Here is a 56,511-nt window from a genome sequence, read left to right on the forward strand (position 1 = left end):
TTGTCCGACCCGATATCGAGGGTCCGGAACACAACGCGTTTTTCTCCGGCCGCGTCCAGAACCCGCTGGTATTGGGTCACCAGCTCAGACCGTTTCGGCATCTGGTTACGGATCAGGAATTGCAGCTCGGTCCGGAACAAACCAACCCCTTCCGCGCCCGAGTTCCCGAGCGAGGGCAGATCGGCCATCAGGCCTGCGTTCATCGCCATGTTGATCCGCGCGCCATCCTGCGTAACCGTCGGCGTCTCCCGGATCGAGGCATAGCGTTCCTGCGCCTTGGCCTGCATCGCGATCTTGTCGCGAAACGCGCTGACCACCGAGTCTTCGGGACGCAGATGGACAACGCCGTTATCCCCATCGACCAGAATGTGGTCGCCATTCAGAGCCTCGGTCGTGATCCGCCCGACATGCACGACCAAAGGGATCGCCAATGCGCGGGCAACAATCGTGGCGTGGCTGCCGACCGAGCCCTCCTCGAGCACGATCCCCTTCAGGGACCGGCCATATTCCAAAAGGTCTCCGGGGCCGATGTTGCGGGCGATGAGGATCGGATCAGGTGGTAGATCGGCACTGTCGGTCTTGCCCTGACCCGTCAGGATACGCAGCAAGCGATTGCTGAGGTCATCCAGATCCGCTAGCCGTTCCCGCAAATAGGGATCGGTCACCTGCCCCATACGGGCGCGTGCTTGCGACTGCTCTTTCTCCACCGCGGCCTCGGCGCTGAGACCGAGGGCGATGTCTTCCTCCATCCTCCGCATCCAGCCCTTGGAATTGGCGAACATACGGTAAGCTTCCAGAACTTTTAGTTGCTCTTTGTCACCGTTCTGTGAGATTTCGAGCATCTTGTCGACGCCGACACGCAGCTCCTCGACCGCCTCATTCAACCGCTCGCTTTCGCGGTGCGGGTCTTCGGCAATCGGGTTGGTCACGACAACGCGCGGCTCGTGCAGCCAGACATGCCCTTCGGCAGACCCTTCCTGCGCCGGACCGCCGGTCAATTGCACAGATTGCTGGTGCAAGGGAGACAGGGCCGCGCCTTCACCGACAAAGGCACCCAGTTCGGCCATCTCAGCCAGAACCATCGCCACCACTTCCAGCGCATAGATCTCATCGGCGGAGAATTCACGCGCGTCACGGGACTGCACCACCAGAACGCCCAGTTTCTGACCGAGCCGCTGTACCGGCACGCCGAGGAATGAGGAAAAACGCTCTTCGCCCGTTTCCGGCATGAACCGGAACCCTTTGGCTGCGGGCGCATCCGCCGTATTCACGACCTTGCCAGATTTGGCCACGCGGCCCACAAGACCTTCGCCCAGACGCATCCGGGTCTGGTGAACCGCCTCGGGCGAGAGACCTTCAGTCGCGCAAAGCTCAAGGGTTTCTTCGTCACGGAACAGATAGATCGAGCAGACCTCGCAGCGAATGCTGTCCGCAATCAGCTGCGTGATGCGGTCGAGACGCTCCTGACCGGCCGCCTCGCTCGCCATTTCCTCGCGCAGCCGAACCAGCAGCTTGCGGGATTCTGTTTCCGTACCGTCCGCCATGGCCCAACCCAATTAGTGCGTCAGGCGAAACCTTTGGCCGATGAGCTTAGGCCGCCTTGTCCAGTTCAAAGGCATCATGCAGTGCCTGAACAGCAAGTTCCATGTATTTCCTGTCGACAAGGACGGAAATTTTGATCTCGGAGGTTGTAATGACCTTGATGTTGATCCCCTCATCCGAGAGAACCTTGAACATCTTGGCCGCAACACCCGATTGCGAGCGCATGCCGATGCCCACAACCGAAACCTTGCAGACGTCTTCGTCGGCCACCAGCTCGGCATAGTTCAGCTCACCCGCATCCTTGATCGCCAGCAGCGCTTTTTCGGCGCGCGCAACCTGATCGGTTGGGCACGAGAAGGTCATATCCGTGCGCCCCTCATCCGAGATGTTCTGGACGATCATATCCACATTCACGCCCTCATCGCTGAGCGCGGTGAAGATGATCGAGGCGATGCCGGGGCGGTCGGCCACGGAAACGACGGTCATCTTGGCTTCGTCGCGGGAATAGGCCACACCGGCCACAACATTGGATTCCATGATATCCTCCTCGTCGCAGACCAGTGTACCGGCCTCGTCGGATTGTTCTTCGAAACTTGAAAGAACGCGCAGTTTCACCTTATAGCGCATCGCCAGCTCGACCGAGCGGGTTTGCAGCACTTTCGCGCCCAGCGACGCCAGTTCGAGCATTTCCTCGAACGAAATCCGATCCAGCTTGCGCGCCTTTTCGCAGATGCGCGGGTCGGTCGTGTAGACGCCATCGACGTCCGTATAGATATCGCAGCGCTCGGCCTCAAACGCGGCAGCAAAGGCAACAGCGGTCGTGTCCGAACCGCCACGGCCCAGCGTCGTGATCCGGCCTTCGGGGCTGATACCCTGGAAACCGGCAACCACGGCCACCCTCATGCCTTCGCCGAACTTTTGGTTCAGGTTGTCGGTCGGAATTTCCTCGATCCGGGCCGAGGAATGCGCGCCATTGGTCAGCAGCGGCACCTGCCAGCCCTGCCAGCTGCGCGCCGGAATTTCCATCTCCTGCAACGTCAGCGCCATCAGGCCGGCGGTGACGTTTTCGCCCGACGACACCACAGCATCATACTCGCGGGCGTCGAACAGCGGCGAGGTCTCGTTAACCCACCCCACCAATTCGTTGGTTTTGCCGGACATTGCCGAGACGATGACGATGACGTCATAGCCCTTTGCCACCTCAACGCCGATGCGCTTTGCCGCGCGGCGGATGCGGTCAAGATTGGCAACCGATGTGCCACCGAATTTCATCACGAGTACGGGCATGGGGGCAAGTGTCTCCGCGCCTTGGATTTAAAGTCCCGAGCCTCATATGCGAGGGGGACACCAAGAGCAAGGGGCGCTGCATAACAGATATTGCGTCAAGGGGCCGCTTTACTTTCCGAAAACGCAATGTCAGCCTAGCGCTAAAGCAATTCCAAGAGGTTATTCATGCTTCGTTTCGCAACCGTCCTTGCCGTAATCGCATCCCCCGCCCTGTCCCAGCAAGCCAGCGTGGCTGGCACCGATGGACAGAACGCGCTGGGTACGGTTCCCTGCGCCGGCAGAGCCGGAGATCCGCTGCAAAGCTGCAATGCCGAACTGCGCCGCCGCGATGATGGCACCGCAACATTGGCCGTGATGTTGCCCGGCGGTGATGTTCGCAGAATTTACTTTACCGATGGCATTCCAGATTCCAGCAGCTCGCCCTCACCGATCAACCATGAAGTTCGGGGCGACATCATGGTGATTTTCATCGAACCCGGCGAAGTGTATGAACTGCCCAAGGCCGCGCTGAACACTCAGTAGGCGTGAGGCTTCCCGTCGTAGGTTTCGAAACAACCTGTGTTGTCCAGCGACAGCGCATCGAAACGCTCCATCAGGCCAGCGACGGCCTGATCCACTTGGATGTCCGCCGCTGAGCCACCCATGTCGGTCTTCACCCAACCGGGGTGATAAATGCCCACTGCAATGCCATCCGCCTTCAAGTCGGCCGCCAGATTACGCCCCAAATTCAACGCCGCCGCCTTGGAGGCGCGGTAGATATAGCTGCCGCCTGGCGCGCGGGTGTGCGAGGCCATCTGAGACGACATGATCGCAATCCGTCCGCCAGCCGCCCGCAGATTGGGCAATAGGGACTGCACAGTCAGGAAAACGCCAGTGACATTGGCGGCAAAACTCTGCGCCCACATCTCGGCGGGGTAGTCATCAATGCTGTGACCTTTGTCCAGATAAACGCCCGCATTGCAAATCAACAGGTCGACGGGCTGCCCTTTTAGCTGGTCAGCCATGGCCGCTTGATGCGCCGGATCGGCTACGTCTAATTGAACTTCGGCACTGCCATCCCGCGCAGTTCCCGTAACCTCACGACCCTGCGCGCGATACCGCTCTGCCAGAGCCCGTCCAATTCCCCGATTGGCTCCGGTAATCACGATATGCATGTGTCAGTTTGTCTTTCTGCTGGGAATAAAGGGCAGTGGCGCAACCGGCACCCCGTCTTCGATCAAGGATTTCGCCTCATCCGGCTTCACTTCGCCATAGATCGAGCGCTCGGGTGCTTCGCCCAGATGCATCTTGCGCGCCTCCGAAGCGAAGTCATGGCCCACATAGTCAGAGTTTTCTTCGACCTTGCGGCGTAGTTCGGCCAAGACACGTTCAACTTCAGTAGGGGTGCTGGTCACGTTGATATCATCTGACGACGGTTTTGGCATTTGCGCCGTTTTCTGCGCATCCCGCGCAGGCCGGACACGCGGAGTCATGATCGCCTTTTCAACATGCGCACATCCACATACCGCGCATGTCACCATGCCCGAGGCTGCCAGCTTGTCGTATGCTTCGGCAGATTGGAACCAGCTGTCGAAACTATGGCCCTTGCTGCACTTCAACGCGTATTGAATCATGGTCCGTCCAAAATGTCGGTTGGCGAATAGATACCGACCGAAACTCCAATATCAAGTCTCTCAGTATTAAGTTTAGTGTATCCGGGGCGCAAACTTGCGCAAAATAGCGGCAAGATCGGGCGAGTTGACTTTCGATGCGGCCTTTTGAAGCGTACACCATTTGCGTTTCCGCTGCCCTGTCTCGGGAAACTGATTCTGAACCTGATCCACATGCAGCGGGTAGACATCCACCGCGCACAGAACCGGTCCACGCTTGGCGCAGGTTTTGGCCATCGAGAACTGACCAAGCTTGAACGGAACACATGTGCCAATCACACCCGCCTCTTCCCAAGCCTCCTGAGCCGCAGTTTCCGATGCGCTTAAACCATCAATCAACCACCCCTTCGGGATGATCCAGCGCTGCGCCTTGCGGGAGGTGATCAAAAGAACTTCAGGACGACCCCGCGACAGGCGATAGCACACAGCTGCTGCCTGAGGCAGGACCGGAACCCGCCCCACATTTAGGTCTAGACTGGACGCCCGAGAAACTTTCATCGCGCCGCACTCACTTTCGCATCAGATCAGTGCCTGTATACCGCGTCTTCTATTAAGCTCTTGTATCGCGGCTTGTTAAAGTCAGTATACCACATGATGCGGCAGCGACCAAATTTAACCGCTACATACGCGCACTCAGCCTGCGAACCAGAACATCGTGCGAGATATCTGCGTCCATCGCCAACCGGCGCAAACCAAAGTGAACATGCGCGATCTGCTGGTAATACCGGGTGTAGATGTAGTTCGCGCCACCCCCAGCAAGCGCCCCCAGAACCGGTACGGATTGCGCCGCCAGTTTCTGCCCCAACACAACCGAGAGCTTTGGCGCCACAGCCGCAATCAGTTTCTTCATCGCGGGGCCTGTCAGCGTCAGGCGCACGGAAAAGAACCCCAGATCCGCTCCGTCATCGTGCGACAAGGGACCCGCTGCCGCCAACACCCGAGCACAGTCGAATTTCACGTTTTCTTCAGCCGGGTCAAAGCCTTCGCGCGCTGCCGCGCCCTGGATTGAGCGCAACAGCATGGCCGTGGTCGCCGGCAACTCGACCAAAGCGGTAGACAGGCCACCCAATCCGCCCGCAGCGCCCATCGCCGTCGTCACGGCAGTGTTCACCCAAGGGGCCTGATCGGGCACGACCTGCCGCGAGCCTTGTGCCGCCTGCATTGCCATCCAAAGGGCTTGTTCGGTCGCTCCGGTCAAGCCGTCGCGCAAGGGTTCGGGCAGTTGGTCCAGCAGGGATTCCGCCGAGCCGCCCAAAGCGTTGAGCAGTTTTACACCCGCCCCACCGGCCGAGCGGTAGTGTTTCGCCAAGCGATCCAATTCCGCATCCGCGTCAACACTGTCGATCAGTATAACATCCTGCATCCGAACCCTCCGTTCCTTGAAAGATCGGAATTTAGGCGCGGTGTTTCAATAGCTCAGCGCGTCCAGCGGGTTACGGCTCCGGTAATATTGTCCCACTTTCCGGGGCTCAGAGCCATGCCCAAAACACGCTCTGGGTTGGTCGGCGGCGGCATCTCAACCCCCGTCAATGGCGTGAAACCGAACCGGGCGTAATATGGCGCGTCGCCTACCAGCATGACACGATCCCAACCCATTTCCCGTCCCGTTTCAACGCCGGAGTTGATAAGGTAACCGCCAAGCCCCTCGCCTTGATGCGTTGGATGAACCGCGACAGGTCCCAACAGCAAGGCGTCATGATCGCCAACGTGGATCGGCCAGAACCGGATCGCTCCGGCCAGAATTCCCTGCCCATCGCGGGCAACCAAAGACAAACCGGCTACCGGAGGCACATCATCGCGCAAACGGTAAGAGGAAAGCGCCTCGCGCCCCGGCGCAAAGCACAGATCATAGAGGGCCTCGACCTCCCACCAATCCTGCGGCTCTTCCGGCCTGATCGCGAAGTGCTGCACGCCTGCCCTCTTTTCCTAGCTGGCAATCGCCCTAGCACTTCGTTACGCCTTGGGCAAACGCTTGGAGACCATATGTTCTATCGCCCCGAAGACGGCCACGGCCTGCCGCACAACCCGTTCAACGCCATCATCACCCCGCGCCCCATCGGATGGATTTCGTCGCGCGACGCAAATGGGATCAACAACCTGGCCCCCTACTCATTCTTCAACGGGGTTGCCTACACCCCGCCACAGGTGATGTTTGCCACAACAGGAACCAAGCACGATCAGGACGGCGGCAAGGATAGCATCGCCAATATTGAGGCAACGGGCGTATTCTGCGTGAACATCGTAGCCTTTGCCCACCGGGATGCGATGAACGCCAGTTCTGCCGGACTGCCAAAGGAAACCGACGAATTTGCCCATGCAGGCCTGACGGCGGTCGAGTGCGAAACCATCGCCTGCTCACGCGTAGCAGATGCGCCCGCTGCGCTGGAATGCAAGCTGACCGAGATCACGACTCTACCCGGTGAGGCGAACCGCGTTGTCTTTGGCGAAGTGACCGGGGTCCATCTGCGTGACGATTGCCTGAAGGATGGCAAATTCGACGTGACAACCTTCCAGCCTTTGGCGCGGCTTGGCTACCGAGACTATGCCGTTGTCACCGAGTTGTTTTCACTGAACAGGCCTGATGATTGAGGCCTGCCCCTAAGGGGCGCTGCCCCCGCCGCCCTGCGGGGCGACTCCCCCGAGATATTTCTGGCCAGATGAAGCAGAGGGATCCTTCTTTCATCTGGCCAACAAATATCTCGGAGCGCGAGGCAGAGCCTCGCAAATACCTCAGTGGCCGCCCAGGATGCCGGTACGGACCGAGTAGTCCACGGCCAAGCCGTAATCCGGGTCATCGTCGCTATCGACCATCAAGTGGCCCGCTTTGTTCAGCAGCTTATGGCAGTCGTGGCTAAGATGGCGCAGCATCACGCGCTTGCCCGCAGTCTCGTATTTTGCAGCAACGTTTTCGATGGCCTGAAGGGCTGATTGATCGACCACGCGGCTTTCGGCGAAATCCACAATGACCACGTCAGGATCGTTCGGAACGTCGAACAGCTCAACAAATCCGTCCGACGAACCGAAGAACAACGGCCCCTGGATTTCATAGACTTTCGCGCCCTTTTCCGTCTCAGAGTCGCGGGTTACAGCATGGATACGCTTGGCGTTATTCCACGCATAGGCCAGGGCCGAAACAATCACGCCAACGACAACCGCAACCGCAAGGTCTTCCATCACCGTAACTACAGTCACCAGAACAATCACGAAGGCGTCCATCAAAGGCACCTTGCGCATGATCTTGAATGAGTTCCAGGCGAAGGTCCCGATCACCACCATGAACATTACGCCAACCAGCGCAGCCAGCGGGATTTGCTCGATCAGCGGCGAGGCGAACAAGATGAAGATCAGAAGGAACAGAGCAGCCGCGATACCCGCGATCCGGGTGCGGCCGCCGGACTTCACGTTGATCATCGACTGACCGATCATGGCGCAACCGCCCATGCCTCCGAAGAAGCCGGTTGCGACGTTCGCGACACCCTGCGCGATGCATTCCTGCGAGGCACCACCGCGTTTGTTAGTGATCTCGCCCACAAGGTTCAGAGTCAGCAGAGATTCAATCAGGCCAATTGCGGCCAGAATGACCGCATAGGGCAGGATGATCTCAAGCGTTTCAAAGTTCAGCGGCACCATCGGGATGTGGAAGGCAGGCAAGCCCCCCTCGATCGAGGCCAGATCACCGACGCGTGGCACGTCCAGACCAAAGCCGATCACCAGCGCTGCAACCACCAGAATACCCGCCAGCGGGGCCGGAATGATCCGTGTGATCCGCGGCATGATCCAGATCACCGCCATGGTCAGCGCGACGAGGCCCAACATGGTATAAAGCTGTATGCCCGAGAGCCACTCGCCCCCACTCATCCCATGGCCGGTGTTTTCCATAGTTCCAGGGACCTTGAACTGGCCCATCTGCGCCAGAAAGATCACAATCGCCAGACCGTTCACAAAGCCCAGCATCACCGGATGCGGTACAAGGCGAATGAAACGCCCCCAATGCATCGCACCGGCAATCACTTGCAGGATGCCCATCAAAACCACCGTTGCGAACAAGTACTCGACCCCATGCTGCGCGACCAACGCCACCATCACGACCGCCAACGCGCCCGTTGCGCCCGAAATCATGCCGGGGCGACCTCCGATTAGCGCAGTGATCAGGCCGACCATGAAGGCCGCGTAGAGACCGACCAGAGGATGCACGCCCGCGACAAAGGCAAAGGCCACAGCCTCGGGCACCAGCGCCAGGGCGACGGTCAATCCTGACAGCAGCTCAATCCGCAGGCGTGACACGGTCAGGCCCTCATCGGGCACCCAACGGAGATCGGGCTTGGCAATACGGTTGGCAAAACTTGCCAGCATGGCTCGGGGCATGGGACGGTCCTGTGGGTCTTTATGTTCGCGCGGAAGAGGGCCTTTTACCTGTCAAAGCACCCAAGAGATACCGCGCCCAGCGGGACCCTGATATGCGTCAACCGCATAGCTTAACACCACAACTCGCGACGAAACGGTGCAAATGGCTGAGACCACTTGCCAATTTCGCCTGCGACCCGCAGAGTTTTCCCGCACGGATTGAGCAGCGGAGACCCAACGTGACCCAAACAAAAATCGGCGTTATCGGCGGATCAGGCATTTACGACATCGACGGCCTGGAAAATGCGGAGTGGGTCCGGGTCGATACGCCATGGGGAGCGCCCTCCGATGAGGTTCTGACCGGCTCATTGGACGGGGTCAACATGGTGTTCCTGCCGCGCCATGGACGTGGACACATCCATTCACCGACCGAAGTCCCCTATCGCGCCAATATAGACGCGTTGAAGCGGCTGGGGGTGACGGATGTGATCTCGGTCTCTGCCTGCGGATCGTTCCGCGAGCATATGGCACCGGGTGATTTCGTAATCGTGGATCAGTTCATCGACCGCACATTTGCACGCGAGAAAAGTTTTTTCGGAACTGGCTGCGTGGCCCATGTCAGCGTGGCGCATCCGACCTGCCCGCGCCTGTCGAATGCCTGCGAAGAGGCCGGAATAGCTGCAGGCATAACCGTGCATCACGGCGGCACCTATCTGGCGATGGAGGGGCCGCAGTTTTCGACCCTGGCCGAGTCCAAGATGTACCGCGAACAGTGGGGCTGCGATGTGATCGGCATGACCAACATGCCGGAAGCAAAACTCGCCCGCGAAGCTGAGCTTTGCTATGCCTCGGTCGCGATGGTCACTGACTATGACAGCTGGCACCCTGATCATGGCGAGGTCGACGTGACCTCGATTATCGCAACCCTCACCGGGAATGCAGAAAAGGGCCGGGCTTTGGTAAAAGGACTACCGGCGTTGCTGGGTCCGATCCGGACGCCGTGCCCGCATGGGTGCGACAGGGCCCTGGACCATGCAATCCTGACGGCCCCGGAAGATCGCGACCTGACCGTGCTGGCTAAGCTGGACGCGGTGGCGGGCCGGGTTCTGTAGCCTTACTGTGGCAACAGATTGTCCTGTACGGTCTGCCACAAGCCATGCGACCAGAGATCATTGTGGGTGCCGCCCTCGATCATGAACAATTCCGCTTCGCTTCCTTCGGCAAGCGCTGTTCCGTGATGTGGCGGGACCACGATGTCCTCGGTGCCGTGGAAGATCAGCGTCGGCACCTCGATCTGACCGATAATGTCGCGTGTGGCAAACTTGTCGTGCATGAGAAGTGAGACGGGCAGCCAAGGGTAGCGCTCGGCCGCGACATCAACGGTTGCCGTAAAGGGTGCTTCCAAGACCAGCAGTTCCGCTTCGGGGCGCTGCGCAGCAACAGCGGCCGCGACGCCGGTTCCAAGGCTCTGACCGTGGAGCACAACCGATTGGCCCTGTGCGATTAACTGGTCATAAAGGGCCAGACCGTCAGCGACGAAAGCGGCCTCGGACGGAGTGCCATCGCTGCCGGGGAACCCTCGATAACTTGGCGCAAGCAGACCGAAGCCGCTGTTCAGGATTTCACGTAGCCGGTCGGCGCGGTCCCCCAGGTTACCGCTTTGTCCGTGGAAAAACAGAACGGTCGGCGCATCCTCAGCCACTGTAGGCGCGGACCAGACCGTCAGATCGGTGCCATCCGACATGGGCAGCGACAGAACCTCGACATCCGCCAAACCGACCGAGCTGGGTTCAGGTAACACGCCGGATGGTTTGAACAGCAGATCGCGCTGATTCACATACATATAAACCACGGCCAACACATAGAGCGCCGCGATCACCACAATCAGGACAAACGCGCCTTTTCTCAGCCGCGCTGTGTGGTCGTGCGTCAGGTTTTGAGTCTGCTCCATCGGGGCCTCCGTTCATCCGTCTTACCAGTCTGGGCATTGATGCGCGGGATTCAAGAGAGATGTATAAGGCTTAATCCGGCCTTTAGAATTTCTGCGCGAGGCTGAAACCGCTTGACGCCTGCCCTGTGTGAGGGCTTGCTGCGAGGCGAACAGGAACAGGAAGAACCATGTCTTTAGAACTCTGGCTGGCCTTTGTGGCCGCATCGACCGCGTTGCTGCTGATCCCCGGACCGACCGTGCTGTTGGTTCTCAGCTATGCGCTATCAAAAGGGCGCAGCGTGGCGGTTGCCTCGGCCACCGGTGTCGCCGTTGGTGATCTTGTCGCGATGACAGCGTCTCTATTGGGGCTGGGCGCATTGGTTCTGGCCTCTGCCACGTTGTTTTCCGTGTTAAAATGGATCGGGGCCGCCTATCTGGTCTGGCTGGGCATCAAACTATTGCGCAGCGCACCATCGAGCGGTTTGAACCCGGTCGATACAGGGCGAGACGTCACTGCGCGTGGAGTTTTCGGGCATGCAGCGGCGGTTACCGCCCTGAACCCGAAATCTATCGCCTTTTTCATCGCTTTCGTCCCGCAGTTCCTGCGCCCGGCCGAGCCCTTGAGTCCTCAATTCGCAATCTTGATCGCGACCTTCGTGGGTCTCGCGTGGCTGAACGCGCTGGCCTATGCGTTTTTGGCTGATCGACTGCGGCTCATGATAGGCCGCGCTGGCGTGATCAACGCAATGACACGGTTCGGAGGTCTGGCTCTGATCGGTATGGGAGTGGCAACGGCTGTTCTGCGGCGACCCGCCTAATCGTCTGCGTGTTCCTTCATGAATCCGCGGATAAAGCGGCGGATTTCGCGTGCAGCTGACGTGTCCAGCTCTTTGCACAATTCGACAAAAGCATCACGTTCGTCCTTGTCCAGACGCAACACCAACTGACTGTTTTTCTTGGTAGAACCCTTACCGTCTTTCTTCGCCACGCGCCTTGATCCCGCAAACTACTTGATTCTCTCCGCGATGCAATGTATATACATAGCATATAGGATGTAGATATCGGGCACCTAACAACAAAAAAAGGATTTTGGCAATGAACCTTCATGCGGCTCAGGCATTTCTTTTGAGAGACCAGCGCAATTGGCGCAAACCTCACCTGTCGTGGCTGCCCGCCACGCTGTACCGGTACTACGGGCTATCAAAGGCCGTCCCGAACCGGCGCAGATAGGCGCAGGCGGCATTCTCTCCTTGCAAGGCTGACCCCAATAGGCCAAACACCCCCGCGTGTTCTGATGCCAAAGGGGTGCCTTATGTCCAGAAACAGCTCGGTCAAGGATTACATCCGAACCATCGTCGATTTCCCCCACGAAGGGATCATGTTTCGCGATGTCACCACCCTGTTTGCCGATCCGCGCGGATTTCGCATGGCCATCGACCAGATGCTGCACCCCTATGCGGGCGAGCGGATCGACAAGGTCGTCGGACTTGAGGCGCGCGGCTTCATCTTGGGTGGCGCCATTGCGCATCAGTTGAGCGTCGGATTCGTTCCCATCCGCAAAAAGGGTAAGCTGCCCGGCACCACGATCAGCCAGGACTACAAATTGGAATATGGCGAAGCGATCGTCGAGATCCATGATGACGCCATCCAAGCCGGCGAGAAGGTCTTGGTTGTCGATGACCTCTTGGCAACCGGCGGCACCGCTGGCGCTGGCATCAAACTGATCGAGCGGCTGGGGGGGGAGATCATCTCTTGCGCGTTTATAGTGGACCTCCCGGAACTGGGCGGGCGCAAAGTGCTTGAGGATATGGGCATGGATGTTCATGTCCTATGTGAATTCGAAGGACTGTGAGCCGAAAAAACTCACATATTATTGTATTGAAATTTGAAACAGCGTTGGCTTAGCGCTGTTTCGCGATCGTTCAAGGCAATTCTTTGCGCAGATGGCGTGATCCGAACGTGTTGTGCGCCGTATCCCGATTGATGCTGCTTGAAGCATTTCTAATTTGGGAGACCACAAAATGTTCCGCAAACTCGCAGTCGCCAGCGTCGCAACGATTCTGTTGGGCACATCCGCAATGGCAGACGGCCATGGTAAAGACATCGTCGATACCGCCGTGTCAGCCGGTAGCTTTGAAACCCTCGTCGCCGCCGTTCAGGCCGCCGAACTTGTAGACACTCTGAAAGGCGAAGGTCCCTTCACCGTGTTCGCCCCTACGGATGAAGCGTTCGCAGCTCTGCCTGAAGGCACAGTGGCCGACCTGCTGAAGCCCGAAAACAAAGACCAGTTGGTCGCCGTGCTGACCTACCATGTGGTGCCGGGCAAAGTGATGTCGGGCGATCTGTCTGACGACATGACCGCAGCCACGGTACAGGGCGGCGATATCACGATTGATCTGGATTCGGGCGTGATGGTGAATGACGCCAACGTCGTTCAGGCCGATATCGAGACATCAAACGGCGTGATCCACGTGATCGACAAGGTCATTCTGCCCGCATCGTAAAGCAAGTCGTAAAGCAAGCAGACACGGTCCGGGTCGTCCATCGTCCGGGCCGTGTCTACGCCTTCAGGATCGCTCCGGGATTCATGATCCCTTTTGGGTCCAACGCAGCCTTGATCCCTCGCATCGCCTGAAGTTTGACGGGATCGCCATAGCGCTCTAGGTCCTCGACCTTCAACCGCCCTACCCCGTGTTCCGCGCTGACCGAGCCGTCAAACGCGTGAACCAGATCATGAACCGCGCTCTTCACCGCTTTGCGGTGGCCATCAAAGGCATCGCGGCTCTGACCCTTTGGCGGGAAGACGTTGTAGTGAAGGTTGCCATCGCCCAAATGCCCGAAACAGTTGATACGGAACGGACCCAGGGCGCCGATCACCTCGGCCCCTTGCCGAATGAACACGGGGATGGTCGAGATCGGGACCGATATATCATGGCTCGAGACGGACCCGATCAGGCGGTTAGCCTCAGGGATACGCTCACGCGCGGCCCAAAGCGCGCGGCGCTGCGCCTCGCTCTGGGCAATCACGCCATCTTGGACAAGACCCCGAGGCTCCGCAGCAGCGAAAATCGCCTCCAAACGCTCAGACGCGGTCTGCCCGGCCGCCAATCCAAGCTCGATAAGCACGCTCCATTCGGGCGGCGTATCGAATGGCTGGCGCACATCGGGCAGCACCTCGGTCAGGAAATCCAACCCTTGCCGGTGGATCAGTTCAAACGAACTGACCGTCTCGCCCACCAAATCGCGCGCAAGGGCCAGCAGGTCGATCGCGGCCTCGGGCGAGGCCACTTGAAACATCGCTGTCCCTACCTCAGCCGGACGTGGAAACAGCTTAAGGGAGGCGGCGGTTATGATCCCCAGCGTCCCCTCGGACCCGATCAACAGATTGCGTAGATCATAGCCCGTGTTGTCTTTTCTCAACCGGCTCAGCCCATGCCAGATTTCACCGCAGGGCAACACCGCCTCTAGCCCCAGACACAGATCACGTGCATTACCATATCGCAGCACGTTGACGCCCCCGGCGTTGGTCGCGAGGTTGCCCCCGATCCGACACGATCCCTGCGCGGCCAGAGACAGGGGAAACAGCCTGTCCGCCGCCTCTGCTGCGGCCTGCACGTCCTCAAGAACGGCCCCAGCCTCGGCAATCATTACGTTTTCAGTTGGATAAACCGCGCGAATGGCGGTCATACGCTCCAGTGAGATCAACAAAGGTGCCGGACCAGAGGTCATGACCTGCCCACCTACCAAGCCCGTGCCGCCGCCATAGGGCACAACCGGCACGCGCGCACCCGAGGCAAGCCGTACCAGCGCCGCCACGTCCTGCACGTTGCGCGGCAGGGCCAACAACCCAATTTCGCCCGCAAACCTGTTGCGCGGCTCTTCCAGGTAACGTTCAGAAACCGGACGCAACACATCATCGCCCAATTCAGCGCGAATGGCGTCAGCAAGCTTGGCATCTGCGGGGTTCAAATCCATTCGCCTTCCTTGCCCAACATGCGCGCGACCGGCAAGCCCTATTCCAGATCGATCAGATATTGCGGCTCTAGCACGACAACTGTGGGCCGGTCCGGCAAACTGCGCAGCGAGACGGTCAGCTCTGACACACCTTCGCGTACAACCGGGAAGTCATTGCGAATATCGACGAGAAAGCGATCCAGCGAGAACCCTGAAAACCAATGCATGGGAATAATCACCGAGCTTTTCAGCCGCTTGAGGACCGAGATCATCTCGGGCAGAGGCATGGTCGTCCCGCCATCCACGGCCGCCATCACAACATCCAGACGCCCCAAAGCAGCAAACTGTTCATCCGAAGGCACGTGATGCAAATGCCCCAAGTGACCGATGCACAACCCTTCGACCTCGAACACGAAAATCGAGTTCCCCTTCTCCTCGACCCCACCAAAGGACGACCGGATATCGGTCGAGACATTGCGAACAAGCATCTCGCCCAGATCCAGATGATGGTCGATCCCCTGCCCAAACTCACCCCACCCCGGCAGCACATGGGGAATGGCCGGGTCCGGATGCGCCGTCCAATGGGTGCTGTGTGCGTGATTCATCGTCACGACATCAGGGATCAGATCAGCGCTGCCGATGAACCCGGTGAAATCCGTGACCGCGTTCAACCCACCCGCAGTCTGGATCAGAAAGGAGGCATGCGCGACATAGCTGATCCGCACCGAAAACTCCGGCACCGGATCCTGCCACGCGGCCTTGTGCAGATATTCAATCCCAGGTGCTGCGTCGGCGAGGGCAATACAATGGCTTGGCCGCCGCTCCTGCGCCGCAGCCGCACCCGAGAGAAATATCAATACAGCCACAATCCAGCGCATAGGAGGAGTGTAGCGCATCCCACCGCTGAGTCATGCCCCTTGTTCATCTGGCCAAAAATATCCCGGGGGAGGCGCGGCTTGCCGCGACGGGGGCAGAGCCCCCTAACCTGCGTCCGTCCTGCCCCGCCGGTCCGACCGCAAGCTGGCGTAAAGAACATGCGTCCGCCACCGTCCGTTGATCTGCAGATAGGACTGTGCCACGCCCTCGTATTTAAAACCCGAGCTTTCCAACAACCCGCGTGAGGGTTTGTTTTCAGGCAAGCAGGCCGCCTCAATCCGGCTGAGGTCCAGACGGGTGAAGGCGTGATGAACGACTGCGCCGATAGCCTCGCGCATATAGCCGTTGCGCGCAAAGCTCTGCCCGGTCCAATAGCCCAGCGTTCCAGCCTGCGCAGGACCGCGGCGGATGTTGTCCAGCGTGATCGCCCCCACCAGCACGTCATCCGAACGGCGGAACAGAAACAGCGGTATCGCGGTTCCGCTGGCGACCGAGCGCTGCGCCCAATAGACCCGGTTGGTGAAAGACTTGCGGCTTAAATGGTCCCTCGCCCAGATCGGCTCCCAGGGGGTAAGGTACTCCTCTGAGGCGCGACGCAGAGCGGCCCATTCGTTGAAGTCGGAATGCACAGGCGGGCGCAGCCTTAGCCGCGCGGTTTCAAGTTTCAGCTTGCGCCTGCCCAACAGCATCACGCTGCACGCCTCTCCTGCAAATCTGCCAGTGTTGGCGCGCCCGAGACCGGACCATAGAGCGCCAAGGCCGCCGGGGCCTTAACGGCCATGCGTTCGGCGAAGGCCCGGACATCCTCAGTGCTGACCGCATCAATCTTGGCGACGGTATCTTCCAACGAAGGCACCCGCCCCCAGATCTGCACCAGACGCGCCAGACGCTCGGCCCGGTTCGAGGGGCTTTCCAGACCCATCAGCATCCCGGCTTTCATCTGCGCACGGGCACGAGCGACCTCTTCTTCGCTCATGTCTTCAGCAGCGCGCTTCATTTCGTCTATCGTGATGGTTGCCAGCTCTGCGACCTGATCGGCAGACGTGCCCGCGTAAAGCGTAGTCGTCCCAGTATCCGCATAGGCCCCGGTCTGCGCAAAGATCGTGTAGCAGAGCCCGCGCGACTCGCGCACTTCCTGGAACAGGCGCGAAGACATGCCGCCGCCCAAAGCCGTCGAATAGATCTGAGCGGTATAGATCCCATCATCGCGATAGCCGGGGCTTTCAAGGGCTAGCGCAAAATGCGCCTGCTCCAGATCTTTTTCTTGCCGCGCCTCACCGCCAGTGAAGCGGGCAGCTTCCGGGATCAGGCCCTTGCGCGGTTGCAAGTGGCCAAACATCTCTTCGGCCATTTTCATCAGCGCATCGTGATCCACAGCACCCGCCGCAGACAGGATCATTTGCTCAGGGCCATAATGCTCGGCCACGAAGCCGGAAAGATCCTCTCGCGAGAAGGAACTCACCCGTTCAGACGGACCGAGAATGGTGCGACCCATTGGCTGGTCGTGATAGCTTTGCTCCTGCAACCAGTCAAAAATCACATCGTCGGGCGTGTCATAGGCCTGACCGATTTCCTGCAGGATCACCCCACGTTCGACCTCGATCTCACGCGGATCAAAAACCGGGTTCAGAACGATGTCACCGATCACGTCCATCGCCAGCGCCACGTCATCTTTCAGAACGCGGGCGTAGTAGGCCGTCACCTCGCGCGAGGTATAAGCGTTGATGTACCCACCTACATCCTCGATCGCCTCAGCGATTTGAAGCGAAGAACGCCGCTCGGTTCCCTTGAACGCCATATGCTCAAGGAAATGCGCGATTCCGTTCTGTTCGATCCGCTCATGCCGACCACCGGCGGTCACCCAGATGCCGATGGCCGCCGATTGCAGCCCCGGCATATGTTCACTGACGATACGAAAGCCGTTCTTCAGCTGGTCTTGTCTGACTGTCACTCAGCTATATGCCTTCTGATATGATCCTCGAGGGCACCCAGATCATTGGCAATCCGCGTCACCCGTTCCGGACGTTCATACAGATCAGACATGCGGGATGGAAGAGGCGGATGTTCCCCGCTCGCCTTCTCGACCGCAGCCGGGAATTTCGCCGGGTGCGCGGTGGCCAGAGTGATCATCGGCACATCCGCTGCGCGGTGGTCCTCAGCCACTTTGATGCCGATGGCCGAATGCGGGCAGACCAGCTCGGCACTATGGGCCAGAGTGTGTTTGATCGTCTCAAGCGTCTCATCCTCGGACACGCGGCTCGAATCAAAACTCTCGCGCAGGGCCTCTATCGCGCCTTGGCTGACGTTGAAGCCGCCGGATTTCAGCTCGTCCATCAACTGAGCGACCGCGCTGCCATCCTCGCCGTAGGCATAGTACAGCGCGCGTTCGAAGTTTGAGCTGACCTGAATATCCATCGACGGGCTGATCGAGGGGATGGTCTCGCCCTTGAAATACCCCTCACCCGACAGGCAACGATGCAGGATGTCGTTCTGGTTCGTCGCTACGACCAGCCGGTCGATGGGCAAGCCCATGCGTTTGGCCAGATAGCCTGCGAAGATGTCCCCGAAATTGCCGGTGGGCACGGTGAAGCTGACCTTGCGATGCGGCGCGCCAACGCTGACAGCAGCCGAGAAGTAGTACACGATCTGCGCCAGAACGCGGGCAAAGTTGATCGAGTTCACTCCGGCCAGTTTGACCTCATCTCGGAAATCGAAATCGTTGAACATGTCCTTCAGCGCGGCCTGACAGTCGTCAAAATCGCCATCCACGGCGAGCGCATGGACATTGCTATCCGCTGGCGTCGTCATCTGGCGGCGCTGCACCTCAGACACCCGTCCGTGCGGATAGAGGATGAACACATCCACCGCATCCAGTCCCCGAAACGCCTCAATCGCGGCCGAGCCGGTATCGCCACTGGTCGCGCCAACGATGGTCACGCGGTCATTGCGGCGTTTCAGGGCCACCTGGAATAGCTGGCCGATCAACTGCATGGCGAAGTCCTTGAAGGCCAGAGTGGGCCCGTGGAACAGTTCCAACAGGAAGTGGTTTTCGTTCAATTGCTTCAAAGGCGCGCGGGCGTCGTGGCCGAAGCCTTCATAGGCGCGGGCGATGATCTGTTTGAACTCATCCTCTGCGAAGGAACCGCTGACATAGGGCCACATCACGAGGAACGCGATCTCCTCGTAGGAAAGCCCGGCCATGGCGGCGATCTCATCATGGCTGAGCGTTGGGATTTCGGCGGGTAGGTACAAGCCACCGTCACGGGCCAGTCCAGTCAGCATCGCCTCTTCAAAGCTCAGTTCAGGCGCTTGGCCACGGGTCGAGATGTATTTCATTGCGGGTCACTCTCAGAAGGGGCGCGATTGCGCCACAGGAAGTATCCGGTCATCGCGGCCCAGACGAGGGCCAATCCAAACCATGTGATTGCATATTGCAGGTGATCATTGGGAATCCCGGCCGTGTCGACAGGTAGTGGGGTCACGCCCGGATCGGTCTGAGTCCGGGCGATCAGCAGGATCGGCTCGGCCCCCAGAGCGGCGGCCAGATTGGGCACGTCGCGGGCGAACCAGATGTTGCTGTCGATATCGGCCTCGGGCGTGTAGCTGTCGATCTCATCGGGCCAATGCAGGTTGCCTGTCACCTCCATCGGGCCGGTCAAACGATCAGTCTGCTTGGCCGTGGTGGGCACAAAACCGCGGTCAACCAGAATGGTGCGATCCTGGGTACTGAATGACTGGATGATGCGATACCCGGCACCGACCTGCTTGACTGAGACCAGAACGTGGATCTCGCCAGGCTCCATATCACCGGAGATCGTCACAGGCAGATATTTGTCTTCATCCTCTGACACCTGTTGCGGCAGCGGAACTGGTTCGGCGGCGATGCGGCTGTCGATCTCGGACAGGATCTCTTGTTTCCAAGCCAGACGCTGGACCTGCCAAGTACCAAGCCACAGCAAGACGCCCAAACCGGCGAGACTGAAGATCAGCAGAAACAGAGTGCGGCGCATGGAAGGACTATCGCTCGTTGCAGGAACCGGCGTCTTGTTAAGGGGGGCAGGCACGAGAATGCAACCACGCAATTGTATGGGGCGCAATCTTGCCCTCGAAAATGCGGAAAAGCCGCCCCGAAGAGCGGCTTTTGCAGTTCAATACCAGAGCCGCTTAGAACAGCGGCGCCTGTCCCCAGATGTAGACTGCGAAGAACAGGAACAGCCAGACCACGTCAACGAAGTGCCAGTACCAGGCTGCGGCCTCAAAACCGACGTGCTTCTCGGGGGTGAAGTCCCCTTTCATCGCGCGGATCAAACACACAGTCAGGAAGATCGTGCCGATGACGACGTGGAAGCCGTGGAAGCCAGTTGCCATGAAGAAGTTCGAGTAGAACTGGTCACCGCCGAACTGCCAGTCCTCATGGGCCAGCAATTCATAGTATTCATACGCCTGAAGTGCAGTAAACAGGATACCCAGCACGATACCGATGGCCAGACCGTTGATCAGCGCCTTGCGATCGTTGTCGTGAACCAGAGCGTGGTGCGCCCAGGTGATCGCACAGCCCGACAGCAGCAGGACCAGGGTGTTGATAAGCGGCAGGTGGAACGGATCAACCGCGTGGATATCCGGCTGAATGTATTCGGTGCCCGCATAGTCGTACATCGGGTACATCCGATGTTTGAAGAACGACCAGAACCAGGCAAAGAAGAACATTACCTCGGACATCACGAACAGGATGAAGCCATAGCGCAGACCGATGCGCACAACCGGCGTGTGGTCGCCCTGACGGCTTTCCACCACAACTTCGGACCACCAGGCGAACATGGTGTACAGCACGGCAACGAGACCGGCCCAGAACAGCCACGGCGTCACACCGTGCATCCAAAGGACGGCTCCGAACAGCATCACAAAGCCACCGACAGCGCCGATCAGCGGCCAGATCGACGGGGCCAAAATGTGATAATCATGGTTTTTTGCGTGTGCCATCAGCGTCCCTCACCTAAAGGCGTTAGTTCGTGTTTGTGTCTTCCTGCGTTTCAAGGGCGGCATAGCCCTCGGGCAGGTCAATTTCGTAGAATGTATACGACAGAGTAATCGTATGCACATATTTCGCTTCGAGGTCTTCGACCATTTCCGGATCAACAAAGAAGCTGACCGGCATCTCTACCCGCTCACCGGGTTGCAAAACCTGCTCTTCAAAGCAGAAGCAGGCGATTTTCTGGAAATAGCCACCTGCCGAATACGGCGCGACGTTGTAAGACGCCTGTCCCGCAATCGGGCGATCGGTCGGGTTGTAGGCCTCATAAAAGGCCAGCCCGGTTTCACCGATGCGCACCTCCATCTCACGCTCGACGGGCTTGAACTCCCACGCCATGTCCTTGGCTTTGGATGCGTCGAAACGGACCGTCACTTTGCGGTCGAGGATATCATCAGGCGCGGCTTCGGCAACGCCGGTCGTGCCTCCGAACCCTGTGACACGGCAGAACCAGTCATAGAACGGCACAGCCGCCCAAGCGAGGCTGCCCATCAGGACAACCACACCCACGGTTTGCACAACAGTTTTCTGAGGACCGGACAGAGCCATCAGTTTTGCACCTCCTGCACGGGTTGTCCCAGGCTGGTGCCCGAGACCTTGACGATTGTGAGGCCGAAGATGATCACGATGAAGGCCGCAAGTGTCAGGCCAACACCCAGATTTCGGCTGAAACGGCGTTCATGAATTTCGTGGCTTTTTCGCAGGCTCATGACCACCCTCCCAAACCGTAGGGTTTCAGCAGCGCCTCAACCAGAATCGCGCCGAAATGCAGGAACAGGTACAGCAGGGACAGCTTGAAAAAGCTCCGCTCGGCCTTGAAATTGTCTGCTTCCGCGTCGTCTTCGGTACGGCGCGAGATCTGCCAAGCGCCGCGCAGGAACAGGGCGTTCAGCACCAAGGCCACTACCAGATAGACTGGTCCACCGATGTCTGAGAACGCGGTGCCAACGGCCAGAACAGCCAGAAGGCCGGTGTAAACGAGAATATGCTTACGGGTCGCGCGACGGCCATGGGTCACGGTCAGCATGGGCACGCCCGCATCGTCGTAGTCCGAGCGCATGAACAGCGCCAATGCCCAGAAATGTGGCGGCGTCCACATGAAGGTCAGGGCAAACATCAACCAAGGCTCAAGCGTCATTGACCCGGTTGCGGCAACCCAGCCGATCACCGGAGGGAACGCACCTGCCGCGCCGCCGATCACGATGTTCTGCGGCGTCGAGCGTTTCAGCCACATCGTGTAGACCACAACGTAGAAGAAAATGGTGAAGCCAAGAAACGCCCCTGCAAACCAGTTGGTCGCAAGGCCCAGCATGATCACCGACAGGCCCGACAGAGCCAGGCCCAGGGAAAGCGCCTCGCCTTCCTGTACTTTACCGGCGGGAATCGGACGGCCTTTGGTCCGCTTCATAACCCGGTCGATATCCGCATCCCACCACATGTTCAGTGCACCAGACGCGCCGCCACCGATGGCGATAAACAGGATGGCGCAGAAACCCACGAACGGATGCACCGACGCCGGAGCCGCCAGCAAGCCGACCAGAGCCGTAAACACGACCAGAGACATCACACGCGGCTTCAGCAGGGCGAAATAATCGCCAAAGCTGGCCTCATCCGCGTATGCCTTGGCGGTCGATGTGCTGGCATTGATGCTTGCGTCGGTCATCTTGGGTCCTTTTGGGGCGAAAGCTGCGCGCTCTAGCGCGCAGCCAACGAGTATTCTAAGGCGCGAACGCCCAGTCTACGCTCAGTTCGAGGCCACCTGAAAGTTCTGCGGCGTGCCCGCATATTCTTCGATCGCGCCATTCAGCCACTGTTCGTAGGCCTCTTCGCTGACCACTTTGACGGTGATCGGCATGTACGCGTGGTCCTTGCCGCAAAGCTCGGAACACTGGCCGAAATAGACGCCCTCTTTGTCAGCTTCAAACCACAACTCGGCCAGACGACCGGGAACGCCGTCCTGCTTCACGCCGAAGGACGGGATCGTCCACGAGTGGATCACGTCAGATGCGGTGACCTGCATCACGATGACCTTGCCGACCGGAACCACAACAGCGGTATCAGTGGCCAGCAGCCATTCGTCGTCGCTATAGCCCGCATCAGCCAGTTTGGCGCGCATGGCGTCATCCAGAACGAAGGGGGTCACATCCGCGTCTGCAGGGCGTGCGCCTTCATCCAGCGTGGCGGGGTGGCCAAGCAGGTAGCTGTCGAATGCGAAATCGTGATCAACATATTCGTAGGTCCAGTACCACTGGTTGCCGACCACTTTGATAACCACGTCACCTTCGGGGATTTCCTGCTGCTTGAACAGAACCGGCAAAGAGAAAGCGCCGATGAACACCAGAATCAGGATCGGACCCAAAGTCCACGCGATTTCAACCGGGGTGTAGTGCGAGAACCGCGCGGGTGTCGGGTTGGCGCGCTGATTGTAGCGAACAATGCAGTAAACCAGCAGCGCAGCAACAAACAGGCAGATCACGGTGATGATCACCAGAATCATCGCGTCCAGCCTGTGAATCCCGTCTGCAAGGCTGGTCGCTGCGGGTTGAAAGCCCATTCCACCGTCAACCGGCTTGCCAATTATCTCAAGCTCCTGAGCCATGGCGGGAAGGCTGGAGAGGGCCGTAGCAAGCCCGGAAAGCATCAAAGCATTCTTCATGTCTTGTCCTGATCGTTTGATCTTTGCGTCTCTGGCGAAAAGGTATGAATCGGTGAAACCACACCCGTTGTCTTTGGCCGCGTTAAAAACCATATTCCTGCGGGTAGATAAAGCAAAATGCTTGCGTCAAACAGACGCTATTTTTGATCTGGATCAAACCGGAAAGGTCACAACCCATGACTCAGGCCCCGTTTCGCCCTTTTGAAAGCGCTCTTCCACATGATGAAGCGCTGTCCATTTTACAATCAGCGACCGCCGGGGCCGAGGACGGAGAACTGTTTGTCGAACGACGGAAATCCGAGTCTTTGGTCTTTGACGATGGCCGGTTGAAGACCGCCTCCTACGATGCGTCTGAGGGATTCGGGCTGCGGGCCGTACAGGGTGAGGTCGCAGGCTATGCACATTCGACAGACGTTTCGATTCCCGCATTGAAGCGCGCGTCCGAGACGGCTCGGCTGGCCGTTGGTGACGGAGGGGGCACCCTGGCCGAGGCCCCTATGGCGACCAATAAACGCCTTTATACCGATGAAGATCCCATCGAAACCGCCAGCTTCCCGGTCAAAGTTGATACCCTGCGAGAGATCGACGCCTTCGCCCGCGATCTTGACCCCCGCGTTGTGCAAGTCAGCGCCACTATCGCCGCCGCGGTGCAAGAGGTCGAGATTCTGCGCCCCGATGGCGTGCTGGTGCGCGACGTGCGCCCGATGACTCGAGTGAATGTCTCGGTCATCGTCGAGCAGAATGGCCGACGTGAAAGCGGCTCGGCTGGTGGAGGAGGTCGCGTCGGCCTGAGCGGACTGATCGACCCCGCTGACTGGCAGAACAAAGCGCGTGAAGCCCTGCGGATCGCACTGATCAACCTCGAAGCCGTCCCTGCCCCAGCCGGAGTGATGGAGGTCGCCCTAGGCCCCGGCTGGCCCGGTATCCTGCTGCACGAAGCCATTGGGCACGGGCTGGAAGGAGATTTCAACCGCAAGGGCAGCTCGGCATTTGCGGGTCTGATGGGGCAGCAGATTGCCTCCAAAGGAGTGACAGTGGTGGATGACGGCACGATTGCTGATCGGCGTGGCTCTATCACTGTGGATGACGAGGGAACGCCAAGCTCTCGCACAGTATTGATCGAGGACGGTATCCTGACTGGGTACATGCAAGACCGACAGAACGCGCGCCTGATGGGCGTCGCCCCTACCGGCAATGGACGAAGGCAAAGCTACGCGCACAAACCGATGCCGCGCATGACCAATACGGTGATGCTGGGTGGCGATGCCGACCCGGCTGCTCTGGTCGCTGATATCAAGGACGGGATCTGGGCCGTGGGTTTCGGTGGCGGTCAGGTCGACATCACCAACGGTAAATTCGTCTTTTCCTGTACCGAGGCCTACCGGGTCGAAAACGGCAAGATCGGCGCTCCGGTCAAAGGCGCGACACTAATCGGGGACGGACCCTCTGCGCTGAACCGCATCCGTGGGTTGGGAAACGATATGGCGCTGGATCCGGGAATGGGAACCTGCGGCAAAGATGGTCAATGGGTGCCCGTAGGCGTCGGCCAGCCAACGGTTCTGATGGACGGACTGACCGTTGGAGGTTCCGCCGCCTGAGTCGGAATCACCTGAAGTAGGAAAGGCGCAGGGTTAACACTGCGCCTTTTCGCTAGAGTGGCTGAAGTCAATTGGAATTGCGCCTCATTCACCTTGGCAGAAGTTTTATACTTACAATACAATTGCTTAACAGCATTCCCTGGAGAACACGCCCAAAAAATTGCATCTAATTTTCAACGATTTACAGGCTGTTAACCCCGACACACGTAAACCAGTTCTGCAATTAGGCGGAGCATCGGATGACCGAAGAGCAGCATTCTTCCAATCACCCCCCACTCCCACCCACCACGGAAGAGGATCGGTTTTCGTGGCTCCGCCTGTTGCGCTCACGCAAGGTTGGTCCGGCGACGTTTCGTCGGCTGCTAAGCGAACATGGCTCAGCGCAGAACGCGCTGGCCGCGCTGCCTGAAATGGCACGCGTTGCCGGAATAAACGGGTATGAAATCTGCCCCCCCGGCGTGATTGAGGCTGAACTCAAGGCCGCACAAGCCGCCAAAGCGCGGCTTGTGTGCCTTGGGTCCGCCGATTTTCCAAAAGCTTTGCAGGATGTATCTGACGCGCCGCCGCTTCTTTGGGCCGTTGGCGATCTTTCCATGCTGCAGAAACCCGCAATCGCAATGGTGGGCGCGCGCAATTGTTCCTCGCTCGGCGCGCGTATGGCTCGTGGTCTGGCGAAAGAACTCGGGGATCTCGGCCATGCTATTGTCTCTGGTCTTGCCCGGGGGATCGACACTTCGGCCCATCTGGCGTCGCTTGACACCGGCACCATCGCCGTGATGGCCGGAGGGGTTGATGTCATCTACCCGGCCGAGAACACGGACCTGGCGCATATGATCGGCGAAACAGGCCTGCGCCTCTCAGAGCAACCTATGGGGCTGACACCACAAGCCCGCCACTTTCCGCGCCGCAACCGGATTGTATCGGGGCTGGCACAGGCGGTCGTGGTAGTTGAGGCTGCAGCTAAATCAGGCAGCCTGATCACCGCACGAGACGCGCTGGACCAAGGGCGCGAGGTTCTGGCCGTTCCCGGCCATCCCTTCGATGCAAGGGCCTCCGGATGCAATTCGTTGATTCGGGACGGCGCGACCTTGATCCGATCTGCGGAAGATGTGATCGAAGCCCTGCCCAAGGAAGAAGACCTCTCCCAAACGCGCAGTGAGCCCCCTGCTCCGCCAACACCCACACCCGCTGTGGCGCTGCACGATCAAATCCTAGAACGACTCGGCCCATCGCCCATCGCCGAAGACCAACTGCTGCGCGATATCGCTGCTTCGGCCGGTGATCTTGGTCCGGCTTTGGTAGATCTGGAACTTGAGGGCCGAATCCAGCGCCAACCCGGTGGGCTTTTATCGCTAGCAAGCTGAAATGGGCGTGCCGCCACGTGACACCCCTGTAAGGCTTCGGCTGCCCCAAAGGCCTATAGGACGCTGAAATATTGGAGTTTTCCACGCTGCAAAAGGAACGCATTGACATTCCGGCCTTGCCCCACACATTTTGCACGACCATAACAGGCGCCCTATTCGTCGAGCGAGGTTTCCCTTTAAATGCCCGTAGTTGTTGTAGAATCTCCGGCCAAAGCAAAAACAATCAATAAATATCTCGGCCCCGACTACACGGTTCTGGCCTCCTATGGCCATGTGCGGGACCTGCCGCCCAAGGACGGATCGGTCGATACCGACCACGAATTTGAGATGAAGTGGGAGGTCGGCAACGACAGTAAAAAACACGTCAAGGCGATTGCCGATGCGCTGAAAGAAGACAACGCCCTGATCCTCGCAACCGACCCCGATCGCGAGGGGGAAGCGATCAGTTGGCACTTGCAGGAAGCGCTGACCAAGCGGCGCTCGATCAAGAAAGATACCCCAGTCAGCCGCGTGACCTTCAACGCGATCACCAAAGAGGCCGTCACCCAGGCGATGCAAAACCCGCGCGAGGTCGACATGCCTCTGGTCGAGGCCTATTTGGCCCGTCGCGCGCTGGACTATCTGGTGGGCTTCAACCTTTCGCCGGTTCTGTGGCGTAAATTACCCGGCGCGAAATCGGCTGGCCGGGTGCAATCTGTCTGCCTGCGGCTGATCGTCGAACGCGAGATGGAGATCGAAGCTTTCAAGCCGGTTGAATACTGGTCGGTCAAGGCCCTGTTCGAAACACCGCGCGGCCAGACCTACGAGGCGCGCCTGGTCACCTATGCCGGCAAAAAGCTGGACAAGCACGATCTGAAAGACGCGACACAGGCGGAGCTGGCTGTTCAGGCCATCACCAGCCGCGCGCTGAGTGTCACCTCGGTCGAGGCGAAACCTGCGGCACGCAACCCCAGCGCGCCCTTCATGACCTCAACCCTGCAACAGGAGGCCAGCCGCAAGTTCGGTATGGGTGCGCGGCACGCGATGCAAGTGGCGCAACGTCTCTATGAGGCAGGCTACATCACCTATATGCGAACTGACGGCATCGACATGGCCCCCGAAGCGGTCGCCGCCACGCGCGATGCGATCTCGGACCGTTTTGGCGCCGAATATGTGCCGGACAACCCGCGTATCTACAAGAACAAGGCCAAGAACGCGCAGGAAGCGCACGAGTGTATCCGCCCGACGGACATGACGCGCGATGCAAAAGAGCTGAAGGTGGCCGATGAAGATCAGCGCAAGCTCTACGATCTGATCTGGAAGCGCACGATTGCTTGCCAGATGGCTGCTGCGCGCCTGGAACGCACAACCGTTGAAATCGGTAGCGACGATGCTCAGGTCGGCCTGCGCGCGACCGGTCAGGTGGTGCTGTTTGACGGCTTTATGCGTGTCTACGAAGAGGGCCGCGACGATGTGGCAGATGACGACGAAAAGCGCCTGCCTCAGATCATGCAGGGCGATCCCGCGCGGTTTGCCAAGGACTCTCTGATTGGCCAATTCGAAAAGTCGACAGGTGAGGCTCAGGTCACAGAAGGCGCAAAAACCGCGAAAGAAGCAATTCTGTCCGAAAACGAAGCCGTTCTGGCGTTGCAGCACCACACCCAACCGCCTCCGCGCTATACTGAGGCCACACTCGTCAAGCGGATGGAGGAACTGGGGATCGGCCGTCCTTCCACTTATGCCTCAATCGTGACCACGATTCAGGACCGCGAATATGTGCGTAAGGACAAGAACCGCCTGATCCCCGAGGAAAAGGGCCGGATCGTTACGATCTTTCTGCTGAACTTCTTCCGCCAATACGTGGGCTATGAGTTCACCGCGAATCTGGAAGAAGAGCTGGACGACGTCAGCGCCGGCGATCGCGACTACAAGGATCTGCTTGGCAAATTCTGGCGCGATTTCTCGGCCGCGATTGGCGAAACGTCTGAGCTGCGCATCTCGGAAGTGCTGGATAAGCTCGACGAGGCGCTGGCTCCGCAATTGTATCCGCCTCGTGAGGACGGGTCGGACCCGCGCATTTGCCCGAAATGTGGGACGGGGCAACTACATCTGAAAACCTCTCGGACCGGCGGATTCGTGGGCTGCGGCAACTATCCGGAATGCACCTATACGCGCCCCATCGCGGGCGAAGGGGCCGAAGGGGATGAGCGTCTTCTGGGTGAGGATGCAGGCGACGAGATCTGGCTGAAATCCGGCCGGTTCGGTCCCTATGTCCAGCGCGGAGAGCCGACGCCCGAGAACAAGAAACCCCCGCGCGCCTCTCTGCCCCGTGGGTGGAGCAAGGATGACATGGACCTTGAGAAGGCCCTGACCCTGCTGTCCCTGCCCCGCCAAATCGGTGAACACCCCGAAGGCGGTATGATCAGCTCGAACTTCGGGCGGTTCGGGCCGTATATCATGCACCAACTGCCGGAAGAGGCGAAACCGGTCTACGTCAATGTCAAAGACCCCAATGACGTGTTCGAGATCGGCATGAACCGCGCCGTCGAGATGCTGGCAGAAAAACGCGCCAATCCGGGACGTGGTCGGCGCGCGGCGGCCGCCCCCCTCAAAGAGCTGGGCGAACATCCTGATGGTGGCGCCATGCAGGTTCTTGATGGGCGCTATGGGCCTTATGTGAAGTGGGAAAAGGTCAACGCCACTATTCCCAAAGACATCAAGCCCGAAGATGTGACGCAGGAAATGGCCATCGAACTGGTCAATGAACGCGCCGCAAAGAAAGGCACGAAGAAAAAGGCTGCCCCGAAGAAGAAGGCCGCCGCCAAGAAAACAACGAAGAAAACGGCAAGCTAGGGTTGGGTAGGTAGAAATACCACCAGCCCCTTGGATTCGTTGACTTCCCCCTGACGCGGCGGCACAACCTGCCCATCACCATGTCATTGGGGGAGTTTTCCATGAAGAAAATCTATGCCAATGCCTCTGACGCGCTCGACGGAGTGCTGTCGGATGGCATGATGATCGCGGCGGGCGGTTTCGGCCTGTGCGGCATCCCGGAACTGCTGCTTGAGGCGATCAAGGACTCGGGCGCTCAGGACCTGACCTTTGCTTCAAACAATGCGGGTGTCGACGATTTCGGCATCGGCATCCTGCTGCAAACCAAGCAGGTCAAGAAAATGATCAGCTCATACGTCGGCGAAAACGCGGAATTCATGCGTCAGTACCTGGCCGGAGAGCTTGAGCTGGAATTCAATCCGCAGGGCACTCTGGCCGAACGGATGCGCGCAGGTGGCGCAGGCATCCCCGGCTTCTATACCAAAACCGGCGTGGGCACTGTGATCGCCGAGGGTAAGGAACACAAAGACTTCAACGGCGAGACCTACATTCTGGAAGAAGGCATCTTTGCCGATCTGGCCATTGTCAAAGCATGGAAGGCCGATGACACCGGCAACCTGATCTTCCGCAAGACCGCCCGGAACTTCAACGTGCCTGCGGCGACTTGTGGCAAAATCTGCATCGCCGAAGTCGAAGAGATTGTCCCCCGAGGCTCAATGGACCCGGATGCGATCCACCTGCCGGGCATCTATGTGCATCGGATCATTCAGGGCGATCACGAAAAGCGCATTGAACAGCGCACCACCCGTAAGAAGGAGGAAGCATAATGCCTTGGGATCGGAACCAGATGGCCGCCCGTGCGGCGCAAGAGCTTGAAGACGGCATGTATGTGAACCTCGGCATCGGTATTCCGACGCTGGTGGCAAACTATGTGGGCGACAAGGACATCACCCTGCAATCCGAGAATGGTATGCTGGGTATGGGCCCCTTCCCGTTCGAAGGCGAAGAAGACCCCGACCTGATCAACGCGGGTAAGCAAACCATCACTGAGCTGTCGCGCACCGCATATTTCGACAGCGCGACCTCGTTCGCGATGATCCGGGGCGGCAAGATCGCTGCGGCGGTACTGGGCGCGATGGAAGTGGATGAAGAAGGCGACCTGGCCAACTGGATGATTCCCGGCGTTCTGGTCAAAGGCATGGGCGGCGCGATGGACCTCGTGGCTGGTGTCGGCCGCGTGATCGTTGTGATGGACCACACCAACAAACACGGCAAATCCAAGCTGCTGAAGAAATGCACCCTTCCGCTGACCGGGAAAAAGGTGGTGAATCGCATCATCACCAACCTCGGGGTTCTGGATGTGGTTGAGGGTGGCCTGAAGATCGTCGAGATCGCTGAAGGCGTCACCGAAGACGAGATCCGTGCCGCAACCGAGGCGAACATCGTCAACTAGACCAAGATCAGGGCCTGCTGATATAGGCAGGCCCTAGTTCAGCGTCTGGAATACGCACCCATCCGAGGCATAGACCGGCGGCGTTGCGCAGAGCGCACGCGCGACCTGAAAAGCCGCAAGCACCTTGGGCACGTAGTCCCGCGTCTCTGCATAGGGAGGCACACCGCTGTGTTTGCGAACGGCCCCCTCTCCGGCATTATACCCGGCAAGCGCCAATATCGGGTCATTGTCGAACTCACCCATCAGCCAATCCAGATATTTGACCCCACCCGAGATATTCTGTGAGGGCTGGAAGCTGTCCTGCACGCCAAACCGCTCGGCTGTTGCGGGCATCAGCTGCATCAATCCCTGCGCCCCGGCCGAGCTGACCGCGTCGGCCCGCCCAGCCGATTCCACCGAGATAACCGCCAGCACCAGTGCAGGCGAAACATTGGTGCCAATGGTCGAGCGTAGGATATCGCGGCCCTGATTTTTCACGATGCCCTGCAGGGTCTGCAAACGGGGTGTCGAGACGCTTGTAGCGGCCAGGGCGTTGATCGCCGAATCCAGCCTACCTGGTCCGGCTTGTGCCAGTTCGGGAGAGATCTTCTCCCAAAAGGCTTTATAGGCGCCTTTCGGCGGCGCTTTGGTCGCGACTACGGGGGCGTCCTCCGCCGGCGGCACTTTGGCGCGTTTGATGACCTCAGGGACCGCAAGCTCAGATCCAGTACTAGGCGCCGAGGGGCGGGCTGCATGTTCTTCGGAGGTGATCCGAATGTTAACCTTTGGCCGCTGACCCGGCAGAGGCGCCTTGATCCTTTTATAGACACCACGCGGTTCGACCTCATCCGAGCGCACAGTGTCTGGTGTGCATGCCAGAAACGCCAATACGCCGGCGCATGTAACTGCGTCCCGGAGATTCATTTGCCTGCCTCATGTTTTCGTTTTGATTGATTTGAACCCCGAATCTTCGCGTAAAGCCAGAAAAACCAAGCAAATTGGGGCAGTTTCGCCTCATTTGCCGCAAATTTGCATCGCTAAAAGACGACCCCAAACAACCAGATTTGTTTTTTTATATTTATTTTCAATACCTTAAAAACTAAATGACCAAAAAGTTAAGCATCGGGCGAATTTTTCCCTGTTTGGCCCAATTCCTGCCACGCACAACAGGCAAACATAGATGCATACCGAGACGATCGGGAGCGGACTGAGAGAGAAAGCTCTGAAAGACGCCGAGGTTTAGAAGACTTTTTTAGATCCTTTAGGAGGGACATAACATGATCAAGTTCATCAAGAACTTCCGCAAAGACGAAGACGGCGCAGTAACAGTTGACTGGGTTGTTCTGACCGCAGCAGTCATCGGCCTGGCAGCCGTTGCATACCAGCAAATCGAAGGCGGCGCGACCAGCCTGGCGGACGACGTAGACACCGCGCTGAGCACCGCTACTGTTTCGACTGGCGACAACACCAACGCAGGCGGCATCACCGCAGCAGGCTCTGCGACCGGTACCGACGAATAATTTGGCTTACAGCTAAGTTACTAGGCCGCACCAAGATCTTGGTGCGGCTTTTCTTTTTGAGGTAAATACACCCAAAGTCTACAAGGCGCTATTTTAACAAGCGCTTTTGTCACCGTCAAAAATGAGTTTTTGTTCCGTGACCAATGCGAAAGCAGTGGCAATTTGGCATGACCTCCTTTTTCTGGCCCAATTTCCGCCATCCACGTCAGCTAAAACTGTATAGATCGAATTATCTGCACTTGGGCTGGCAATGGCTTGGGTAGAAGAGGCTCTTGGAAGGACGACACATGAAACAGTTTCACAACCGCTTTGCGAAAAGCGAAGAGGGCGCAATCACGGTTGATTGGGTCGTCTTGGTTGCTTTGATCATCGGACTCAGCTCTGCACTCATACTTGTGATGAGAACCGGAATGGACAATTTCGGTGGAAACGTGGACCAAGCCTTGTCAACGGCGACAGTCAGCACTGGTGACAACGACAACGCTGGCGGCATCACTTCAGCCGGAACTGTAAACGGCGAATGATATCTTTGAACTAAAAATCGTGCGCCTGTGACAGTTTGCAACGAGTTTTCTGTCCGGCGCGCGATTGCTTTGACGTCAGAGATTTGTGCGCGAGCGTCGCAGATGAACAGAAAAGTTTTTGCATCGAAAAACGCTTTTGCCCCAGATTTCGACACAATTCCCCGTTAAACAGGTCGCTGTTTCAGAACTTCTTGTTGGGCGCAAATTGCCCAACTAGCACAGAAAGAGGTGTATGTATGCGAGCGATATTCGGACTTGTCCTGATCGTCGGACTAGCTCTGGCCGGTGGTGCTGTCTACATGGCGCAGAACTATATCTCTGCTTATCAACAGGAACTCGCACGCGAACGGCAAGCAGCAGCCGCCGCGTTAGAGGCCGCCGCGGCAGAAAACGCTGCGATCGAAGTGATTCCAACCGTAGGTGTTATTGTATCAAATCGAACCCTGAAATACGGAGAACGCCTGGCAGAAGACGACGTGCGCGTCGTTGAATGGCCAGAAAACGCGATCCCGGAAGGCAGCTTTACCGACCTTGCGGTTCTTTTCCCCGAGTCAGGCAGCAAAGATCGTTTCGTTCTTCGCACAATGGAAAAAGACGAAGCGCTGATGGAGGTCAAAATCACTCAGCCCGGCGAAGGGGCGGGTCTGACGTCTCAGCTGGACAAAGGTATGCGCGCTTTTGCCATTCGCGTTGATGTGGCTTCGGGCGTTTCTGGTTTCTTGCGCCCCGGAGATTTTGTGGACGTGTACTGGACCGGTTCGCGTCGCGGGACAACCGCCGAAGCGGATGGCGAGATCACCCGCCTGATCCAGCCCCGGGTCGAACTTATCGCCGTTGACCAGATCGCAGGAACGGACGTGACTGGAACAACCATCGCGCGAACGATCACCGTTGCAGTCACACGTGAACAGGTTGCTGTACTTACGCAAGCGCAAAACACGGGCAGACTGACCCTGGCGCTTGTTGGGATTGAAGATGAAACGGTGTCGTCAGAAGTCATTGAAATCGATCAACGCGCGTTGCTGGGTGTCGTCGAGGAAGAAGCCGCCCCCGTCCCTGAACGTGTGGAGCAACAAGTTTGCAAGACGCGCATTCGTCGCGGCAACAGCGAAGTTGCCGATAGTGTGATCGCCTGTACAAACTGACGCCTATTCAGGACGTTACACCTGCCGAGCCGCGCAATTTGCGCGGCTCATTTGATTCCTATGTTGCCAATTGCCCACATAAGGAAACTTCCGGAAACCCTTGATTATTGCAATAAATTCCGTTTTCGCGCAGAGTTTCGCCTATAGGGCATAAGACCCATAAAAACGAGGCGTGATCGGAGAGGCAGGTCACATGAAAATACGTTCCTGGATCAGCGCAACCCTGCTGGGGTTGTCGCTCGTTGTTAGCCCAGTCGGCGATGCCGCGTGGGCAGAAACTCTTCGCGTGGTGAAGAAGGGCACAGTGGAAACGCTGGAAGTACCTGTAAACCGCGCGATCGTTGTTGAAAGTGAAGAGCCGTTTGCCGAACTGAGTATCGCGAATGCCGGTATTGCCGACATCTCGTCGCTTTCAGAGCGAACGATCTATGTCTTGGGCAGAGCACCCGGCCTAACTACTCTTACACTGTTCGATGGGGCCGGTATGCTTTTGGCGAATGTCCGCGTACGCGTGTCCCCTGACGTGACTGAATTTAAAGAGCGTCTGAGGCAGATCTTGCCAAACGAACAAATCGAAGTGCGCACTGCGAACGACGGCATCGTCTTGTCCGGCACGGTTTCAGGAGCGGCCAAACTAGCCCGCGCATTGGAACTAGCCGAACGCTATGCCCCCGACCGGGTCTCGAACCTGATGTCGGTCGGCGGTGTGCAGCAGGTCATGCTGAAGGTTCGCTTTGCCGAAATGAACCGCTCGGTCGCAAAGAACCTGTCGACATCTCTTGGCTTTGGAGGCGGCGACGTCACAGCCGGTTTCAACACCCTAAACACGCAAGGTGCGTTGAACAATGCGCTGGCCAACAACATTCCGATCGCGCAAGCAAATACGGGCGCAATTCTGTTCGGTTTTGGCGCCGGTTCTACCCAAGTTAGGCTACTGCTTGAAGCACTCGAAACCAAAGGTCTTGCGCGTACGCTCGCCGAACCGAACCTATCCGCTCTGTCCGGTCAGCAGGCAACGTTCCTCGCCGGTGGTGAGGTCCCGATTCCTGTGCCCGCAGATGACGGTGTTGTCGCAATCGAATACCGCGCGTTCGGTGTTGAGATCGACTTCATTCCGCGCGTGGTCGACGGTGATCTTATCAACTTGGAGCTTGGCACTGCAGTATCGAGTATCGATACGTCTTCGGACTTTACGATCAACGGCGATTCGGTCCCAAGCTTCATTACCCGCCAGACCTCAACAACCATTGAGCTGCGCGACGGTGAAAGCTTTGCGATCGCAGGCCTGATTCAGGATGACTTCACGGACCTGAGCAATCAGGTGCCATGGTTGGGCGACGTTCCTGTTCTGGGCGCCCTGTTCCGCAGCGCACAGTACCAGCGAGAACAAAGTGAGTTGGTTATCATCATCACCGCGCACTTGGTCTCACCGACCCGTGGGGAAACGCTTGCTTTGCCGACAGATCGAGTAAAACCCCCCAGTGAGTTTGATCTGTTTATCAACGGTCGCGTTGCTCGGACCGAGCGCGCAGGCGCAGGTGGCGCATCGGAAGTCGCCAAGCAAGATTTTGGCAGTTCTTACGGCTATATTCTGGATTGATGAGGAGGTTAGGACCAATGAAAACGTTGATACTCACCTTAGGTCTTTCGGTCGCAGTTACCGCATGTACACGCGAAGCCGGGTATGAAATTGATGCGGGAACCTTTGGCAACGCGACGCTGAACAATTCGCAGGTCATGAACGGTGAGCTGACATACGCTCAGATTCTGAGCCGCCGGTTCGCCGCTGAAGTCCCCAGCCAAGTGAACTTTGCCTTCAACAGTTCACAGCTCGATGCGTCGGCCCAACGTATTCTGTTGCAGCAGGCGGATTGGATCAAACAATTCCCTGAAGCACGGTTCCGTGTGTATGGCCACACGGACGCAGTGGGCTCAGCCAGCTATAACAAGAGCCTTGGCTTGCGTCGGGCACAGGCTGTTGTGTCCTTCTTTGCCCAACAGGGAATCTCGCGGTCTCGATTAGAGGCGGTGGTTTCTTTCGGCAAAACGCGCCCATTGGTTGCTACAACGAACCGCGATCGCCGGAATCGCCGGACAGTGACCGAGGTTTCGGGCTTTGTGGATCGCGCACCACAAACGCTGGACGGCAAGTATGCTGATGTCATCTATCGCGAATACGTCGAAAGCGCAGCTTCCGGTTCTACAGTCGAACAAGTCGACGCAACTGGCGGCGGCGGTGGATAATCCCATCTGAACGGGCGACATCGTCGCCCGTTTCCCTACAATTGGTTCTTTTGCGCCAAATTCTCGCCCAACTTCCAAGCGACATTGTGAACAATAGGGTGACCTGCGGCCAAAATTGACCGCATTGGGGCGACAGCAAATCTACCCGAGCGTACACGTTCGCATGAAATGCCAAGCCCTCTCTACGAGGATTGTGTATATGAGTAGCGCGACGCCGCAAGACAACGACTCGGGAATTCTGGCCTGCACGATCAGCCGGGACGTCCAAAACTTCGATCTGCTGATCGAAGACATGGAAACAATTCTGGGTGAGCGTTGGGGCGATCTTGGCTTTGCCGAAGCTCTCGCGTTTTTCAGCCAACCTGAGGCAGAAACACTGGAATTCGTTGCCCTGGCCATTGATGGTGAAGATGAAGACAACCTCTCGTTGATGGGCGAAATCATCACCCAGGCAAAAGACAAGAAGATCAAAGTGGTGCTTATTGCCGAGGACGTGACCCCCGCCTCGCTACACCAGCTTTTGCGCAAAGGCGCGGATGAATTTGTCCCTTACCCGCTTCCCGAAGGCGAACTGAACGAAGCGATCGAGCGAATGAACAAGCCCGATCCTGTGGTTGCAGCACAAGCAGCCGCTGCCACTCTGACCAGTGGCGAATCAAAAGAAGGCGCTCTGTTCGTTGTACAAGGTCTGGCGGGCGGCGTTGGTTCCACGACACTGGCTGTGAACCTGGCCTGGGAACTAGCCACAATCTCGGACAAGGACGCACCTTCTGTCTGTCTGATCGACCTGGATCTGCAATACGGCACGGTTTCGACCTATTTGGACCTGCCACGCCGTGAAACCGTGTTCGAGATGCTGTCCGACACAGCGTCAATGGATGATGAGGTCTTCTCGCAAGCCCTTCAAAGCTATGAAGAAAAAATGCAGGTTTTGACGGCCCCATCCGACATGGTGCCGTTGGATTTGATCACACCCGAAGACATCCAGCGCGTGATAGATACGGCGCGTAAGCATTTTGACTACGTGATCGTGGACATGCCCAAGACATTGGTTTTGTGGTCAGAAACCGTTCTTCAGGCCGCTCATGTTTATTTCGCCATGATCGAGCTGGACATGCGCTCGGCTCAGAACGCATTGCGTTTGAAACGCGCCTTGCAGGCCGAAGAGCTGCCGTTCAACAAATTGCGCTTCGCCCTAAATCGGGCCCCCAAGTTCACCGATCTAAACGGCAAGGGGCGCATAAAACGTATGGGCGAAAGTCTCGGAATTTCAATCGACCTGCAATTGCCCGATGGGGGCAAGCCGGTGATGCAAAGCGGCGATCATGGCCTGCCATTGGCCAGTTCGGCCGCTAAAAACCCGCTGCGTCGCGAAATTGCCAAGCTTGCAAAGTCGCTCCACAGCCTCGGCAGCAACGACGCCGAGGCCGCATAATACAACCCTAAGGGAAGAGCCGCCATGTTTTCCAGATATAAGAAAGCGTCTGATGCGCAGCCGGTCGAAACTCCGGCCAAAGCGCCCGAAGCGGCCCCCGCAGCGCCAACGGCAACAGCAGTTGCACGCAAGCCCGTTCAGAAGAAAACTGGCGAAGTCACGAGCGCCGACCGCGACCGCAAACGGAAAGAGCGCCTGAGTGAGATCAAGATTGAGCTGCACCGGGAGCTTCTGGAAAACCTGAACCTCGCCGCCCTTGAAAACGCGGGTGAGGCCGAGCTTCGCACTGAGATCAGCGCGATTGCCAGCGAGGTACTGGAAGCCAAAAGCATCGTGCTGAACCGCGACGACCGCGCGCAGCTGAACAAGGAACTTTACGACGAGGTCACAGGCCTCGGCCCACTTGAGGCCCTGCTTCGCGACGACACGGTCAACGATATTCTAGTGAACGGCCCACAACAGATTTTTGTCGAACGTGCGGGTAAGCTTGAAATCAGCGATATCACGTTCAAAGACGAAAAACACCTAATGCGGATTATCGACAAGATCGTGTCCGCAGTGGGTCGTCGTGTTGACGAATCCAACCCTTATGTCGACGCCCGTTTGGCCGATGGCTCGCGTTTCAACGCGATGGTCCCTCCGATCGCTGTTGACGGCTCGCTGGTGTCGATTCGTAAGTTCAAAAAAGACAAGCTGGGTATCGATGATCTGGTCAATTTCGGCGCGTTCACCGAAGAAATGGCCGCCTATCTTCAAGCCGCCGTTTCGACACGCCTGAATATCATCGTCTCGGGCGGTACGGGTTCCGGTAAAACGACTACTCTGAACGCGCTTTCGAGCTTTATTGACGACGCTGAACGTATCTTGACCATCGAGGATACGGCGGAACTTCAACTTCAGCAGACTCACGTCGGCCGGATGGAAAGCCGCCCGCCAAACGTTGAAGGAAAAGGTGAGGTCAGCCCCCGCGATTGTCTGAAAAACGCCCTGCGGATGCGTCCCGACCGCATCATCGTGGGTGAGACTCGTGGCGCCGAGGTGATCGACATGCTGCAGGCGATGAACACCGGCCACGACGGCTCAATGACCACAATCCACGCAAACTCGGCAAGGGATGGTATCTCGCGTCTCGAGAACATGATCGCGATGGCGGGGATCGAAATGCCGATCAAGGCGGTTCGCAGCCAGATCTCAAGCGCTGTGAACTTGATCGTTCAGGCCAGCCGTCTCCAGGATGGCTCGCGCCGCATGACCTCGATCACCGAAATCACCGGGATGGAAGGCGATGTGATTTCGATGCAAGAAATCTTTCGTTTCCAACGCGTTGGCCTGACACCCGATAACAAAATCATCGGTCACTTCACCGCCACCGGCGTGCGCAGCCACTATTCCGAGCGCTTCCGCCTGTGGGGCTTTGACCTGCCCTCGTCCATCTACGACCCAACCACAATGTAGGAGATTACGACATGCAATTGCCTATGGAGGCTCTCATCTATGTCGCCATCTTCGTGGGCGTTCTTGCCCTGGTGGAAGGCATCTATCTTGTGGCGTTCGGCAAATCCATCAGCCTGAACAGCCGGGTCAACCGTCGTCTGGACATGCTCGACAAGGGCGCGGGCCGCGAGCAAGTTCTGGAACAGCTGCGCAAGGAAATGCAGCAGCATATGAAAACGCAGAGCATCCCTCTGTATTCGCTGCTTGCTGACAAGGCCCAAAAGGCCGCCATCGCGTTCACGCCAAGACAACTGATCATGATCATGGGTCTTGTTTCGGCTTTTGCCTTTGTTGGCTTGAGTATTGGCACGGCAACTGAAACTGTGCTGCGCGCGGCTATTTCGATCGCCATCGGTGTTGGTGGCGTCTTCATGTGGGTCAGTAGCAAAGCCAAAAAACGCATGAGCATGATCGAAGAACAACTGCCCGACGCAGTCGAGCTTATGGTCCGCTCACTGCGCGTCGGTAACCCTTTCGTGTCTTCAATTCAGATCGCTGCAAACGAAGTTCAGGACCCCCTTGGAACCGAATTTGGTGTAATTGCAGATGAGTGCGCCTATGGTCGTGACGTGGGCGAGGCCCTCAAAGACATGGCAGAGCGACTGGACATGCAAGACTTGCGCTTTCTAGCGGTCGCAGTTGGCATCCAGCAGCAGTCAGGTGGTAACCTGGCCGAAATTCTGGCTGGATTGGCCCAGGTGATCCGTGCACGTTTCCGCCTGTTCCGCCGTGTCAAGGCAATCACCGCGGAGGCGCAATGGTCCGGCAAATTCCTTTCGGGATTCCCGTTGTTCTGTCTGGTCTTTATTTTGGTAAAATCGCCAGACTACTATGACGAAGTTCTTGACCACCCCTGGTTTATCCCATGCTGTTTCATCGTTGGCATCATGCTGACACTGAACCTGATCGTTATGAAAATGATCACCAACATTAAGGTTTGAGGTCTGTGTCATGGAATTTCTAGCCTCCATCAATGATACTTTGGCGCAGCACCTGGGAGAGTTCGGCCCCCTGATCGTGGTCGGTGTACTCGGCGTGGTTCTGGTAGCCGTGGCGGTTCTGTTGATGCTGAACCAGCCTGAGGATCCCCTCAAAAAACTTCAACGTTCGAACGCCCCGCCAAAAACGCCGAAGAAATCCAAAAAGGATCAACTGCGTCAAAGCGGTCGAAACGAGCAGCTGGAAAAGTTTGCGACTTTCCTTGAGCCCAAAAGCGAAGAAGAGCTGTCGGCCATTCAGCTAACAATGCGTCAAGCGGGGTATCAATCCAAGGACGCGGTCCGGTTCTTTCACTTCGCTCAATTCGCTCTGGGTATCCTGGGTATTCTCCTCGGAGTTGTATGGGTCACGGTATTTGCTGGCGATCAGGAGTTCACTGGAACCCAATTGTTGATCCGTGTTCTGGTTCCGGGCGGGATTGGGTATTTCATACCGAAATACTGGATTACTCGTCGCGTTGAAGAGCGACGTGAAGCCATTACATCTGCCTTTCCGGACACGTTGGACTTGATGCTGGTCTGCGTGGAAGCCGGTCAGTCCCTCGACCAAGCGATCGTGCGCGTTGCATCGGAAATGAAAAGCTCTTACCCGGAGATTGCGCAGGAATTCGAAGTCGTTGCCTATGAAATGAAAGCTGGTAAGGACAAGGATACGGTATTGCGTGACTTTGGAACGCGCTGCGGCGTTCAGGATGTGAGAGCGTTTGTGACCGTGATGATCCAATCAGCCACGTTTGGTACCTCTATTGCTGAGGCTCTGCGTGTTTATGCTGCCGAAATGCGTGACAAACGTGTGATGCGTGCAGAAGAAGCCGCAAACAAGTTGCCTACCAAGATGACTCTGGTCACAATGACCCTAACGGTACCGCCTCTATTGATAATTCTGGTGGGGCCTTCTGCAAGCGTCATTTCGAACTTCGGAGGATGATGTAACTTCGATGCTCCCAGAAAAAGGCTGTGCCTTGCTTAGGCTTCGCCGAAGTTTTCAGGCCATCATGGTTTTCGCCATGGTGGCCTCTTGCACGGAAGGGAGCCTGTCGGATGACCTCGATGCGCCGGGTATAGATCCGACGGGACAAGCCGAAGACAACATCACCGTAGGAAACCGCCTGATGGCCGCCGGAGAATATGAGCTGGCCCTCGACAGCTTTACCCGCGCCGCGCTGGAACAAGGGATGACGCCGCAGGTTCTGACCTCATTGGGAACGGCAAATCTGGGGCTGCGTCGTTTGGGGCAGGCCGAAACCCTTCTGCGCCGCGCGGTCGAGGATGACACGGACTGGCCCATCGCCTGGAACAATTTGGGTGTCCTGCTGATGGAGACGCGACAATACCCCGAAGCGGAACAGGTGTTTCGACGGGCGTTTGCCTTGGACAATGGCGAAAGTGACGCAATCCGCGACAATCTTCGCTTAGCTATCGCAAAAATGGAAAATCCTGTTAATAATACTGACCAAGAACAAGAATATACGCTGGAGCAGCTAGGCGACGGGCAATTTTCGCTACGCAAAATCCAGTAATCGAGGCAAGAGCAGTAAAAGGACGCAAAAATGCGCCAACAATTCTTGATTCCGTCACTCGTGGTCACTGGGTTGATCCTGTCCGCCTGTGCAAAAGAAACCGAAGAGGAAAAGGTTGAACGTACGTTTCAGGAAGTGAACGTCATTGACGAAACCAACCTGAACGACGTGCTTCTGACCGCGGCCGACCCCAACGAGGCGGTCACCTATTTCCACAATGCCGCCGCCAAAAACCCCGACCGGATCGACCTGCAGCGCGGGCTTGCGATCTCGCTGGGTCGCGCCAAACGCTCGACCGAGGCGGCCGCCGCGTGGAAACGCGTGACGACCATGAACGGCGCCAATGCGGCCGACCGGGTCGAATACGCGGATGCGCTGGTGCGCAATGGGGATTGGAACACGGCCCACACCGTTTTGAACTCGGTCCCCCCGACTCATGAGTCGTTCAAGCGCTACCGGCTTGAAGCCGTCGTCGCGGATTCCCGCAAGGAATGGAAACGCGCCGATCACTTCTATGAAACGGCCGTGGGCCTGACCACGCGCCCGGGTGGTGTGATGAACAACTGGGGCTATTCCAAGCTGACCCGCGGACAATATGCTGAGGCCGAACGCCTGTTCACCGAGGCCGTCCGCCAGGACAAGAGCCTGTTTACAGCCAAGAACAATCTGGTTCTGGCCCGGTCGGCGCAGGGGAATTACAGCCTGCCGGTGGTGCCCATGACACAGGTTGAACGCGCCCGGCTGTTGAATACGATGGCAATTTCTGCGGTGAAACAAGGGGATACGACAACTGGCAAGAACCTCCTCCGCGAGGCGATTGCGACCCATCCCCAGCATTTCGATGAAGCCGTCCGCTCGCTTCGCGCGCTCGAGGAAAGCTGACACATGGCGATACCGGCCTATGCGGCAGCATGGTTTCTGCCCTTTGTGCTGCCGATCTGCTTTTACGTCGCGTTCACGGATATGCGTGAAATGAAGATAAAGAACCACGCCGTCTCGGCGCTGGTTCTGGTCTATGTCGTCATTGGGCTGTTTGTGCTGCCTCCGTGGTCGACGGGACTGATTGGAGGGCAGATCGGCCCTCTTGGTATCGCATTGCCTATCTATGTCTGGCAATTCCTACACATATTCATCGTTCTCCTCGCCGGAATCATCCTGAACGCCGCCGGAGCGATGGGCGCGGGCGATGCCAAATTTCTGGCCGCAGCCGCTCCGTTCATCTGGTTCGCAGATATGATTCTACTCATGGCTATTCTGATGGCCTGTACTTTGGGGGCCGTAGCGACCCACCGTTTGGCCAAGCACACAAGGCTTCGCACGATTGCCCCACATTGGGAGAGCTGGGACAAAGGCAAAAAGTTCCCGATGGGGCTGGCCCTGTCCGGTTCGCTTGCCATGTATCTGATTCTTGGGACTGTTCTCGGATCGTAAACTATCATCTGCGCGCCTTGTCACTGCCTTGGTCCCGCCACAAAGCTGCGCCAGATTTCACACAACTGGCCCGCTTTGGGGCTTTTGGTGTGACATCAGAACAGACGAGTCCCGCTCATGAATATGCAGACCTCCGCAGTTATGGCGCCCCCAGCCCCGAAGGGTTTGGGTGAAATGCAGCTCCCGCTGGTGATGATGCGGGACATTTTGCTGAAGACGATCTTTCGCAAGAACGCCAGCACCGTGACCGAAGTGGCCGAGGCCGTCTGCCTGCCCGGTTCTGTCACGCAGGAACTGATCGACATTGCGCGTGACCAAAAACTGCTTGAAGCCACAGGCACCCTTAACGCCAATAGTGGCAATGAAATGGGCTATCAGCTGACCGACGCTGGCAAGGCCCGAGCATTGGACGCTCTAAGCCAGTCGGAGTATTTCGGTGCGATGCCCGTACCACTGGATGTGTATCGCGAGCAGGTCAAACGCCAGTCGATCCGCAATATTCAAGTCACGCGAGACCAGCTGACCAATGCGATGGGCCATCTGGTTTTGCCCGACAGCCTGCTGGATCACCTCGGCCCCGCGGTCAGCGCGGGCCGCTCGATCCTGATGTATGGCCCTCCGGGGAATGGTAAGTCCTCGATCTCGAACGGTATTCGCGACGCGTTGGGTGACAATGTCTATGTCCCCTACGCCATCGAGTATGCCGGTCAGGTAATCACCGTTTATGATCCAATCGTACATACTGCGATTGAACAGGAGCCTGACGACCCCAACAGCCTGCGCCGCCGCAAGAGGTTCGATTCGCGCTATGTTCAGTGCGAGCGCCCAACCGTGGTGACCGGTGGTGAATTGTCGCTGAGCATGCTGGACTTGGTCTACAACCCCACCGCGCGGACTTATCAGGCCCCGCTGCAGCTGAAATCGACCGGCGGTATCTTTATCGTGGACGACCTTGGACGACAGGCCGAACCCCCTCAGGCCCTCGTCAACCGCTGGATTGTTCCGCTGGAAGAGAACAAGGATATCCTCGGTCTGCAATCGGGTGAAAAGTTCGAGGTTCCCTTCGACACGCTGGTGATCTTCTCGACCAACTTCCACCCGAATGAGATCTTCGACCAGGCGGCCCTGCGCAGAATCTTCTTCAAGATCAAGATTGATGGTCCTAACCAAGAGAACTTCCTGAAGATCTTCGCCATGGTCGCCCGCAAACGCGGAATGCCGCTGGATGAGGCCGCGTTGGTGCATCTGTTGAAGGTGAAATACCCGACCATCGACAACATCTATGCGAACTACCAGCCGATCTTCCTGATCGACCAGATGATCTCGATCTGTGAGTTCGAGGGCATTCCTTATCAGATGAGCCCCGACCTGATCGACCGCGCCTGGGCCAACATGTTCGTCAAAGACGAGAAAATCGTCAAATAACGTCGTGCCATTTCCGGGATGACAGAGGTAGTCTGCGCACATGACGCAGATTCCCGCCCGGATCGGCACTTGGTTCAGCACCAAGGGCTGGACCATCCACCCTCATCAGCAGGACATGTTCGACCGGGCGCAAGACCCGGCCACTTTGCTGATTGCACCCACTGGCGGCGGCAAAACGATGGCGGGGTTTCTGCCCTCATTGGCCGAGCTTTCGGATGGTGTGCAAAGCGGGTTGCATACGATCTACGTGTCGCCCCTCAAGGCCCTTGCAGCAGACATCAAACGGAACCTGCGCACGCCCGTGGAAGAGATTGGCTTGCCCATCCGCATCGAGGACCGCACCGGCGATACCTCAGCCACGCAGAAAAAACGCCAGCGCGCCGACCCGCCGCATATCCTACTCACCACGCCTGAGAGTCTGGCTCTGCTGACCTCATATGAGGACGCTCCGCGCATGTTTGATGGGGTGCAGCGTTTGATCGTCGATGAAATCCACGCTTTGGCCGAAAGCAAACGCGGGGATCAACTGATGTTGGCGCTGGCGAGGCTCCAGACTTTGTGCCCGAACATGCGGCGTGTGGGCTTGTCAGCCACGGTCGAGGACCCTCAGGCCATTGCCCGCTTTCTGGCCCGTCACCCCGACCCGTGTCAGATCATTCAAGCCGACCCCGGCCCTGATCCCGACATCGCGATGCTGGAAACGGCCGAGATGCCGCCATGGTCGGGCGGAGGCGCGGCCTATGCGATCCCGGCAGTGCTGGACCAAATCCGCCAACACAAGACGACTCTGATCTTCCACAACACCCGCGCGCAGGCCGAGATTTTCTTTCACAATCTGTGGCTTGCAAACGAGGACAGCCTGCCCATCGGAATCCATCACGGCAGTCTGGATCGCCAGCAACGCGAGAGGGTCGAGGCCGCCATGGTCCGAGGTGATCTGCGCGCCATCGTCTGCACCGGCTCCCTCGATCTAGGCATCGACTGGGGTGACGTTGATCTGGTCATCCAGATCGGCGCGCCAAAGAACGTCAAACGGCTGGTGCAGCGAATCGGACGGGCAAATCACCGCTACAACGCGCCGTCCAAAGCCTTGCTGGTCCCTGCCAACAGGTTTGAGGTGGTCGAATGCGTGGCCGCCCTTGAGGCCGCAAAAGCCCATGATCTGGACGGAGAGCCGCGCGGCGCAGGCCCCCGAGACGTGCTGTGCCAACATATTCTGATCGCAGCCTCCGCGGGGCCATTCAATGCAGATGCACTGTTTACCGAGATGACCTCGGCCGGGCCGTTCGCGCAATTGACCCGGCCCGAGTTTGACGACTGTGTCGATTTCTGCGCGACCGGCGGCTATGCCCTGCGGGCCTACGACCGATGGCAACGGTTGCAGCAACGCTCAGACGGTTTGTGGCAGCTACGAGACCCCCGCGCTGCAGCCCGCATTCGGATGAACCTCGGCACCATTCAGGACAGCGATACCCTGAAAGTTCGCCTGAAACGCAGTCGGGGCGGCAAGCCGCTGGGCGAGGTTGAGGAAGCCTTTGCAGCCACTCTGACCCCCGGCGACACCTTCCTGATCGGTGGTCAGATCGTGCGCTACGAAGGCCTGCGCGAGCTTGTGGTCGAAGTCAGCCGCCGTGCCGACAAGAAGCCCAAGATCGCCACGTTTGCGGGGACCAAGTTCGCTACTTCAACGCAGTTGAGCGACCGTATCCTGCGCATGTTCGCGCAGGCCGACTGGCCTCAGCTGCCGCAACACACGGCCGGCTGGCTGAAGTTGCAGCGGCATGTCTCTCGCCTGCCCCAACGCAACCGCCTGCTGGTCGAGAGCTTTCCCAGCGACGGGCGCGAGCATATTTGTGTCTACGGCTTCGCCGGACGCAACGCGCAACAAACCTTGGGCCTACTCCTCACCAAGCGGATGGAGGAAACAGGCCTTGCCCCTCTCGGATTTGTTGCGACCGACTACGCGACCCTGATCTGGGGATTGGATGCCGTGACCGATCCAACGCCTCTGTTTCGGCTTGATGCGCTGCGCGACGGGTTGGACACATGGCTGGCGGGCAATGCCGTCATGAAACGCACCTTTCGCGCCTCGGCCACCATCGCGGGCCTGATCGAGCGCAACACCGGCGGGCAACGCAAAAGCGGGCGGCAAGCCACGTTTTCGTCAGATATCCTCTACGATACGCTACTGAAATACGACCCCGACCACCTTTTGATGCAGATCACCCGAGAAGAAGCGATGCGCGGCCTCGTCGATTTTGGCCGGATCGAGGCGATGGTGGAACGGATTGGCGACCGCATTGATCTGGTTCGGCTGGACCGCGTATCGCCTCTGGCCGCGCCCTTGTTCCTTGAAGTTGGAAAAATCCCGGTCAAAGGGGTCGCCGAAGAACGCTTGCTGGCAGAAGAAAGCGCGCGATTGCTGCAGGCGGCCGGGCTGGATACGCTCTGATCCACCTTGCGCGGGCACGCAAAACGCGCGAAGAACGTTCCATGAACAAGACTGAGTTTTCCTTTGCCGGGCAGAACCTGAGCGCCCTACCCTCAGGCGCATTGTGGTGGCCCGAGCGGCAATTGCTGTGTGTCTCCGACCTGCATCTCGGCAAATCCGAACGCATGGCCCGGCGCGGTGGCGCGATCCTGCCGCCTTATGAGAGTCAGGACACGTTGGACAGGCTGGCCAAAGATCTGGAGTTTACGCGGGCCGCAACCGTAATCTGCCTGGGAGACAGCTTTGATGATCTGGATGCCTCTCTATCGCTTCCCAGCGCCGAGAGGCTGCGCATTGCCACCCTGCAAGCCGGGCGTCGCTGGATCTGGATCGAAGGCAATCACGATCCCGGCCCGGTGGAGCTCGGCGGCACGCATCTGGCCGAGTGGAACTGCGCCACACTCACCTTTCGCCATATCGCGCAGTCCGAGGCAAAAGGCGAGATTTCGGGTCACTATCACCCAAAGGCCACGCTGCGCGCGCGTGGCCGCAGCATTACACGCCCGGCTTTTCTGTTCGATTCAAATCGTCTGATCCTGCCCGCCTTTGGCACCTACACAGGCGGGTTGCGCAGCTCGGATCAGGTTTTGACTGGTCTGATGGGACCGAAGGCATTGGCAATCCTAACGGGCCCTAAACCGCAGATGATCCCAATGCCTCGCTGAGACGGAAGGACGTCGTGCAGCGCCTCAGATCAGGCCGTCCTCTTCCAGCATCGGCCGGTACTTACGGCTGACCGGAACAAGATCGCCATTGACGAGACGCAGGAAGATCTTGCCCTCGGACCGTACACCACCCGCCACAGCCTCATCGCACACCCAATGCGACCGGTGCGAGCAATGGCCTGCAACAGGCTCCATCTCGTCTATGGCATCGGTAAAGCGTGAGCGGATCGTAAAAGTCCCCTCGGAGGTAACGACGTCCACATTGTGGTCACGCACGGTCAGGCGGTAGAACTCACCCTGAAAACTCTCGGGCAGACGGCGCGCGAGCCGTGGCATAGGCTTTAGCTCAGGCTCGGCTTCGACCTGGCCATCATGCCATTCAGCCCGACGCACCAGCAACAGGCCTGTGGCAAACAATATACCGTAACTGGCAACAGTCGCCATCTCGGGCGCCATATGACCACCCCAGGTGAACAGCAACCACGCCATTAGCCAGAGGGTCGGAGTGAACATCATAAGAATCACGACCGCATAGGCCAGATCGCGCGCAGGCAACTGCTCCAAAACCTGATGTCGTTCAATCACACTCCGGGCGCCCCAAATGGCGGCCAATGCCAACACCATAACACCGGCCCAGAACAGCAAACGCAGGGGAAAAGACAGCTCTGCGGCCAGAAATGGAGGGAATACGTAGGCAAGCAAAGGCAGGAAAACAACACCTGCGACCACCCGCTGTGGAGTGCAATGAGAACGCAATAGCCCGATGTTTAACGTCATACTTACAGAACAGCGGCCCAAGACCCAGTCAGGACATCTTGGACGGCCACGGTATTTACTCGGCAACTGACTGGGAAATAACGGATATCATGAATTGAGGTCCTGTAAAACACAATTCATGCATGGGTTTGGGCGCAGGCCGCTGCTCCGGCCCGCGTCTCGTCAGGGTCGGACCGCTAAGAGCGATCCGACACGATAGTGATCAGGCTGTCAGGCCTTCGGGCTCTGGCAGGCCGTTGGCACGGCAGCACGCGGTCAGAGTGTTGGCCAGCAGGCAGGCGATGGTCATCGGACCCACGCCACCCGGAACCGGAGTGATCGCGCCCGCACGCTCAGCGGCGCTGGCGTAGTCGACGTCACCGACCAGCTTGTTTTTGCCGTCACGCTCAATGCGGTTGATGCCAACGTCGATCACGGTCGCGCCTTCTTTGATCCAGTCACCCGGAACCATCTCAGGGCGGCCTACGGCGGCCACAACGATGTCAGCGCGGCGCACGACGTCCGGCAAGTCCTTGGTGCGCGAATGCGCTATGGTTACGGTGCAGCTGTCACCCAGCAGCAGTTGCGCCATCGGCTTACCCACGATGTTCGAGCGGCCAATCACAACCGCATCCATACCCGACAGCGAACCGTGATAGTCGCGCAGCATCATCAGGCAGCCCAGAGGGGTACAGGGAACCATCGATTTCTGACCGGTGCCCAGCAGGCCAACATTCGAGATGTGGAAGCCATCGACGTCTTTGGCCGGGTCGATCGAGTTGATCACCAGGTCTTCGTTCAGGTGCTTGGGCAGAGGCAGCTGCACCAGAATACCGTGAACCGCAGGATCGTTGTTCAGCTCGTCGATCAACGCCAGCAGGTCCTCTTCCGAGGTGTCGGCGTCCAGCTTGTGCTCATAGGAGTTCATGCCGACCTCAACGGTCTGTTTACCCTTTGAGCGTACATAAACCTGGCTTGCAGGGTCTTCGCCCACCAGAACCACGGCCAAACCGGGCGTGATGCCGTTTTCTTCTTTCAGCTTTGCAACCTGATCGGCCACTTGCGCGCGCACTTTCGCCGCAAAGGCTTTGCCGTCGATAACCTGGGCTACCATCCTGTGATCCCTTCTTTCCAAAAACGGATCGGGCGCAGAGCGCCCGGGTGTTCAGTCGGGTCCAATCACACGCTCTTCGCGGGCAATCGACCAATCAATCAAAATGCGCCAAAGCTTTTCGGCCAGATCCGGGTCCATCCCCAACTGATCCGAGCTTGCGCGCACACGTTGCACCACCTCTTCGACACGGTCCGGGATTCGGGCCGGAAGGCCTTCGCCTGGCTTCAACTGCGAGGCGCGATCGATATATCCCGCGCGCGTCACCAACATCTCGATCAGTTGGCGGTCCAGCTTGTCGATCTGAACGCGCAAGTCCTGCATCGTCTCACAGTCTTGCGGCGGTGTCAGAGTGGGCATCGTGATCTCCTCATGGCCCGGGGTGTAATCCCCGGACCACGAGATGGTTTAAAAATCGGCTTAGAACAAGCCCTCAATCTGACCTTCTTCGTTGAGACGGATTGTCTCAGCGGCAGGTTTGCGCGGCAGACCCGGCATGGTCATGATCTCACCGCAGACAACCACGATGAAGCCAGCACCTGCGGACAGACGAACTTCACGTACCGGAACCGAGTGGCCGGTCGGTGCGCCACGCAGGGTCGGGTCGGTCGAGAAGGAGTACTGGGTTTTCGCCATGCAGACTGGCAGGTTGCCATATCCGGCGGCTTCCCATTCCTTCAGCTGGTTGCGGATCTTGTTGTCTGCCAGAACCTCGTCCGCGCGGTAGATGCGCTTGGCGATGGTTTCGACTTTCTCGAACAGAGGCATGTCGTCGGGGTAGATCGGCGCGAAGTTCGCGGTGCCACCTTCAACGATTTCAACAACTTTCTCAGCCAGAGGCGCCGAGCCTTCTGAGCCAAGTTCCCAGTGACGCGACAGAACCGCCTCAACACCGTGATCGGCGCAGTAGCTCTTGACCGCTTCAACTTCGGCGTCGGTGTCGGTGACAAAGTGGTTGATCGCGACAACAACCGGCACACCGAAGGACTTCACGTTCTCGATGTGACGGCCGAGGTTGGCACAGCCAGACTGAACCGCGTCGACGTTTTCGGCACCCAGATCGGCTTTGGCAACGCCGCCGTTCATCTTCATAGCGCGCACGGTGGCAACCAGAACAACGGCCGACGGTGCGATGCCGGCTTTGCGGCACTTGATGTTCATGAATTTCTCGGCACCCAGGTCAGCACCAAAGCCCGCTTCGGTCACGACATAGTCAGCAACTTTCAGCGCGGTTTTGGTCGCGATGACCGAGTTACAGCCGTGCGCGATGTTTGCGAACGGGCCGCCGTGGACGAAGGCCGGGTTGTTTTCCAGCGTCTGCACCAGGTTCGGCTGCATGGCGTCCTTCAGCAGAACGGTCATTGCGCCTTCTGCCTTGATGTCGCGGCAGTAGACCGGGGTCTTGTCGCGGCGGTAAGCAACGATGATGTCGCCCAGACGCTTTTCCAGGTCTTTCAGGTCGTTTGCCAGACAGAGGATCGCCATAACTTCGGACGCAACGGTGATGTCAAAGCCTGCTTCACGCGGGAAGCCGTTCGACACGCCACCCAGAGAGGCCGTGATCTGACGCAGAGCGCGGTCGTTCATGTCGACCACACGACGCCATGCAACGCGGCGAACATCGATCTCAGCTTCGTTGCCCCAGTAGATATGGTTGTCGATCATCGCCGACAGTAGCGAGTGCGCCGAAGTAATCGCGTGGAAGTCACCTGTGAAGTGCAGGTTCATTTCTTCCATCGGAACAACCTGAGCGTAACCACCACCTGCAGCGCCGCCCTTCATGCCGAAGTTCGGGCCAAGCGAAGCTTCACGTATACAGATCATCGCGTTTTTGCCGATGCGGTTCAGGCCATCGCCCAGACCCACGGTGGTGGTGGTCTTGCCTTCACCCGCAGGGGTCGGGTTGATCGCGGTGACCAGGATCAGCTTGCCATCTTCGCGGTCCTGGACCGAGTTTATGAAGTCCTGGCTGACCTTCGCTTTGTCGTGGCCGTAAGGCAGCAGATCGGCGGATTCGATGCCGATCTTTGCGCCGATTTCCTGAATCGGCTTTTTGTTCGCTTCGCGCGCGATTTCGATGTCAGATTTGTAGCTCATTGGGCAGGGTCCCTGATTGAATGCCGTGCAAAACCGACGCGGCGCGTCGGTGCTGTGAAACCCATACAGTTGCATACCCAAGCAGTGGCTAAGGATTCCGACATATTCGTGCCGCGAAACGGCGTCGCTTAATTTCAAGCGTTTCCAATCGGAAACGAATGAGCGCTATGGCTGCCAGAGCGGCTGATCGGGAACAAACAGCTGCAAACGATCGCCGATATGCAGGTCCCCCGGCCGCTCGACCCAGCCGGTGACCCCCCGCTGCCCCTGCGCGGCCGGTTTGAAGGCGGCACCGTAGCCGCTGTGATCCGCCTCGATCTCACGTCCGGGCAGGACACAAGGTGCGTTTTCCATATCCACTGTAATCGTCAAACCCGCCTCGGACCGCAGGCGCGAGGACGGCGGGATATGAGAAAAGTCAGGGATGCCATTCAACACGATCGAGGCCCCCAAATAGGACGGATCAAGATGGTCCATCTCCATCGCGGCGGCAATCTCGGACAGCTCCTCGGCTGACAGAATCGACACCTGACGGACATTCCGAATCTCGGTGCCTTTCGGGTAGACATTGCTGACACGCACACATGAAGCACGGTTGAGCCCCTCGTGCCGTTCGCCCTGCACCCCTTCAAAGCCAAACTCCAACGTCTCAACGGGCTGAGCGCGCAGCGACTGACCGGCCGGGACGCGCCCCAACCAGACGACCTCGGCAGAGTATTCGGTTTCACGCAGGAACGGCATGGGGTTTTCCTTCTTCATCCATTTGCCCGCATAATGACCAGCAGTTGGTGGATGAAAAGAAAAAACCCGAGGTCTGGACCTCGGGTTTATATGTTTAAGCGGTTGGCTCCGGCTCCATCCCACCTTCGGGCGGAGATTTCTTGGGTTTGGTCTTGGGAATAGCCGTGACGCTGGGCGCGCTGCCCTGATCCGGGCTGTCGCCCTCGTCATCGCCTTCGGTCGGCGCATCCCCGTTCATGACACGCTTGATCTCGTCGCCGGTGAGGGTTTCGTATTCCAACAGGCCCTGCGCCAGACGCTCCCATTCCTCACTCTTGTCGGTCAGGATCTGGTGAGCGCGCTCATAGCCCTGCTGAATCAGGCGCTTCACCTCTTCCTCGATCAGCTCTTTGGTATGGGCCGAGACCGAGAAACCAGCAGTGTTGCCCGAGTAGCCTTCATGGGCTTCGGCGTAGTCGATATTGCCGACCTTGTCCGACATACCCCAGCGCATCACCATCGCGCGCGCCAACTGGCTCGCCTGCATGATGTCACCCGCCGGGCCGTTCGAGACATGGTCTTCGCCATATTTGATGACTTCGGCCGCCTTGCCCGCCATGGTCATGGCCAGCTTCTGCTCACACTCATCACGGTGATAGTTCAGGCGATCCATCTCCGGTAGAGAGACAACCATACCTAGCGCGCCACCGCGCGGAATGATCGTTGCCTTGTAAACTGGGTCGCACATCGGCAGTTCCAGACCAACAACGGCGTGGCCGGCCTCGTGATACGCGGTCTTTTCCTTCTGATCCTGGGTCAGCACCATCGAGCGGCGCTCAGCCCCCATCATCACCTTGTCCTTGGCGTTCTCGAAGTCCTCCATGGTGACAAAGCGGCGGCCCACACGGGCGGCCATCAGCGCGGCCTCGTTCACGAGGTTTGCCAGATCCGCACCCGAGAAGCCCGGAGTACCGCGCGCGATGATGCGCAGGTCAACATCAGGGCCCAGAGGCGTCTTGCGCGCGTGAACACCCAAGATCTTCTCACGGCCTTTGATGTCGGGGTTCCCAACGGTCACGTTCCGGTCGAAACGTCCGGGACGCAGCAGAGCCGGGTCCAGAACGTCTTTACGGTTGGTCGCGGCCAGAATGATCACACCTTCATTGGCCTCAAAACCGTCCATCTCGACCAGCAACTGGTTGAGGGTCTGTTCGCGCTCATCGTTACCACCGCCATAGCCGGCACCACGATGGCGACCAACAGCGTCGATTTCGTCGATGAACACAATACAAGGCGCGTTCTTCTTGGCTTGCTCGAACATGTCGCGGACACGGCTCGCACCGACACCCACGAACATTTCAACGAAGTCAGAGCCTGAGATGGTGAAGAACGGCACACCCGCCTCACCCGCAATCGCACGGGCCAGAAGCGTTTTACCGGTACCCGGAGGGCCAACCAGCAACGCACCTTTTGGGATCTTGCCACCCAGACGGCTGAATTTCTGCGGGTTGCGCAGGAATTCAACGATCTCTTCCAGCTCTTCCTTGGCTTCGTCGATGCCAGCAACGTCATCAAAGGTCACGCGGCCGTGCTTTTCGGTCAGCATCTTGGCCTTGGACTTGCCAAAGCCCATCGCGCCGCCTTTGCCGCCGCCCTGCATCCGGTTCATGAAATAGACCCAGACACCGATCAGCAGCAGGAAGGGCAGCAGAGTGATCAGGAACGACTGGAAGCCTGATTGCTGCTGCTTGACCGCTTCGACCGGGATCTGTTCATCGATCAGCAGTTTCGTGACCTCGGCGTCGCCGGGTTTGATTGTGGTGTAATTCGCGCCGCTTTGTGTGGTGTAGCGAATTTGCTCACCATCCAGCGTGACGTTCTTGACCTCACCGCTTTGAACGGCGCTGACAAAGTCGGAATAGGTGCGTTCATTGCCCTGAAGTGTCCCGCCAGGTCCGCTGAACAAGTTGAACAGTGCAAGGATCAGCAGGAACAGAACGACCCAGAAGGCGATATTACGAGCGTTGCCCAAGGAAATTCTCCTAAAAGATTTCGGCAGACAAGGACCTGCCGGGTTGCTTCTTAAAATAGAGAGGATTGGCTGAGGTTCAATGCGATAAAAAAGATGCGTGAAACTCAGGCCAATCAGGGACCAGATCAGCGCGCCAGCCATTGGCGAATCCGGCTAGGGGTGCGGCCTCAAGAATGTCGCCCCTCCAAACCGCTGGGGACGCTTGCAAAGCAAGCCGTGGACGCCCGGTGGCGCGCCAGTCGGGCAACATCTGCAAGCCGTTTTCACCAAGTGCCCGAATCTCAGCGCCCGGAATATCGGGGCCGGACAGCACCCATCGCGCGTCCCATGTACCCGTGATTTTCGCGGTCAGGCCATCAACCGCGTTGAATTCCCTGCAGATCCACTGTTTTTCTGCCTGAGAAAACAGCAAACAGCCCCCAATTGCACCAGAATCTCCGTTCAGAATGGCCTGCAAGGCCTGATCCACTGCTGATTGGCGCGGCGGGTAACCCGCCCCTGCGATCCACGCCACTGCGCCAACCAGAACCCTGCGGCGGATTTCTTCGGGCAGCGCGGCAAAGCAATCGCGATCCAGCACAACGGACCCGGCATCGACCGTAGCAACCCGTTGGGCGGAGTCCTGCGCATAACGTTCCAACGCCTCACGCGCTTGTGTAAGGTTGTCGGCGACGCGCGTCAGGGTTTCGGCCGAAATACCAAGCGGCTTTAAATCCGACACGGCTTGCCGCGCCTTGATCCGATCAAAGCTGGTATCCTGATTCGAGGGGTCCTCGACCCAATGCGTGCCAATCTCGATCAAATAGGCCCGCAGCCGGTCCCGAGTGATCCCCAGCATGGGGCGCAACAGGTCGATCCCATCGCGGGTCCGAGCGCTTGGCATACCCGACAACCCCGTGACGCCGGCTGAACGGGCCAGTCGCATCAGAAGCGTTTCGGCCTGATCATCCGCCGTATGGCCCAACGCAATCGCTTTTATGTCGTTGCGCTTCGCCCAATCGGTCAGCATGGCATACCGCGCCTGCCGAGCCTGATCCTGCAGGTTGCCTGCACCATCCCAGCCCTGCCAACGCAAAGTGTCGTGGGGGATACCCAACGCGGCGGCCTGTTTTGCAACCGTTCGGGCCTCATCCGCGGACTCAGCGCGTAAACCGTGGTCGACCGTGGCGGCGAATAGTTCCCCCCCCTCATCCGACGCAATACGGTGCAAAAGGTGCATCAGGGCAACCGAGTCCCCTCCGCCCGAGACCGCGATGCCCAGACGCTCCGGCAAACGTTCAGGCAACCGGGCGCGCAGGTCGGATGTCAGTGTGTCGAGTGGCGGGGTCAAGAACACCCCAAGGAGGCCATTTCCTGCACCGCACTTGAGGCTTGACCCGAGGAAGGGAAGCGCACGCCAACCTCGGACAAGGTGATGCAGGCTTGATCGGTCTGGCCCAAACGGCCCAAAGCTGCGCCAAGTTCGAACAGAGCTTCGGGCGCCACGGCACCTTCGGAATCTCCGGTGAAGCTGGCGAGGAATGCACGCGCGGCCTCGCGCGTATCCCCGAGCCCTTCGAGCGCTTTACCGCGGTTCAAATGCGCCTCGGGTGCAAGCGGGCTACCGGGATATGAAGTGTCAAATTGTGCGAACATCGTGGCAGCAGTCTGGAAATCACCATCGGCCAGCGCCTGCGACGCATCGTCAAAATCCGCTCGCTCGCCAACGGCCAGCTCGCCCTGGTCCGAAGTGTTCGGCTCCGTCGGCGCGGGTGTTACCGCAGCGGTGGATTCCCCTTCACCACCCAAAGTCGAGGTCTCACCCAGTGTCGATAGATCGCCGCCTTCCAGCTCAACCAGACGGAACTCAAGATCGCCGATCCGGTTGGTGCCGTCGGTCACGATGTTCTGGACACGCTGGTTCAGTTGCTCGGTCTGACGGGTCAGGCGCTGCAGCTCGGCCTCTATCGCATCGACCCGTTCAAGGATCGAGCTTCCGGACAGGTTCGGCGCGGGAGAGCCGGTGGTCGAAAACTCACGCTTAAGGCGCTGTATCTCGACATGAAGCACCGTCAGCTCCTGCCGGATATCCGCCAGGGTCTGCTGATCCTGTGCTTGCGCCACGCCCGCTGTTGCCACAACTGCGGCCAGAACCCATCCTGCAACTCTCATCGTCTTACCCCAAGGTTGAACCGGTCAGCACCGTCACCGCGCGGCGGTTTTTGGAATAGCAATCTTCGGTGCTGCAAATCTCGATCGGGCGTTCTTTGCCGAAGCTGACCGTCGTCAGACGATTGCCTGCGACCCCACGCGAAATCAGGTATTCACGCGCCGCATTGGCCCGACGTGCGCCCAGCGCAAGGTTGTACTCACGCGTGCCCTGCTCATCCGCGTGACCTTCGATGGTTGCCACGTAATCCGGGTTGGCCAGCAGCCATTCCGCCTGCCCTTG

General features: G+C 58.4%; 57 protein-coding genes (2 of these 57 cut by a window edge). 26 read left to right on the forward strand and 31 right to left on the reverse strand.

From position 1 onward, the window contains the following. Both ptsP and ACR0KL_RS07455 read right to left on the reverse strand, forming a co-directional pair. A protein-coding gene (ptsP, locus tag ACR0KL_RS07450) for a phosphoenolpyruvate--protein phosphotransferase (RefSeq protein ID WP_480776837.1) crosses the window boundary here: on the reverse strand, nucleotides 1-1,544 show its 5' portion. It extends 700 nt beyond the left edge of the window; 1,544 of the gene's 2,244 nt are visible here — the first part of the coding sequence; it begins with the start codon at nucleotides 1,542-1,544; the stop codon falls past the left edge of the window. 46 nt (nucleotides 1,545-1,590) lie between these two features. Further along, nucleotides 1,591-2,829, reverse strand: a complete 1,239-nt coding sequence (locus tag ACR0KL_RS07455) for an aspartate kinase (RefSeq protein ID WP_170377908.1) — start codon at nucleotides 2,827-2,829, stop codon at nucleotides 1,591-1,593. A 165-nt stretch (nucleotides 2,830-2,994) separates the two neighbouring features. Here ACR0KL_RS07455 and ACR0KL_RS07460 point away from each other — a divergent pair, with 165 nt between their 5' ends. Beyond that, nucleotides 2,995-3,351, forward strand: coding sequence for a hypothetical protein (locus tag ACR0KL_RS07460; RefSeq protein WP_170377907.1), 357 nt, complete (start codon nucleotides 2,995-2,997; stop codon nucleotides 3,349-3,351). Here ACR0KL_RS07460 and ACR0KL_RS07465 read toward each other — a convergent pair. The 5 genes from ACR0KL_RS07465 to ACR0KL_RS07485 all read right to left on the reverse strand — a co-directional run bounded on the left by ACR0KL_RS07465 (nucleotide 3,345) and on the right by ACR0KL_RS07485 (nucleotide 6,389). Beyond that, on the reverse strand, nucleotides 3,345-3,983 hold the full coding sequence (locus ACR0KL_RS07465; protein ID WP_170677086.1) for an SDR family oxidoreductase: 639 nt from the start codon (nucleotides 3,981-3,983) through the stop codon (nucleotides 3,345-3,347). The two genes, ACR0KL_RS07460 and ACR0KL_RS07465, sit on opposite strands and share 7 nt — an antisense overlap. Before the next feature lie 3 nt (nucleotides 3,984-3,986). Beyond that, entirely contained in the window at nucleotides 3,987-4,442 is a 456-nt protein-coding gene (locus ACR0KL_RS07470) for a DUF1178 family protein (RefSeq protein ID WP_170471911.1), read from the reverse strand. A 72-nt stretch (nucleotides 4,443-4,514) separates the two neighbouring features. Further along, complete coding sequence (locus ACR0KL_RS07475) at nucleotides 4,515-4,976, reverse strand: NUDIX hydrolase (protein ID WP_170677085.1); 462 nt, start codon at nucleotides 4,974-4,976, stop codon at nucleotides 4,515-4,517. A gap of 121 nt (nucleotides 4,977-5,097) precedes the next feature. Further along, nucleotides 5,098-5,841 carry an EcsC family protein gene (locus ACR0KL_RS07480; RefSeq protein ID WP_170677083.1) on the reverse strand — a complete coding sequence of 248 codons (744 nt, stop codon included), beginning with the start codon at nucleotides 5,839-5,841 and terminating at the stop codon, nucleotides 5,098-5,100. 53 nt (nucleotides 5,842-5,894) lie between these two features. After that, nucleotides 5,895-6,389 (reverse strand): GNAT family N-acetyltransferase, encoded by a 495-nt coding sequence (locus tag ACR0KL_RS07485; RefSeq protein ID WP_170471917.1) that lies wholly within the window; start codon nucleotides 6,387-6,389, stop codon nucleotides 5,895-5,897. Between the two features lie 72 nt (nucleotides 6,390-6,461). On the opposite strand from ACR0KL_RS07485, the gene ACR0KL_RS07490 reads away from it, so the two are divergent. Next, nucleotides 6,462-7,067, forward strand: coding sequence for a flavin reductase family protein (locus ACR0KL_RS07490; protein ID WP_170377900.1), 606 nt, complete (start codon nucleotides 6,462-6,464; stop codon nucleotides 7,065-7,067). Between the two features lie 141 nt (nucleotides 7,068-7,208). Here the strand turns inward: ACR0KL_RS07490 and ACR0KL_RS07495 are convergent, their stop codons facing one another. Then, on the reverse strand, nucleotides 7,209-8,843 hold the full coding sequence (locus ACR0KL_RS07495; protein ID WP_170677081.1) for a SulP family inorganic anion transporter: 1,635 nt from the start codon (nucleotides 8,841-8,843) through the stop codon (nucleotides 7,209-7,211). Between the two features lie 218 nt (nucleotides 8,844-9,061). Between ACR0KL_RS07495 and ACR0KL_RS07500 the strand changes: the two genes are divergently transcribed. Further along, nucleotides 9,062-9,934 carry an S-methyl-5'-thioadenosine phosphorylase gene (locus ACR0KL_RS07500; RefSeq protein WP_170677079.1) on the forward strand — a complete coding sequence of 291 codons (873 nt, stop codon included), beginning with the start codon at nucleotides 9,062-9,064 and terminating at the stop codon, nucleotides 9,932-9,934. Between the two features lie 2 nt (nucleotides 9,935-9,936). On the opposite strand, the gene ACR0KL_RS07505 is transcribed toward ACR0KL_RS07500, so the two are convergent. After that, entirely contained in the window at nucleotides 9,937-10,773 is an 837-nt protein-coding gene (locus ACR0KL_RS07505) for an alpha/beta hydrolase (RefSeq protein ID WP_170677077.1), read from the reverse strand. A gap of 167 nt (nucleotides 10,774-10,940) precedes the next feature. Between ACR0KL_RS07505 and ACR0KL_RS07510 the strand changes: the two genes are divergently transcribed. Continuing rightward, nucleotides 10,941-11,570, forward strand: coding sequence for a LysE family translocator (locus ACR0KL_RS07510; protein ID WP_170665669.1), 630 nt, complete (start codon nucleotides 10,941-10,943; stop codon nucleotides 11,568-11,570). On the opposite strand, the gene ACR0KL_RS07515 is transcribed toward ACR0KL_RS07510, so the two are convergent. Continuing rightward, the gene (locus tag ACR0KL_RS07515; protein WP_170377890.1) at nucleotides 11,567-11,740 is read right to left on the reverse strand and encodes a hypothetical protein; all 174 of its coding nucleotides are present in this window, start codon (nucleotides 11,738-11,740) and stop codon (nucleotides 11,567-11,569) included. The two genes, ACR0KL_RS07510 and ACR0KL_RS07515, sit on opposite strands and share 4 nt — an antisense overlap. A gap of 324 nt (nucleotides 11,741-12,064) precedes the next feature. On the opposite strand from ACR0KL_RS07515, the gene ACR0KL_RS07520 reads away from it, so the two are divergent. Both ACR0KL_RS07520 and ACR0KL_RS07525 read left to right on the forward strand, forming a co-directional pair. Further along, nucleotides 12,065-12,604: an adenine phosphoribosyltransferase gene (locus ACR0KL_RS07520; protein WP_170462186.1), complete on the forward strand. Its 540-nt coding sequence runs from the start codon at nucleotides 12,065-12,067 to the stop codon at nucleotides 12,602-12,604. 169 nt (nucleotides 12,605-12,773) lie between these two features. Then, a complete protein-coding gene (locus tag ACR0KL_RS07525) occupies nucleotides 12,774-13,256 on the forward strand; it encodes a fasciclin domain-containing protein (RefSeq protein ID WP_170377886.1) in 483 nt (160 codons plus the stop codon). A gap of 55 nt (nucleotides 13,257-13,311) precedes the next feature. Here the strand turns inward: ACR0KL_RS07525 and ACR0KL_RS07530 are convergent, their stop codons facing one another. The 11 genes from ACR0KL_RS07530 to coxB all read right to left on the reverse strand — a co-directional run bounded on the left by ACR0KL_RS07530 (nucleotide 13,312) and on the right by coxB (nucleotide 23,267). Beyond that, a complete protein-coding gene (locus tag ACR0KL_RS07530) occupies nucleotides 13,312-14,727 on the reverse strand; it encodes an FAD-binding oxidoreductase (RefSeq protein WP_480776838.1) in 1,416 nt (471 codons plus the stop codon). A gap of 38 nt (nucleotides 14,728-14,765) precedes the next feature. Further along, the gene (locus tag ACR0KL_RS07535) at nucleotides 14,766-15,584 is read right to left on the reverse strand and encodes an MBL fold metallo-hydrolase (RefSeq protein ID WP_170677302.1); all 819 of its coding nucleotides are present in this window, start codon (nucleotides 15,582-15,584) and stop codon (nucleotides 14,766-14,768) included. Between the two features lie 102 nt (nucleotides 15,585-15,686). Then, nucleotides 15,687-16,271 (reverse strand): GNAT family N-acetyltransferase, encoded by a 585-nt coding sequence (locus ACR0KL_RS07540; protein WP_170677073.1) that lies wholly within the window; start codon nucleotides 16,269-16,271, stop codon nucleotides 15,687-15,689. Next, nucleotides 16,271-17,533 (reverse strand): M16 family metallopeptidase, encoded by a 1,263-nt coding sequence (locus ACR0KL_RS07545; RefSeq protein ID WP_170677071.1) that lies wholly within the window; start codon nucleotides 17,531-17,533, stop codon nucleotides 16,271-16,273. Before ACR0KL_RS07545 ends, ACR0KL_RS07540 begins: the two co-directional genes overlap by 1 nt. After that, entirely contained in the window at nucleotides 17,530-18,918 is a 1,389-nt protein-coding gene (thrC, locus tag ACR0KL_RS07550) for a threonine synthase (RefSeq protein ID WP_170677069.1), read from the reverse strand. Before thrC ends, ACR0KL_RS07545 begins: the two co-directional genes overlap by 4 nt. Beyond that, the gene (locus tag ACR0KL_RS07555; protein ID WP_170639326.1) at nucleotides 18,915-19,592 is read right to left on the reverse strand and encodes an SURF1 family protein; all 678 of its coding nucleotides are present in this window, start codon (nucleotides 19,590-19,592) and stop codon (nucleotides 18,915-18,917) included. The genes thrC and ACR0KL_RS07555 overlap by 4 nt, the downstream gene beginning before the upstream one ends. A gap of 154 nt (nucleotides 19,593-19,746) precedes the next feature. Next, complete coding sequence (locus tag ACR0KL_RS07560) at nucleotides 19,747-20,562, reverse strand: cytochrome c oxidase subunit 3 (protein WP_170471942.1); 816 nt, start codon at nucleotides 20,560-20,562, stop codon at nucleotides 19,747-19,749. Between the two features lie 22 nt (nucleotides 20,563-20,584). Then, entirely contained in the window at nucleotides 20,585-21,160 is a 576-nt protein-coding gene (locus tag ACR0KL_RS07565) for a cytochrome c oxidase assembly protein (protein WP_170377874.1), read from the reverse strand. Next, nucleotides 21,160-21,321, reverse strand: coding sequence for a hypothetical protein (locus ACR0KL_RS07570; protein WP_170377873.1), 162 nt, complete (start codon nucleotides 21,319-21,321; stop codon nucleotides 21,160-21,162). Before ACR0KL_RS07570 ends, ACR0KL_RS07565 begins: the two co-directional genes overlap by 1 nt. After that, complete coding sequence (cyoE, locus tag ACR0KL_RS07575; RefSeq protein ID WP_170677067.1) at nucleotides 21,318-22,274, reverse strand: heme o synthase; 957 nt, start codon at nucleotides 22,272-22,274, stop codon at nucleotides 21,318-21,320. The genes ACR0KL_RS07570 and cyoE overlap by 4 nt, the downstream gene beginning before the upstream one ends. An 81-nt stretch (nucleotides 22,275-22,355) precedes the next feature. Continuing rightward, entirely contained in the window at nucleotides 22,356-23,267 is a 912-nt protein-coding gene (gene coxB, locus ACR0KL_RS07580) for a cytochrome c oxidase subunit II (RefSeq protein ID WP_170471948.1), read from the reverse strand. A gap of 176 nt (nucleotides 23,268-23,443) precedes the next feature. On the opposite strand from coxB, the gene tldD reads away from it, so the two are divergent. From tldD to ACR0KL_RS07605, 5 genes are all read left to right on the forward strand, one after another. Further along, entirely contained in the window at nucleotides 23,444-24,865 is a 1,422-nt protein-coding gene (gene tldD, locus ACR0KL_RS07585; protein ID WP_480776839.1) for a metalloprotease TldD, read from the forward strand. 239 nt (nucleotides 24,866-25,104) lie between these two features. Then, nucleotides 25,105-26,229 carry a DNA-processing protein DprA gene (gene dprA, locus ACR0KL_RS07590; RefSeq protein ID WP_480776840.1) on the forward strand — a complete coding sequence of 375 codons (1,125 nt, stop codon included), beginning with the start codon at nucleotides 25,105-25,107 and terminating at the stop codon, nucleotides 26,227-26,229. Between the two features lie 180 nt (nucleotides 26,230-26,409). Beyond that, nucleotides 26,410-29,061, forward strand: coding sequence for a type I DNA topoisomerase (gene topA / locus ACR0KL_RS07595; protein WP_170677061.1), 2,652 nt, complete (start codon nucleotides 26,410-26,412; stop codon nucleotides 29,059-29,061). A 101-nt stretch (nucleotides 29,062-29,162) separates the two neighbouring features. After that, entirely contained in the window at nucleotides 29,163-29,867 is a 705-nt protein-coding gene (locus ACR0KL_RS07600; protein ID WP_170640390.1) for a CoA transferase subunit A, read from the forward strand. Further along, nucleotides 29,867-30,493 (forward strand): CoA transferase subunit B, encoded by a 627-nt coding sequence (locus ACR0KL_RS07605; protein WP_170554670.1) that lies wholly within the window; start codon nucleotides 29,867-29,869, stop codon nucleotides 30,491-30,493. The genes ACR0KL_RS07600 and ACR0KL_RS07605 overlap by 1 nt, the downstream gene beginning before the upstream one ends. Before the next feature lie 33 nt (nucleotides 30,494-30,526). On the opposite strand, the gene ACR0KL_RS07610 is transcribed toward ACR0KL_RS07605, so the two are convergent. Then, complete coding sequence (locus ACR0KL_RS07610) at nucleotides 30,527-31,396, reverse strand: lytic transglycosylase domain-containing protein (RefSeq protein ID WP_480776841.1); 870 nt, start codon at nucleotides 31,394-31,396, stop codon at nucleotides 30,527-30,529. 353 nt (nucleotides 31,397-31,749) lie between these two features. Here ACR0KL_RS07610 and ACR0KL_RS07615 point away from each other — a divergent pair, with 353 nt between their 5' ends. The 15 genes from ACR0KL_RS07615 to pdeM all read left to right on the forward strand — a co-directional run bounded on the left by ACR0KL_RS07615 (nucleotide 31,750) and on the right by pdeM (nucleotide 47,364). Continuing rightward, nucleotides 31,750-31,992: a hypothetical protein gene (locus ACR0KL_RS07615; RefSeq protein WP_170471960.1), complete on the forward strand. Its 243-nt coding sequence runs from the start codon at nucleotides 31,750-31,752 to the stop codon at nucleotides 31,990-31,992. A gap of 287 nt (nucleotides 31,993-32,279) precedes the next feature. After that, nucleotides 32,280-32,516, forward strand: coding sequence for a hypothetical protein (locus ACR0KL_RS07620; protein ID WP_170554673.1), 237 nt, complete (start codon nucleotides 32,280-32,282; stop codon nucleotides 32,514-32,516). Between the two features lie 236 nt (nucleotides 32,517-32,752). Continuing rightward, nucleotides 32,753-33,661 (forward strand): Flp pilus assembly protein CpaB, encoded by a 909-nt coding sequence (gene cpaB, locus ACR0KL_RS07625; RefSeq protein ID WP_170554675.1) that lies wholly within the window; start codon nucleotides 32,753-32,755, stop codon nucleotides 33,659-33,661. A 193-nt stretch (nucleotides 33,662-33,854) separates the two neighbouring features. After that, nucleotides 33,855-35,261, forward strand: a complete 1,407-nt coding sequence (locus ACR0KL_RS07630; protein ID WP_170677057.1) for a type II and III secretion system protein family protein — start codon at nucleotides 33,855-33,857, stop codon at nucleotides 35,259-35,261. Between the two features lie 17 nt (nucleotides 35,262-35,278). Then, on the forward strand, nucleotides 35,279-35,905 hold the full coding sequence (locus ACR0KL_RS07635; protein WP_170471968.1) for an OmpA family protein: 627 nt from the start codon (nucleotides 35,279-35,281) through the stop codon (nucleotides 35,903-35,905). 199 nt (nucleotides 35,906-36,104) lie between these two features. After that, nucleotides 36,105-37,340: a CpaE/TadZ family protein gene (locus ACR0KL_RS07640; protein WP_170471969.1), complete on the forward strand. Its 1,236-nt coding sequence runs from the start codon at nucleotides 36,105-36,107 to the stop codon at nucleotides 37,338-37,340. 24 nt (nucleotides 37,341-37,364) lie between these two features. Then, a complete protein-coding gene (locus ACR0KL_RS07645; RefSeq protein ID WP_170677055.1) occupies nucleotides 37,365-38,795 on the forward strand; it encodes a TadA family conjugal transfer-associated ATPase in 1,431 nt (476 codons plus the stop codon). Nucleotides 38,796-38,806: 11 nt separating this feature from the next. Next, nucleotides 38,807-39,775: a type II secretion system F family protein gene (locus ACR0KL_RS07650; RefSeq protein WP_170471973.1), complete on the forward strand. Its 969-nt coding sequence runs from the start codon at nucleotides 38,807-38,809 to the stop codon at nucleotides 39,773-39,775. 10 nt (nucleotides 39,776-39,785) lie between these two features. After that, nucleotides 39,786-40,760, forward strand: a complete 975-nt coding sequence (locus ACR0KL_RS07655) for a type II secretion system F family protein (protein ID WP_170639316.1) — start codon at nucleotides 39,786-39,788, stop codon at nucleotides 40,758-40,760. Nucleotides 40,761-40,770: 10 nt separating this feature from the next. Continuing rightward, nucleotides 40,771-41,352 carry a tetratricopeptide repeat protein gene (locus ACR0KL_RS07660; protein ID WP_480554734.1) on the forward strand — a complete coding sequence of 194 codons (582 nt, stop codon included), beginning with the start codon at nucleotides 40,771-40,773 and terminating at the stop codon, nucleotides 41,350-41,352. A gap of 30 nt (nucleotides 41,353-41,382) precedes the next feature. Beyond that, the gene (locus ACR0KL_RS07665; RefSeq protein WP_170377835.1) at nucleotides 41,383-42,234 is read left to right on the forward strand and encodes a tetratricopeptide repeat protein; all 852 of its coding nucleotides are present in this window, start codon (nucleotides 41,383-41,385) and stop codon (nucleotides 42,232-42,234) included. Between the two features lie 3 nt (nucleotides 42,235-42,237). After that, nucleotides 42,238-42,783, forward strand: a complete 546-nt coding sequence (locus ACR0KL_RS07670) for a prepilin peptidase (protein ID WP_170677053.1) — start codon at nucleotides 42,238-42,240, stop codon at nucleotides 42,781-42,783. A gap of 117 nt (nucleotides 42,784-42,900) precedes the next feature. Next, complete coding sequence (locus ACR0KL_RS07675; RefSeq protein WP_170471981.1) at nucleotides 42,901-44,208, forward strand: ATPase; 1,308 nt, start codon at nucleotides 42,901-42,903, stop codon at nucleotides 44,206-44,208. Between the two features lie 40 nt (nucleotides 44,209-44,248). Continuing rightward, the gene (locus ACR0KL_RS07680) at nucleotides 44,249-46,660 is read left to right on the forward strand and encodes a ligase-associated DNA damage response DEXH box helicase (protein ID WP_480776842.1); all 2,412 of its coding nucleotides are present in this window, start codon (nucleotides 44,249-44,251) and stop codon (nucleotides 46,658-46,660) included. A gap of 41 nt (nucleotides 46,661-46,701) precedes the next feature. Further along, nucleotides 46,702-47,364, forward strand: coding sequence for a ligase-associated DNA damage response endonuclease PdeM (pdeM, locus tag ACR0KL_RS07685; protein WP_480554732.1), 663 nt, complete (start codon nucleotides 46,702-46,704; stop codon nucleotides 47,362-47,364). Between the two features lie 24 nt (nucleotides 47,365-47,388). On the opposite strand, the gene ACR0KL_RS07690 is transcribed toward pdeM, so the two are convergent. From ACR0KL_RS07690 to pal, 9 genes are all read right to left on the reverse strand, one after another. Continuing rightward, nucleotides 47,389-48,141, reverse strand: a complete 753-nt coding sequence (locus ACR0KL_RS07690; RefSeq protein WP_170677047.1) for a LytTR family DNA-binding domain-containing protein — start codon at nucleotides 48,139-48,141, stop codon at nucleotides 47,389-47,391. Nucleotides 48,142-48,343: 202 nt separating this feature from the next. Next, on the reverse strand, nucleotides 48,344-49,234 hold the full coding sequence (folD, locus tag ACR0KL_RS07695; RefSeq protein ID WP_170677045.1) for a bifunctional methylenetetrahydrofolate dehydrogenase/methenyltetrahydrofolate cyclohydrolase FolD: 891 nt from the start codon (nucleotides 49,232-49,234) through the stop codon (nucleotides 48,344-48,346). Nucleotides 49,235-49,285: 51 nt separating this feature from the next. Further along, nucleotides 49,286-49,591, reverse strand: a complete 306-nt coding sequence (locus tag ACR0KL_RS07700; protein WP_170471991.1) for a chorismate mutase — start codon at nucleotides 49,589-49,591, stop codon at nucleotides 49,286-49,288. A 60-nt stretch (nucleotides 49,592-49,651) separates the two neighbouring features. Next, nucleotides 49,652-51,328, reverse strand: a complete 1,677-nt coding sequence (locus ACR0KL_RS07705; RefSeq protein ID WP_170471992.1) for a formate--tetrahydrofolate ligase — start codon at nucleotides 51,326-51,328, stop codon at nucleotides 49,652-49,654. 165 nt (nucleotides 51,329-51,493) lie between these two features. Further along, nucleotides 51,494-52,069: an MOSC domain-containing protein gene (locus ACR0KL_RS07710; RefSeq protein ID WP_170677300.1), complete on the reverse strand. Its 576-nt coding sequence runs from the start codon at nucleotides 52,067-52,069 to the stop codon at nucleotides 51,494-51,496. A gap of 94 nt (nucleotides 52,070-52,163) precedes the next feature. Then, complete coding sequence (gene ftsH / locus ACR0KL_RS07715) at nucleotides 52,164-54,080, reverse strand: ATP-dependent zinc metalloprotease FtsH (protein WP_170639309.1); 1,917 nt, start codon at nucleotides 54,078-54,080, stop codon at nucleotides 52,164-52,166. Between the two features lie 76 nt (nucleotides 54,081-54,156). Further along, on the reverse strand, nucleotides 54,157-55,416 hold the full coding sequence (gene tilS, locus ACR0KL_RS07720; protein ID WP_480554729.1) for a tRNA lysidine(34) synthetase TilS: 1,260 nt from the start codon (nucleotides 55,414-55,416) through the stop codon (nucleotides 54,157-54,159). After that, complete coding sequence (gene ybgF, locus ACR0KL_RS07725) at nucleotides 55,407-56,231, reverse strand: tol-pal system protein YbgF (protein WP_170677039.1); 825 nt, start codon at nucleotides 56,229-56,231, stop codon at nucleotides 55,407-55,409. Before ybgF ends, tilS begins: the two co-directional genes overlap by 10 nt. 4 nt (nucleotides 56,232-56,235) lie before the next feature. After that, a protein-coding gene (pal, locus tag ACR0KL_RS07730; RefSeq protein ID WP_170462258.1) for a peptidoglycan-associated lipoprotein Pal crosses the window boundary here: on the reverse strand, nucleotides 56,236-56,511 show its 3' portion. 231 nt of this gene lie beyond the right edge of the window; only the last 276 of its 507 coding nucleotides appear in the window; the start codon falls outside the window, past its right edge; it ends in the stop codon at nucleotides 56,236-56,238.

Source organism: Ruegeria sp. C8 (genome assembly GCF_056537565.1).

Coding starts and splice junctions, on each gene's coding strand:
- ACR0KL_RS07650 (WP_170471973.1), top strand. CDS start 38,807: ATGCAATTGCCTATGGAGGCTCTCATCTATGTCGCCATCTTCGTGGGC.
- ACR0KL_RS07495 (WP_170677081.1), bottom strand. CDS start 8,843: ATGCCCCGAGCCATGCTGGCAAGTTTTGCCAACCGTATTGCCAAGCCC.
- ACR0KL_RS07465 (WP_170677086.1), bottom strand. CDS start 3,983: ATGCATATCGTGATTACCGGAGCCAATCGGGGAATTGGACGGGCTCTG.
- topA (WP_170677061.1), top strand. CDS start 26,410: ATGCCCGTAGTTGTTGTAGAATCTCCGGCCAAAGCAAAAACAATCAAT.
- ACR0KL_RS07490 (WP_170377900.1), top strand. CDS start 6,462: ATGTTCTATCGCCCCGAAGACGGCCACGGCCTGCCGCACAACCCGTTC.
- ACR0KL_RS07660 (WP_480554734.1), top strand. CDS start 40,771: ATGCTCCCAGAAAAAGGCTGTGCCTTGCTTAGGCTTCGCCGAAGTTTT.
- ACR0KL_RS07640 (WP_170471969.1), top strand. CDS start 36,105: ATGAGTAGCGCGACGCCGCAAGACAACGACTCGGGAATTCTGGCCTGC.
- folD (WP_170677045.1), bottom strand. CDS start 49,234: ATGGTAGCCCAGGTTATCGACGGCAAAGCCTTTGCGGCGAAAGTGCGC.
- ACR0KL_RS07455 (WP_170377908.1), bottom strand. CDS start 2,829: ATGCCCGTACTCGTGATGAAATTCGGTGGCACATCGGTTGCCAATCTT.
- ACR0KL_RS07705 (WP_170471992.1), bottom strand. CDS start 51,328: ATGAGCTACAAATCTGACATCGAAATCGCGCGCGAAGCGAACAAAAAG.
- ACR0KL_RS07505 (WP_170677077.1), bottom strand. CDS start 10,773: ATGGAGCAGACTCAAAACCTGACGCACGACCACACAGCGCGGCTGAGA.
- tldD (WP_480776839.1), top strand. CDS start 23,444: ATGACTCAGGCCCCGTTTCGCCCTTTTGAAAGCGCTCTTCCACATGAT.
- ACR0KL_RS07480 (WP_170677083.1), bottom strand. CDS start 5,841: ATGCAGGATGTTATACTGATCGACAGTGTTGACGCGGATGCGGAATTG.
- ACR0KL_RS07600 (WP_170640390.1), top strand. CDS start 29,163: ATGAAGAAAATCTATGCCAATGCCTCTGACGCGCTCGACGGAGTGCTG.
- ACR0KL_RS07530 (WP_480776838.1), bottom strand. CDS start 14,727: ATGGATTTGAACCCCGCAGATGCCAAGCTTGCTGACGCCATTCGCGCT.
- dprA (WP_480776840.1), top strand. CDS start 25,105: ATGACCGAAGAGCAGCATTCTTCCAATCACCCCCCACTCCCACCCACC.
- ACR0KL_RS07535 (WP_170677302.1), bottom strand. CDS start 15,584: ATGCGCTGGATTGTGGCTGTATTGATATTTCTCTCGGGTGCGGCTGCG.
- ACR0KL_RS07540 (WP_170677073.1), bottom strand. CDS start 16,271: ATGCTGTTGGGCAGGCGCAAGCTGAAACTTGAAACCGCGCGGCTAAGG.
- ACR0KL_RS07710 (WP_170677300.1), bottom strand. CDS start 52,069: ATGCCGTTCCTGCGTGAAACCGAATACTCTGCCGAGGTCGTCTGGTTG.
- ACR0KL_RS07565 (WP_170377874.1), bottom strand. CDS start 21,160: ATGGCTCTGTCCGGTCCTCAGAAAACTGTTGTGCAAACCGTGGGTGTG.
- thrC (WP_170677069.1), bottom strand. CDS start 18,918: ATGAAATACATCTCGACCCGTGGCCAAGCGCCTGAACTGAGCTTTGAA.
- ACR0KL_RS07675 (WP_170471981.1), top strand. CDS start 42,901: ATGAATATGCAGACCTCCGCAGTTATGGCGCCCCCAGCCCCGAAGGGT.
- ACR0KL_RS07700 (WP_170471991.1), bottom strand. CDS start 49,591: ATGCCCACTCTGACACCGCCGCAAGACTGTGAGACGATGCAGGACTTG.
- ACR0KL_RS07525 (WP_170377886.1), top strand. CDS start 12,774: ATGTTCCGCAAACTCGCAGTCGCCAGCGTCGCAACGATTCTGTTGGGC.
- ACR0KL_RS07615 (WP_170471960.1), top strand. CDS start 31,750: ATGATCAAGTTCATCAAGAACTTCCGCAAAGACGAAGACGGCGCAGTA.
- cyoE (WP_170677067.1), bottom strand. CDS start 22,274: ATGACCGACGCAAGCATCAATGCCAGCACATCGACCGCCAAGGCATAC.
- ACR0KL_RS07560 (WP_170471942.1), bottom strand. CDS start 20,562: ATGGCACACGCAAAAAACCATGATTATCACATTTTGGCCCCGTCGATC.
- ACR0KL_RS07460 (WP_170377907.1), top strand. CDS start 2,995: ATGCTTCGTTTCGCAACCGTCCTTGCCGTAATCGCATCCCCCGCCCTG.
- ACR0KL_RS07570 (WP_170377873.1), bottom strand. CDS start 21,321: ATGAGCCTGCGAAAAAGCCACGAAATTCATGAACGCCGTTTCAGCCGA.
- ybgF (WP_170677039.1), bottom strand. CDS start 56,231: ATGAGAGTTGCAGGATGGGTTCTGGCCGCAGTTGTGGCAACAGCGGGC.
- ACR0KL_RS07680 (WP_480776842.1), top strand. CDS start 44,249: ATGACGCAGATTCCCGCCCGGATCGGCACTTGGTTCAGCACCAAGGGC.
- ACR0KL_RS07475 (WP_170677085.1), bottom strand. CDS start 4,976: ATGAAAGTTTCTCGGGCGTCCAGTCTAGACCTAAATGTGGGGCGGGTT.
- ACR0KL_RS07630 (WP_170677057.1), top strand. CDS start 33,855: ATGAAAATACGTTCCTGGATCAGCGCAACCCTGCTGGGGTTGTCGCTC.
- ACR0KL_RS07620 (WP_170554673.1), top strand. CDS start 32,280: ATGAAACAGTTTCACAACCGCTTTGCGAAAAGCGAAGAGGGCGCAATC.
- coxB (WP_170471948.1), bottom strand. CDS start 23,267: ATGAAGAATGCTTTGATGCTTTCCGGGCTTGCTACGGCCCTCTCCAGC.
- pdeM (WP_480554732.1), top strand. CDS start 46,702: ATGAACAAGACTGAGTTTTCCTTTGCCGGGCAGAACCTGAGCGCCCTA.
- ACR0KL_RS07605 (WP_170554670.1), top strand. CDS start 29,867: ATGCCTTGGGATCGGAACCAGATGGCCGCCCGTGCGGCGCAAGAGCTT.
- ACR0KL_RS07690 (WP_170677047.1), bottom strand. CDS start 48,141: ATGACGTTAAACATCGGGCTATTGCGTTCTCATTGCACTCCACAGCGG.
- ACR0KL_RS07670 (WP_170677053.1), top strand. CDS start 42,238: ATGGCGATACCGGCCTATGCGGCAGCATGGTTTCTGCCCTTTGTGCTG.
- ACR0KL_RS07665 (WP_170377835.1), top strand. CDS start 41,383: ATGCGCCAACAATTCTTGATTCCGTCACTCGTGGTCACTGGGTTGATC.
- cpaB (WP_170554675.1), top strand. CDS start 32,753: ATGCGAGCGATATTCGGACTTGTCCTGATCGTCGGACTAGCTCTGGCC.
- ACR0KL_RS07610 (WP_480776841.1), bottom strand. CDS start 31,396: ATGAATCTCCGGGACGCAGTTACATGCGCCGGCGTATTGGCGTTTCTG.
- ACR0KL_RS07520 (WP_170462186.1), top strand. CDS start 12,065: ATGTCCAGAAACAGCTCGGTCAAGGATTACATCCGAACCATCGTCGAT.
- ACR0KL_RS07555 (WP_170639326.1), bottom strand. CDS start 19,592: ATGCGCCGCACTCTGTTTCTGCTGATCTTCAGTCTCGCCGGTTTGGGC.
- ACR0KL_RS07510 (WP_170665669.1), top strand. CDS start 10,941: ATGTCTTTAGAACTCTGGCTGGCCTTTGTGGCCGCATCGACCGCGTTG.
- ACR0KL_RS07635 (WP_170471968.1), top strand. CDS start 35,279: ATGAAAACGTTGATACTCACCTTAGGTCTTTCGGTCGCAGTTACCGCA.
- ACR0KL_RS07470 (WP_170471911.1), bottom strand. CDS start 4,442: ATGATTCAATACGCGTTGAAGTGCAGCAAGGGCCATAGTTTCGACAGC.
- ACR0KL_RS07645 (WP_170677055.1), top strand. CDS start 37,365: ATGTTTTCCAGATATAAGAAAGCGTCTGATGCGCAGCCGGTCGAAACT.
- ACR0KL_RS07655 (WP_170639316.1), top strand. CDS start 39,786: ATGGAATTTCTAGCCTCCATCAATGATACTTTGGCGCAGCACCTGGGA.